The organism is Delftia tsuruhatensis NBRC 16741 (genome assembly GCF_001571325.1).
GTDB lineage: Bacteria > Pseudomonadota > Gammaproteobacteria > Burkholderiales > Burkholderiaceae_C > Comamonas > Comamonas tsuruhatensis.
The window spans coordinates 53,932-97,086 of the sequence record NZ_BCTO01000044.1; the positions used below are offsets into that span (position 1 = coordinate 53,932).

Annotated in this window: 42 protein-coding genes (1 of these 42 only partly in view); 25 read left to right on the top strand and 17 right to left on the bottom strand. The window is 67.8% G+C overall.

Going from position 1 to position 43,155, the window contains the following annotated elements:
* The 4 genes from DTS01S_RS20950 to gatC form a co-directional block, all read right to left on the bottom strand.
* Positions 1-929 carry the 5' portion of a serine hydrolase domain-containing protein gene (locus tag DTS01S_RS20950; RefSeq protein ID WP_061288670.1) on the bottom strand. It extends 295 nt beyond the left edge of the window, so only the first 929 of its 1,224 coding nucleotides appear in the window; the start codon lies at positions 927-929; the stop codon falls past the left edge of the window.
* A 148-nt stretch (positions 930-1,077) separates the two neighbouring features.
* Complete coding sequence (gene gatB / locus DTS01S_RS20955) at positions 1,078-2,523, bottom strand: Asp-tRNA(Asn)/Glu-tRNA(Gln) amidotransferase subunit GatB (protein WP_016453590.1); 1,446 nt, start codon at positions 2,521-2,523, stop codon at positions 1,078-1,080.
* 6 nt (positions 2,524-2,529) lie between these two features.
* Entirely contained in the window at positions 2,530-4,026 is a 1,497-nt protein-coding gene (gene gatA / locus DTS01S_RS20960; protein WP_016448551.1) for an Asp-tRNA(Asn)/Glu-tRNA(Gln) amidotransferase subunit GatA, read from the bottom strand.
* Between the two features lie 66 nt (positions 4,027-4,092).
* Complete coding sequence (gene gatC / locus DTS01S_RS20965) at positions 4,093-4,392, bottom strand: Asp-tRNA(Asn)/Glu-tRNA(Gln) amidotransferase subunit GatC (protein WP_016448550.1); 300 nt, start codon at positions 4,390-4,392, stop codon at positions 4,093-4,095.
* Between the two features lie 212 nt (positions 4,393-4,604).
* On the opposite strand from gatC, the gene DTS01S_RS20970 reads away from it, so the two are divergent.
* From DTS01S_RS20970 to mrdA, 4 genes are all read left to right on the top strand, one after another.
* Complete coding sequence (locus DTS01S_RS20970) at positions 4,605-5,648, top strand: rod shape-determining protein (protein ID WP_012202293.1); 1,044 nt, start codon at positions 4,605-4,607, stop codon at positions 5,646-5,648.
* A gap of 183 nt (positions 5,649-5,831) precedes the next feature.
* A complete protein-coding gene (gene mreC, locus DTS01S_RS20975; protein WP_061288672.1) occupies positions 5,832-6,905 on the top strand; it encodes a rod shape-determining protein MreC in 1,074 nt (357 codons plus the stop codon).
* Complete coding sequence (gene mreD, locus DTS01S_RS20980; protein ID WP_016448548.1) at positions 6,902-7,420, top strand: rod shape-determining protein MreD; 519 nt, start codon at positions 6,902-6,904, stop codon at positions 7,418-7,420. The genes mreC and mreD overlap by 4 nt, the downstream gene beginning before the upstream one ends.
* 13 nt (positions 7,421-7,433) lie before the next feature.
* Positions 7,434-9,479 (top strand): penicillin-binding protein 2, encoded by a 2,046-nt coding sequence (mrdA, locus tag DTS01S_RS20985; protein WP_017404915.1) that lies wholly within the window; start codon positions 7,434-7,436, stop codon positions 9,477-9,479.
* A gap of 68 nt (positions 9,480-9,547) precedes the next feature.
* On the opposite strand, the gene DTS01S_RS20990 is transcribed toward mrdA, so the two are convergent.
* The 5 genes from DTS01S_RS20990 to DTS01S_RS21010 form a co-directional block, all read right to left on the bottom strand.
* A complete protein-coding gene (locus DTS01S_RS20990; RefSeq protein ID WP_016448544.1) occupies positions 9,548-10,306 on the bottom strand; it encodes an amino acid ABC transporter ATP-binding protein in 759 nt (252 codons plus the stop codon).
* Positions 10,303-11,085 carry an amino acid ABC transporter permease gene (locus DTS01S_RS20995; protein ID WP_016448543.1) on the bottom strand — a complete coding sequence of 261 codons (783 nt, stop codon included), beginning with the start codon at positions 11,083-11,085 and terminating at the stop codon, positions 10,303-10,305. Before DTS01S_RS20995 ends, DTS01S_RS20990 begins: the two co-directional genes overlap by 4 nt.
* Before the next feature lie 65 nt (positions 11,086-11,150).
* On the bottom strand, positions 11,151-11,921 hold the full coding sequence (locus DTS01S_RS21000) for an ABC transporter substrate-binding protein (protein ID WP_017404916.1): 771 nt from the start codon (positions 11,919-11,921) through the stop codon (positions 11,151-11,153).
* A gap of 254 nt (positions 11,922-12,175) precedes the next feature.
* Positions 12,176-12,934, bottom strand: coding sequence for a sulfite exporter TauE/SafE family protein (locus DTS01S_RS21005; protein ID WP_017404917.1), 759 nt, complete (start codon positions 12,932-12,934; stop codon positions 12,176-12,178).
* Positions 12,935-13,231: 297 nt separating this feature from the next.
* Positions 13,232-14,260: a zinc-dependent alcohol dehydrogenase family protein gene (locus DTS01S_RS21010; protein ID WP_026062251.1), complete on the bottom strand. Its 1,029-nt coding sequence runs from the start codon at positions 14,258-14,260 to the stop codon at positions 13,232-13,234.
* A gap of 99 nt (positions 14,261-14,359) precedes the next feature.
* On the opposite strand from DTS01S_RS21010, the gene DTS01S_RS21015 reads away from it, so the two are divergent.
* On the top strand, positions 14,360-15,283 hold the full coding sequence (locus DTS01S_RS21015) for a LysR family transcriptional regulator (RefSeq protein ID WP_061288673.1): 924 nt from the start codon (positions 14,360-14,362) through the stop codon (positions 15,281-15,283).
* On the opposite strand, the gene DTS01S_RS21020 is transcribed toward DTS01S_RS21015, so the two are convergent.
* Complete coding sequence (locus tag DTS01S_RS21020; protein ID WP_017404919.1) at positions 15,280-17,007, bottom strand: GMC family oxidoreductase; 1,728 nt, start codon at positions 17,005-17,007, stop codon at positions 15,280-15,282. The two genes, DTS01S_RS21015 and DTS01S_RS21020, sit on opposite strands and share 4 nt — an antisense overlap.
* Positions 17,008-17,333: 326 nt before the next feature.
* On the opposite strand from DTS01S_RS21020, the gene DTS01S_RS21025 reads away from it, so the two are divergent.
* The 7 genes from DTS01S_RS21025 to DTS01S_RS21055 all read left to right on the top strand — a co-directional run bounded on the left by DTS01S_RS21025 (position 17,334) and on the right by DTS01S_RS21055 (position 23,331).
* Positions 17,334-18,464: an MlaE family ABC transporter permease gene (locus DTS01S_RS21025; RefSeq protein ID WP_016448537.1), complete on the top strand. Its 1,131-nt coding sequence runs from the start codon at positions 17,334-17,336 to the stop codon at positions 18,462-18,464.
* Positions 18,464-19,267: an ABC transporter ATP-binding protein gene (locus DTS01S_RS21030; protein ID WP_016448536.1), complete on the top strand. Its 804-nt coding sequence runs from the start codon at positions 18,464-18,466 to the stop codon at positions 19,265-19,267. The genes DTS01S_RS21025 and DTS01S_RS21030 overlap by 1 nt, the downstream gene beginning before the upstream one ends.
* A 198-nt stretch (positions 19,268-19,465) precedes the next feature.
* Positions 19,466-20,428, top strand: coding sequence for an MlaD family protein (locus DTS01S_RS21035; protein WP_016448535.1), 963 nt, complete (start codon positions 19,466-19,468; stop codon positions 20,426-20,428).
* 13 nt (positions 20,429-20,441) lie between these two features.
* Positions 20,442-21,110, top strand: a complete 669-nt coding sequence (locus DTS01S_RS21040) for an ABC-type transport auxiliary lipoprotein family protein (RefSeq protein ID WP_061288675.1) — start codon at positions 20,442-20,444, stop codon at positions 21,108-21,110.
* A gap of 523 nt (positions 21,111-21,633) precedes the next feature.
* Complete coding sequence (locus tag DTS01S_RS21045) at positions 21,634-21,852, top strand: CsbD family protein (protein ID WP_012202308.1); 219 nt, start codon at positions 21,634-21,636, stop codon at positions 21,850-21,852.
* Between the two features lie 144 nt (positions 21,853-21,996).
* Positions 21,997-22,584, top strand: a complete 588-nt coding sequence (locus tag DTS01S_RS21050) for a hypothetical protein (protein ID WP_016448533.1) — start codon at positions 21,997-21,999, stop codon at positions 22,582-22,584.
* Positions 22,585-22,830: 246 nt separating this feature from the next.
* Positions 22,831-23,331, top strand: coding sequence for a hemerythrin domain-containing protein (locus DTS01S_RS21055; RefSeq protein WP_061288677.1), 501 nt, complete (start codon positions 22,831-22,833; stop codon positions 23,329-23,331).
* Between the two features lie 33 nt (positions 23,332-23,364).
* On the opposite strand, the gene DTS01S_RS21060 is transcribed toward DTS01S_RS21055, so the two are convergent.
* Together DTS01S_RS21060 and DTS01S_RS21065 are read right to left on the bottom strand one after the other, a co-directional pair.
* Positions 23,365-24,012, bottom strand: a complete 648-nt coding sequence (locus DTS01S_RS21060; RefSeq protein ID WP_016448531.1) for a MarC family protein — start codon at positions 24,010-24,012, stop codon at positions 23,365-23,367.
* Positions 24,013-24,025: 13 nt separating this feature from the next.
* The gene (locus DTS01S_RS21065) at positions 24,026-24,778 is read right to left on the bottom strand and encodes an SDR family oxidoreductase (protein ID WP_017405497.1); all 753 of its coding nucleotides are present in this window, start codon (positions 24,776-24,778) and stop codon (positions 24,026-24,028) included.
* Between the two features lie 118 nt (positions 24,779-24,896).
* On the opposite strand from DTS01S_RS21065, the gene DTS01S_RS21070 reads away from it, so the two are divergent.
* The 3 genes from DTS01S_RS21070 (at position 24,897) to DTS01S_RS21080 (ending at position 26,367) form a co-directional block, all read left to right on the top strand.
* A complete protein-coding gene (locus tag DTS01S_RS21070) occupies positions 24,897-25,589 on the top strand; it encodes a dienelactone hydrolase family protein (protein ID WP_026062411.1) in 693 nt (230 codons plus the stop codon).
* Positions 25,590-25,711: 122 nt separating this feature from the next.
* Positions 25,712-26,002, top strand: a complete 291-nt coding sequence (locus DTS01S_RS21075; RefSeq protein WP_013800234.1) for a nucleotidyltransferase family protein — start codon at positions 25,712-25,714, stop codon at positions 26,000-26,002.
* Positions 25,999-26,367, top strand: coding sequence for a HepT-like ribonuclease domain-containing protein (locus DTS01S_RS21080; RefSeq protein ID WP_013800235.1), 369 nt, complete (start codon positions 25,999-26,001; stop codon positions 26,365-26,367). Before DTS01S_RS21075 ends, DTS01S_RS21080 begins: the two co-directional genes overlap by 4 nt.
* A gap of 33 nt (positions 26,368-26,400) precedes the next feature.
* Here DTS01S_RS21080 and DTS01S_RS21085 read toward each other — a convergent pair whose 3' ends face one another.
* The 3 genes from DTS01S_RS21085 to DTS01S_RS21095 all read right to left on the bottom strand — a co-directional run bounded on the left by DTS01S_RS21085 (position 26,401) and on the right by DTS01S_RS21095 (position 30,279).
* Complete coding sequence (locus DTS01S_RS21085; RefSeq protein WP_017405501.1) at positions 26,401-26,718, bottom strand: hypothetical protein; 318 nt, start codon at positions 26,716-26,718, stop codon at positions 26,401-26,403.
* A gap of 298 nt (positions 26,719-27,016) precedes the next feature.
* Complete coding sequence (locus tag DTS01S_RS21090) at positions 27,017-27,661, bottom strand: molybdopterin-dependent oxidoreductase (protein ID WP_061288679.1); 645 nt, start codon at positions 27,659-27,661, stop codon at positions 27,017-27,019.
* Positions 27,658-30,279, bottom strand: coding sequence for an Ig-like domain-containing protein (locus tag DTS01S_RS21095; RefSeq protein WP_061288681.1), 2,622 nt, complete (start codon positions 30,277-30,279; stop codon positions 27,658-27,660). The genes DTS01S_RS21090 and DTS01S_RS21095 overlap by 4 nt, the downstream gene beginning before the upstream one ends.
* 218 nt (positions 30,280-30,497) lie before the next feature.
* Here DTS01S_RS21095 and DTS01S_RS21100 point away from each other — a divergent pair, with 218 nt between their 5' ends.
* Positions 30,498-31,235 carry a response regulator gene (locus DTS01S_RS21100; RefSeq protein WP_016453575.1) on the top strand — a complete coding sequence of 246 codons (738 nt, stop codon included), beginning with the start codon at positions 30,498-30,500 and terminating at the stop codon, positions 31,233-31,235.
* A gap of 19 nt (positions 31,236-31,254) precedes the next feature.
* Positions 31,255-33,213 carry a sensor histidine kinase gene (locus tag DTS01S_RS21105; RefSeq protein WP_061288683.1) on the top strand — a complete coding sequence of 653 codons (1,959 nt, stop codon included), beginning with the start codon at positions 31,255-31,257 and terminating at the stop codon, positions 33,211-33,213.
* Here DTS01S_RS21105 and DTS01S_RS21110 read toward each other — a convergent pair.
* On the bottom strand, positions 33,210-34,427 hold the full coding sequence (locus tag DTS01S_RS21110; protein ID WP_061288686.1) for a magnesium transporter CorA family protein: 1,218 nt from the start codon (positions 34,425-34,427) through the stop codon (positions 33,210-33,212). The genes DTS01S_RS21105 and DTS01S_RS21110 overlap by 4 nt on opposite strands.
* 4 nt (positions 34,428-34,431) lie before the next feature.
* Positions 34,432-35,439: a porphobilinogen synthase gene (gene hemB / locus DTS01S_RS21115; protein WP_017405507.1), complete on the bottom strand. Its 1,008-nt coding sequence runs from the start codon at positions 35,437-35,439 to the stop codon at positions 34,432-34,434.
* 123 nt (positions 35,440-35,562) lie between these two features.
* Between hemB and DTS01S_RS21120 the strand changes: the two genes are divergently transcribed.
* The 8 genes from DTS01S_RS21120 (at position 35,563) to fusA (ending at position 42,969) form a co-directional block, all read left to right on the top strand.
* The gene (locus tag DTS01S_RS21120) at positions 35,563-35,991 is read left to right on the top strand and encodes a CopD family protein (protein ID WP_016453572.1); all 429 of its coding nucleotides are present in this window, start codon (positions 35,563-35,565) and stop codon (positions 35,989-35,991) included.
* 31 nt (positions 35,992-36,022) lie between these two features.
* Positions 36,023-37,177 carry a VanZ family protein gene (locus DTS01S_RS21125; protein ID WP_016448520.1) on the top strand — a complete coding sequence of 385 codons (1,155 nt, stop codon included), beginning with the start codon at positions 36,023-36,025 and terminating at the stop codon, positions 37,175-37,177.
* A 10-nt stretch (positions 37,178-37,187) separates the two neighbouring features.
* Positions 37,188-37,562, top strand: a complete 375-nt coding sequence (locus DTS01S_RS21130; protein ID WP_016448519.1) for a (2Fe-2S) ferredoxin domain-containing protein — start codon at positions 37,188-37,190, stop codon at positions 37,560-37,562.
* A gap of 80 nt (positions 37,563-37,642) precedes the next feature.
* Positions 37,643-38,278: an alpha/beta hydrolase gene (locus DTS01S_RS21135; protein WP_017405508.1), complete on the top strand. Its 636-nt coding sequence runs from the start codon at positions 37,643-37,645 to the stop codon at positions 38,276-38,278.
* 91 nt (positions 38,279-38,369) lie between these two features.
* Entirely contained in the window at positions 38,370-39,539 is a 1,170-nt protein-coding gene (locus DTS01S_RS21140) for a D-alanyl-D-alanine carboxypeptidase family protein (RefSeq protein ID WP_016453570.1), read from the top strand.
* A 157-nt stretch (positions 39,540-39,696) separates the two neighbouring features.
* Positions 39,697-40,074, top strand: a complete 378-nt coding sequence (rpsL, locus tag DTS01S_RS21145) for a 30S ribosomal protein S12 (protein WP_003059441.1) — start codon at positions 39,697-39,699, stop codon at positions 40,072-40,074.
* 160 nt (positions 40,075-40,234) lie between these two features.
* Entirely contained in the window at positions 40,235-40,708 is a 474-nt protein-coding gene (gene rpsG / locus DTS01S_RS21150; RefSeq protein WP_016448516.1) for a 30S ribosomal protein S7, read from the top strand.
* 152 nt (positions 40,709-40,860) lie between these two features.
* Entirely contained in the window at positions 40,861-42,969 is a 2,109-nt protein-coding gene (gene fusA, locus DTS01S_RS21155; RefSeq protein WP_016448515.1) for an elongation factor G, read from the top strand.
* Positions 42,970-43,155: the final 186 nt, after the last annotated feature.

Here is a 43,155-nt window from a genome sequence, read left to right on the forward strand (position 1 = left end):
TTGGAGGTCATCAGCTCCACGGTCTTGCGCGAGACCAGGCGTACACCGTCCAGCGTGCCGCCGTTGCGCCAGAACAGGCACAGCCGCGCGTAGTCGGCCATGGTCGAGACCATGCCACCGCCGCCCGACTCGAACATCATGGCGCGCGTGACCGGGGGGATGGGCGGCATCTGTTTCTGCGGCCCTTCGGGCTGGGGCCGCGCGGCGCGTGCGATCTCGCTGTCGGGCGCATGAAAGCCCGTGTCGGCCATGCCCAGCGGCCCGGTGATGTGCTCGCGCACGAAGGCGGCCAGCGTCTGGCCGCTGACCAACTCGACCACGCGGCCCAGCACATCGGTGGACATGCCGTATTCCCAGGTCTCGCCGGGCTGGGCCACCAGCGGCAGCTGCGCGAGCCTGGTGATGAACTGCGCATTGGTGAACTTGCCGCTGAACAGGCCCGCATCCAGGTACATCTTCTTGACGGGGTGCTCGGTGCCTGCAAATCCGTAGGGAATGCCGGAGGTGTGGCGCAGCAGGTCCTGCAGCGTGATGGGCCGCGCCAGCGGCGCGCGCTCCAGGCCCACGCGCAGCGCGGCCAGCTCAGGCAGGTACTGCTCCACGGGCTCGATGATGGACAGCCGCCCCTGCTCGGCCAGCATCATGATGGCCAGCGAGGTGATGGGCTTGCTCATGGAGGCGATGCGGAAGATGGCATCGGGCCGCATGGCCGTGCCGGCCTCGGGGTCCAGCAGGCCGAAGCTCTCCAGGTAGGCGAGCTTGCCGCGCCGCGCCACCAGGGCCACGGCGCCCGGGATCTCGCCGGTGTCCACGCCGCGCTGCAGCCGGGCCGACAGGCGTGCCAGGCGCGCGCCGCCCAGGCCCACGGCTTCAGGGGAGTCGGCCCAGGGCAGGCCGGGGATGTGCAGGCGGTCGGTGCTGGCGGTCATGCTGTCTCCTCAGGTGCGATGGCAGGGATTCTGGAGACATGCGGGCGCAGGCGCTGTTCGGTGCGGGACAGCCGGCGCGGAGCGTGCACACGAAAAAAAGCCCGCCACGGTGGGCGGGCCTGGTGGGCCGGGTGGACCGGGCGTGTGGTCAGGCCAGCTTGGCCTTGAGCAGCTCGTTGACCTGCGCCGGGTTGGCCTTGCCCTTGGAAGCCTTCATGACCTGGCCGACCAGGGCGTTGAAGGCCTTGTCCTTGCCTGCGCGGTACTGCTCCACGTTGGCCGGATTGGCGGCGATCACCTCGTCGATGATCTTCTCCAGCGCGCCCGTGTCGTTCATCTGCTTGAGGCCCTTGGCCTCGATGATGGCGTCGACATCGCTGCCTTCACCGCTCCACAGCGCCTCGAACACCTGCTTGGCAGCGTTGTTGGAGATGGTGCCGTCGCCGATGCGCTGGATCAGCGCGGCCAGCTGGGCGCTGGAGACCTTGGCGGCCTCCATGCCGATTTCCTCGGTGTTCAGGCGGCGCGAGATCTCGCCCATGATCCAGTTGCTGGCCAGCTTGGGCGCATTGCAGGCCCGGGCCGTGTCCTCGAAGTAGGCGGCCATGGCCTGGCTTTGCGTCAGCGTGGTGGCGTCGTACTCGGGCAGGCCGTATTGCTCGACAAAGCGCGCGGCCATGGCGCGCGGCAGCTCGGGCATGTCGGCCCTGACCTGTTCCACCCACTCGGGCGCGACCACCAGCGGCGGCAGGTCGGGGTCGGGGAAGTAGCGGTAGTCGGCCGCGTCTTCCTTGGTGCGCATGGAGCGCGTCTCGCCCGTGTCGGGGTCGAACAGCACGGTGGCCTGCTGGATGCGGCGGCCGTCCTCGATTTCCTCGATCTGCCAGCGGATCTCGTAGTCGATGGCCAGCTGCATGTTCTTGAAGCTGTTGAGGTTCTTGATCTCGCGGCGCGTGCCCAGCGGCTGGCCGGGCTTGCGCACGGAGACGTTGGCGTCGCAGCGAAAGCTCCCTTCCTGCATGTTGCCGTCGCAGATGCCGATCCAGGTGACGATCTGGTGCAGCGTCTTGGCGTAGGCCACGGCTTCTTCCGTGCTGCGGATGTCGGGCTCGGTCACGATCTCCAGCAGCGGCGTGCCGGCGCGGTTCAGATCGATGCCCGACTGGCCGATGAAGTCCTCGTGCAGCGACTTGCCGGCATCTTCCTCCAGGTGGGCGCGCACCAGGCGGATGGTCTTCTTCTCGTCGCCGAGGAAGAAGGACACCTCGCCGCCCTGGACCACGGGAATCTCGAACTGCGAGATCTGGTAGCCCTTGGGCAGGTCGGGATAGAAGTAGTTCTTGCGCGCGAAGATGCTGCGCGGCGCAATGTGCGAGCCCAGCGCCAGGCCGAGGCGGATGGCGCACTCGACGGCCTTTTTGTTCATCACCGGCAGCGTGCCGGGCAGCGCCATGTCCACGGCGCAGGCCTGGGTGTTGGGCTCGGCGCCGAAGGCGGTGCTGGCGCGGCTGAAGATCTTGGACTGGGTGGCCAGCTGGGCGTGGGTCTCGAAGCCGATGACGACTTCATAGCCCTGGATGAGTTTCGCGGTCATGGGGTCTCAGATGCCCTTCGGAGCTTGAAGGTGGAAATCGGTGGCCTGCTGGAAGCGGTGGGCGGCGTTGAGCAACTGGCCTTCCTTGAAGTAGTTGCCGATCAGCTGCAGGCCCACGGGCATGCCGGCCTCGCCAAAGCCTGCGGGCACGCTCATGCCGGGCAGGCCGGCCAGCGATGCGGGCAGCGTGAAGATATCGGCCAGGTAGTTGGCCAGCGGGTCGCTCTTTCCGCCCAGCTGCCAGGCCACGGTGGGCGCGGCGGGGCCGGCGATCACGTCGCACTGCTGGAAGGCGGCCTGGAAGTCGTCGGCGATCATGCGGCGGATCTTCTGCGCCTGCAGGTAGTAGGCGTCGTAGTAGCCCTCGGACAGCACGTAGGCGCCGATCATGATGCGGCGCTTGACCTCGTCGCCGAAGCCTTCGGCGCGGGTCTTCTTGTACATGTCCACCAGGTCCGTGTAGTCCTTGGCGCGGTGGCCGAACTTCACGCCGTCGAAGCGCGAGAGGTTGGACGATGCCTCGGCCGGGGCCAGGATGTAGTACACGGGAATCGACAGCTCGGTGCGCGGCAGCGAGATCGGCACCAGGCGGGCGCCCAGCTTCTCGTATTCCTTGAGCGCGCCATCCACGGCGGCGCGCACGTCGGCCGACAGGCCTTCGCCGAAGAACTCGGCGGGGATGCCGATGCGCAGGCCTTCGATGCCGTCGTTCAGGCGGGCCGTGAAGTCCTCGGCGGGCACGTCCAGGCTGGTGGAGTCGCGGTCCAGGTCGGGGCCGCACATCTCGGACAGCAGCAGGGCGCAGTCCTCGGCGCTCTTGCCCATGGGGCCGGCCTGGTCCAGGCTGGACGCGAAGGCGATCATGCCGTAGCGGCTGGCGCGGCCATAGGTGGGCTTGATGCCCGTGATGCCGCAAAACGATGCGGGCTGGCGGATGGAGCCGCCCGTGTCGGTGCCGGTGACGGCGGGCGCCAGGCCGGCGGCCACGGCCACGGCCGAGCCGCCCGAGGAGCCGCCGGGCACGCGGTCCAGGTTCCAGGGATTGCGCACGGGCGCGGGTGCGTCGAAGCCCACGGGCGCGACGGCCGAGTTCTCGTTGGCCGAGCCCATGGCGAATTCATCGCAGTTGAGCTTGCCCAGCGTCACGGCGCCGGCCTCGGCCAGGCGGGTGACCACGGTGGCGTCGAAGGGCGAGCGGTAGCCGGCCAGCATCTTGCTGGAGGCCGTGGTCGGGAAGTCGCGCGTGACGAAGATGTCCTTGTGCGCAATGGGCACGCCAGCCAGGCGACCGCCCTTGCCTTGGGCAATCAGGGCGTCGGCAGCGCGGGCCTGGGCCAGGGTGGCCTCTTCGTCGATGCTGACGAAGGCGCCCAGGTTCTGGTGCGCCTGGGCGCGGGCCAGGAAATGCTGGGCGGCTTCGACGGCGCCGAGCTTGCGCTCGCGCAGCAGGGCCGACAGGGCCGACACGCCGAGCGTGTGCAGATCAGTGGTTTGCTGGGTCATGTATGGGATGCGGAAAACGGGGACGGATGCCAGGGGACAGGAAGCAGGGCGAGCGACGCCCGGCGCTCACTCGATCACCTTGGGGACCAGGAACAGGCCGCGCTCGACGGCCGGGGCGCTGCGCTGATTGGCGTCGCGCTGGTCGGGCTCGCTGGCAATGTCCTCGCGCAGGCGCAGGGCAATGTCCTGGATGGCGGCGACCGGATGTGACAGCGGGCTGACGCCCGAAGTATCCACAGCCTGCATCTTCTCCACGATGCCGAAAAAATCATTGAGCTGGCCTAGCATGCGCTCACTCTCTGCGGAAGAGAGCTCGAGCCGTGCGAGGTTCGCGATGCGTGCGATGTCTTGTGCGTTCAGTGCCATAGGAATTTTGAAGGGGGCAACGGGATGTAAACCCGCATTTCAAGCCCCGGCAGTACAAGTTATTCACAGGGGATACGGTATTATCTCGGCTTTGCCGCAAGACCCTCTCCGAGCTGGTCATTGTGCGAAAAGCCAACCCCATCCAGACTCCCTAACTTTCATCCCGGCGATGGCAGGCCGACGAGCATGCCGTGCCTGAGAGGACTCTCGTAATGTTCGGAGCTTTCCGTCGGTATTTCTCCACCGACCTTGCCATTGATCTTGGCACAGCCAACACCCTGATTTTCGCCCGCGACAAGGGCATTGTTCTGGACGAACCCTCCGTTGTCGCCATCCGCCACGAAGGCGGCCCGCATGGCAAGAAGGTGATCCAGGCGGTGGGCCGTGAAGCCAAGGCCATGCTGGGCAAGGTGCCCGGCAACATCGAGGCCATCCGCCCGATGAAGGATGGCGTGATTGCCGACTTCGTCATCACCGAGCAGATGATCAAGCAGTTCATCAAGATGGTGCATCCGCGCTCGGTGCTCACGCCCAGCCCGCGCATCATCATCTGCGTGCCCTGCGGCTCCACCCAGGTCGAGCGCCGCGCCATCAAGGACGCGGCCGAGGCGGCAGGCGCCACCTCCGTCTACCTGATCGAGGAACCCATGGCCGCCGGCATCGGTGCCGGCCTGCCGGTGTCCGAGGCCTCGGGCTCCATGGTGGTGGACATCGGTGGCGGTACCACCGAAGTCGGCGTGATCTCGCTGGGCGGCATGGTCTACAAGGGCTCCGTGCGCGTGGGCGGCGACAAGTTCGACGAAGCCATCATCAGCTACATCCGCCGCAACTACGGCATGCTGATCGGCGAGCCCACGGCCGAATCCATCAAGAAGAACATCGGCTCGGCCTTCCCCGGCTCCGAAGTCAAGGAGATGGAAGTCAAGGGCCGCAACCTCTCCGAAGGCGTGCCGCGCAGCTTCACCATCTCGTCCAACGAGGTGCTCGAAGCCCTGACCGACCCGCTCAACCAGATCGTCAGCGCCGTCAAGAACGCGCTGGAGCAGACCCCGCCCGAGCTGGGCGCCGACATTGCCGAGCGCGGCATGATGCTGACCGGCGGCGGCGCGCTGCTGCGCGACCTGGACCGCCTGCTGGCCGAAGAGACGGGCCTGCCCGTGCTCGTGGCCGAGGAGCCGCTGACCTGTGTGGTGCGCGGCTGCGGCATGGCGCTGGAGACCATGGACCGCCAGGGCAGCATCTTCACCAGCGACTGACGCGGCGCAGGCCGGGGCCCGTTGTCGCGGGCCCGGGCGGCAGCCGACCGACTGCAACGTTTTTCTTCTCCCTTCCGTGGTGACCTGCATGCTTGCCCTGCCTTCCTTCGCACCGGGCCCGGCCCGTGCTTTCCAGGCCGCAGCAAGTGCGGCAGGGCAGGCCCTGCCGCGCGGGAGGGGCGCATGAATCCCAACACCCTGGACCACTCGGCGCCCTCGCTGTTCAAGCGGCGGCCCTCGCGCGTCTCCCAACTGGCCATCTACAGCGCATTGGCGCTGTTTCTGATGGTGGCCGACGCGCGTTTCAGGATCACCGACCCCGTGCGCGTGGCCGTGTCCACCGTGCTGTACCCCGTGCAGTGGGTGATGCTCAAGCCGGTGGAGGCCGTGCACGACGCCAGCCGCTACCTGGGCTCGCTGGACGAGGCCCAGGCCCGGGAGCAGGGCGCGCGCAAGGAACTTGTGGCCATGGCCCAGCGTGCCTCGCTGGCCGACGAACTGATCCAGGAAAACGACCATCTGCGCGAGCTGCTGCAGCTGCGCGACCGCCTGACCACGCCCGGCACGGCGGCCGAAGTGGTCTACGACAGCCCCGACCTCTATACCCGCCGTGTGGTCATCGACCGAGGCCAGGTGGACGGCATCGCCCAGGGCTCGCCCGTGCTCGATGAAAAGGGCGTGGTCGGCCAGGTCACGCGCGTGTATCCGCTGCGTTCCGAGGTCACCCTGCTCATCGACCGCGACCAGGCCATTCCCGTCTTCAACCCGCGCACCGGTGCACGCAGCGTGGCCTATGGCGACCCGTCGCCGCTGCGCACCGGCGGCATCGAGCTGCGCTTCATGCCCAGCAATGCCGATGTGCAGGAAGGCGACCTGCTGACCACCAGCGGCGTCGACGGCCTGTACCCGCCGGGCCTGCCCGTGGCCAAGGTGGTCTCGGTGGAGCGCCGCGCGGACTCGGCCTTCTCCCGCATCTACTGCGAACCCGTGGGCCGCGTGCAGGGCGTGCGCCACGTGGTGGTGCTCAAGCCGCTGGACCGCGCCACGCATCCCGAGGCGGAAGGCGCTGCCGAACCCCTGCGCGCCGGCAAGGGCAAGGAAAAAGACAAGGGCAAGGAAAAAGACAAGCCCAAGGATGGCAAGGGCAAGGAAGCTGCCAAGGACGGTGGCAAGGCCGGCAAGACAGATGCGCCGGCCACGCCTGCAGCACCCGCTGCTCCCGCCGCACCCGCCTCCGCCAGGAAGGAGCCCGCATGATCATGCCGCGCGGCCAGCAGCTGCTGCTGCCGGTCAACCCCCTGTTCATCGTCGTCAGCCTGCTGGCGGCGCTGGCACTCAACATGCTGCCGCTGGGCCGCCAGGCCTGGCAACCCGACCTGCTCATGGTGCTGCTGGCCTTCTGGGCATTGAACCAGCCCCAGCGCGTGGGCATGGGCGTGGCCTTCCTGCTGGGCCTGTGCATGGACGTGGACCGCTCCTCCCTGCTGGGCCAGCATGCGCTGGCCTATGCGCTGCTGGTGTTCGCGGCCGGCGCCATGGGCCGGCGCCTGTCGTGGTTCTCCACGCCCGTGCAGGCGCTGCACCTGCTGCCGCTGTTTGCCGTGGTGCACGGCCTGCAGGTGCTGCTGCGCATGGTGGCCGGTGGCATCATGCCCGGCCCGCTGGTGGTCGTCGCGCCTTTGATCGAGGCCTTGCTGTGGCCCCTGGTCAGCGGCCTGCTGCTGGCGCCTCAGCGCCGCCCGCCGGACAGTGACGAGAACCGTCCCCTGTGAGGCTTGACGCGTGATGGAAATCCGCAATACAGAAGCCGAGCTGCAGCGATTCAGGCTGCGCGCATGGGTGATGAGCGTGGTGGTGCTGCTGGCCTTCGGGCTGGTGGTGGCGCGCTTGCTGGTGCTGCAGGTGCAGCGCCATGAGGAGCTGTCCGAGCGCGCCGAAAGCAACCGCACGGCCGTGGTGCCCATCGTGCCCAACCGGGGCCAGATCCTGGACCGCAACGGCGTGGTGCTGGCCACCAACTACTCGGCCTACACGCTGGAGATCATGCCCTCGCGCGCGGGCAACCTTGAAGAGACCATCGACAGCCTGGCCGAGATCGTCGAGATCACGCCGCGCGACCGGCGCAAGTTCAAGCGCCTGGTGGACGACTCCCGCAGCTTCGACTCCCTGCCCATCCGCACGCGCCTGACCGATGACGAGGTCGCGCGCTTTGCCGCGCAGCGCTACCGCTTCCCGGGCGTGGACATCAAGGCGCGGCTGTTCCGCACCTATCCCATGCAGGACACGGCCAGCCATGTCATCGGCTACATAGGCCGCATCAACCAGCGCGAGAAAGAGGCGCTGGAAGACTCCGACGACGCCGCCAACTACCGTGGCACCGACGTCATCGGCAAGCTGGGCGTGGAGCAGAGCTACGAAACCGACCTCCACGGCCAGACCGGCTGGGAGGAAATGGAAACCTCGGCCGGCGGACATGCCGTGCGCAAGCTCGGCAGCCGCCCCGCCACGCCCGGCGACAGCCTGGTGCTGTCGCTGGACATCAAGCTGCAGCGCATGGTGGAGGAGCTGTACGGCGACCGCCGCGGCGCCCTGGTGGCCATCGATCCGCGCAGCGGCGAAGTGCTGGCCATGGTCAGCCGTCCCACCTTCGACCTGAACCTCTTCGTCGATGGCATCGACCAGGAGAGCTGGACCACGCTCAACGAATCCATCAACCGCCCGCTGCTCAACCGCGCGCTGCGGGGCACCTATCCGCCGGGCTCCACCTACAAGCCCTTCATGGCGATTGCCGCGCTGGAGTCGGGCAAGCGCCGCCCGGACACCACCATCATGGACAACGGCAGCTGGACCTTCGGCGGCCACACCTTTCGCTCGGGTCACCCCAACGGGCCGACCAACCTGCGCCGCTCCATCATCAAGTCGTCCAACGTGTACTACTACATGCTGGCCAACGACATGGGCGTGGACATGATCCACGACTACATGAAGCCGCTGGGCTTCGGCCAGCTCACCGGCATCGATGTGCGCGGCGAGGCGCGCGGCGTGCTGCCCAGCACCGAGTGGAAGCGCAACACCTACAAGCGGCCCGAGCAGAAGAAGTGGTACGCGGGCGAGACCATCTCGCTGGGCATCGGCCAGGGCTACAACAACTTCACCATCCTGCAGCTGGCCAATGCCATGTCCACGCTGGCGGCCAAGGGCGTCAAGCACCGCCCCCACCTGGCCGTGGGCCGTGTCGATGCCGTCACGCAGCAGTTCTCGGCCATCAACAAGGACCCTGGCACCAGCATGGGCTACAAGCCCGAGAACGTGGAGGCCGTGCGCGCCGCCGTGGCCGCCGTGACGGTGGAGGGCACCTCGCGCGGCATCTTCGGCAACGCGCCCTACACATCCACCGGCAAGACCGGCACGGCCCAGGCCGTGGGCGTGCGCCAGAACGAGAAGTACAACGCGGCACGCCTGTCCGAGTTCCAGCGCGACCACTCGCTGTACATCGCCTACGCGCCGGCCGACAACCCCACCATTGCCGTCGCTGCCATCGTGGAGAACGCCGGCTTCGGTGCCGCTGCCGCCGCACCGCTGGCGCGCCGCGTGTTCGACTACTGGCTGCTGGGCCGCTACCCCAGCCTGGAAGACATGGCCGCCATGCGCAAGGGCCAGGCCGGCGTGCCCATAGGCACCCCGCGCCGCGTCTCCGAAATCACGCTGGATGCGGAAACCGTGAACCTGCCCGGCCTGCCGCGCTACGAGCCGCCCGAGGCATCGGCGCCTGTGGCATCCAACCGCGCTGCCGCGCTGCCGCCGCCGTCTGCTGGCGAGCTGGAGGATTGAGAAAGCAAAAAAGCCGGCATTGCCGGCTCTTTGCTTTCTTGAGCAGCCTGTGTGCGCAGGCCCGGGCCTCAATGCCCCATGCGCCCGATGAACGCCGCGATCCGCTCGCTGGCCGGGTTGCCGAAGAATTCGGCCGGTGGCGCCTCGTGGGCGATGCAGCCCTGGTCGAAGAACATCACGCGGTCGGCGACCTCGCGGGCGAAGCCCATTTCGTGGGTGACCACGATCATGGTCATGCCGCCGCGTGCCAGCTCGCGCATCACGTCCAGCACCTCCTGCACCATCTCCGGGTCCAGCGCGCTGGTGGGCTCGTCGAACAGCATCACCTGCGGCTCCATGGCCAGGGCGCGGGCAATGGCCACGCGCTGCTGCTGGCCGCCCGACAGCTGCCACGGGTACTTGTGGGCGTGGGCCTGCATGCCCACGCGCTCCAGCAGGGCCATGGCCTTGGCATTGGCCTGGGCGCGCGGCGTTTTGTGGATGCGGCGCGGCGCCAGGGTCACGTTGTCCAGCACCGTCATGTGGCCGAACAGGTTGAACTGCTGGAACACCATGCCCACTTCGCAGCGCTGCTTTTGCAGCGTGGCTTCGTTGTCGGTGACTTCGACGCCGTCGATGGTGATGCGCCCGCCATCATGCGGCTCCAGCCGGTTGATGGCGCGCAGCAGCGTGGACTTGCCCGAGCCCGAGGCGCCGATGATCACCGTCACCTCGCCCGTGCAGAACTGCGTGGAAACGCCCTTGAGCACCTGGTGGCTTCCAAAGGACTTGGTGACCTTGTCGGCCACGATGTAGGGCATGCCCCGTGCCAGCTTGTCGGCGCTCATTTGTGGCGGCCCTCCACGTCGAAGCGGTACTCCACGGCAGCCGTGACCTGGGTCACCAGCGTGGTCAGCACCAGGTAGGTCACGCCCACGGTGACCAGGGTCTCCACGGGCTGGAAGGTGGCCGACTGGATGCGGTTGCCCACATTGGTCAGCTCCACCACGCCGATGGCGTACGCCAGCGACGAATCCTTGAGCAGGGCCACGAAGTTGCTCACCAGCGGCGGCAGCGAGATCTTGAAGGCCTGCGGGAACACCACGTCCATGAAGACGCGGCTGCGCGGCAGGCCCAGCGCGCGTGCGGCCTCGGCCTGGCCGCGCGGCACGGCCTGCAGGCCGGCACGCACGGCTTCGGCGTTGTAGGCGCCCACGTTCAGCGCCAGCGCAATGCAGGCGGCGGCGAAGTCGGGCAGGTTCAGGCCCGGGATCAGCACCGGCAGCGCGAAGTAGATGAACAGGATCTGCACCAGCAGCGGCGTGCCACGGATCGCCCAGACGTAAAAGCCTGCAGCCCAGCGCAGGGCGGCCGTGCGTGAGGTGCGCGCCAGCGCGGCGGCGATGCCCAGCACCAGGCCGGCGGCGCCGCTGGCCAGCGTCAGGTACAGCGTGGTGCGCGCGCCATCGGCGAAGGTGTCGGCATTGGAGCCTATGGGCTCGGGCAGCAGGGACAGCAACTGCCCCAGCAGCGAAACCACGAGCACCATCAGCAGCAGTGCCGTGACCAGGGTGGCGTTGCTGCGCTGCGAGCGGCTCCAGTGGGCGGGCCAGAGGACGGTAAGCATAGGTGGGCTAGAAACAAAAAGGCGCCCTGCAAGTGGGCGCCGGTCGGGCAGATCTGCCCGGGGCCTCAGTCAGGGCAGCGGATGTCTTCGTGGAAATATTTCTGCGACAGCTTGGCGTAGCTGCCGTCGGCCAGGGCGTCCTTGAAGGCCTTGTTCCAGGCGTCGGCCAGCGACTTGTTGTCCTTGGCCACGGCGGCGGCGATGCGCTCGACCAGCAGCATCTCGCCCTGCTTGAGCTGGGCATTGGGGTTCTTCTGCTGCAGTTCCTTGGCAATGAAGCGCTCGGTCACCCAGGCGTCCACCCGCTTGGACAGCAGCGCATTGCGCGCGGCCTCGTTCGTGGGGAAGTTGACCAGGCGCTTGATGCCGGTCACGTTCTTCTCCATGTACTGCAGATAGGTGGAGCCGGTCTGCACCGACACCGTCTTGCCCGCCAGGTCCTTGGCCGAACGGATGGCCGGGTCCAGCGACATCACGATGCCGCCCGAGCAGTAGTGGGGCTGGGTGAAAGTCACGGCCTTCTCGCGCTCGGGCGTGATGCCGTGCGAGGAAATCACCAAATCCCAGCGGTCCTGCTGCAGGCCGGTCAGCAGGGCGTCGAAGCTGATGGTCTTCCACTCGTACTTCACGCCCATCTTGCCGGCCAGCATCTGTGCCAGCTCGACCTCGAACCCGGTCAGCTGCTTGCCCTCGAAATGGGCAAAGGGCGCGTAATAGCCTTCGGTGGCCAGGCGCAACGTGCCTTCCTTCTGGATGGCGTCGAAGGGGCGGGCCTGAACGCCTGCGGCGGTCCACAGGGCCAGCGCGGCGGCGGCGATGACGGTAATGCGTTTCATGGAAGCTCCAGGAGGGCTGTCGCTCAGGACCTGACCCCGGCGCCGCAAGGGGGGGAAAGCGCCAACGCACGGATCGGTGCATGGCCATGGACGGCGGGGCCGATTGCGTGGCTGCGCGGCGGGTCGGGTGCAGCCGCTGGCAGGGGTGCGACATGCACCTGCCGCCGCAGCTCAAGGCGAAAAGTCGGCAATTATAGAAGGTTGCCGTCGCCGATGCCGATGGCAGGTGTTGCGGATGCCGCTGGCCTGCGTGCTCAGGCGATGAAGGCGTCGTAGCCGGTCTTGAGGATCAGCAGGCTCACCACGCCGATGAAGATGCCCCGCACGAAGCCCGTTCCGTGGCGCAGGGCCATGTGCGTGCCCAGCATGGCGCCCAGCACGTTGGCCACCGCCATGGGGACGGCCAGGTGCCACCAGATATGGCCCTTGAGCGTGAACAGCGCCAGCGCCGCCAGGTTGGTGGCCATGTTCAGCAGCTTGGCCGAGGCCGAGGCGTTCAGGAAGTCATAGCCCATCAGCCGCACGAACAGGAACACGAAGAAGCTGCCCGTGCCGGGGCCGAAGAACCCGTCGTAGAAGCCGATGGCCAGGCCGATGGCGCAGGCGATCAGCGTCTCGGCGCGGCCCGAATAGCGCGGCGTGTGGTTGCGGCCCATGTCCTTGCGCACCAGCGTATAGACCAGCACGCCCAGCAGCACCAGCGGCAGCAACTGGCGCAGGAAGTCGGGGGAGATCTGCGTGACGGCCCAGGCCCCCGCAAAGGAGCCCGCCATGCCCACGCAGGCGGCCGGCATCATCGCGCGCCAGGGCAATTGCACCTTGCGGCCGTACTGCCAGGTGGACATGGCCGTGCCCCAGACGGAGGCGCTCTTGTTGGTGCCCAGCAGGGTGGCCGGTGGTGCGGTGGGGAAGGTGGCGAACAGCGCGGGCAGCAGGATGAGGCCTCCGCCGCCCACGATGGCGTCCACGAAGCCGGCCAGCATCGAGGCCAGCGAGACGATGATCCATTCCATAGGGCGGCGATTGTCGCACCGCCACGGTGCCGCATCAGGCTGGCCGCAGGCATAAAAAAAGCGCCGGACTTGCCGGCGCTCTGGGAAATGCATCTTGGGATGCTATTTATGAATGTTGATCTGGTTGTGTACGAGTTGTCTCCTCGGCCCCTCTTGTGCAGCACTGTGGTACCGCGAGAGTGGATGGACTTTAATGGCCGCACCTGGGTGGTGCATCGGGGATTTCCCGCAGTTGCCGCGAAAGTGCAGGATTGCACCAGCAAGGGGCTGGGACGATGATTGCCGGTTGCCGGACGTTCAGCGCATGCGCAGCACCAGCTTGCCGAAAGCACCCCGCTCCAGATGCTCCAGGGCTGCCGGCAGATCGGCCAGCGCGTATTCGCTGTCGATCACAGGTTGCAGCTTCAGCCAGTCCACGGCACGCACCAGATCCTGCAGCGCACGCCGGTGTGCCACGCCGATGCCCTGAACGGTGGCGCGTCCCAGCAGCAGCGGATAGACCGAGCCGCGCAGCTCGTCGCCCTGCAGATTGCCGATCACCGACACGCGGCCTCCCTGTGCCAGGGCCGATAGTGAGCGGCCGAAGTTATCCCCCCCGGCCAGTTCCAGCACATGGTCGGCGCCGCGTCCTCCCGTGAGGGCGCGCACCTCGGCGGCCCAGTCCGGCGTGCGGTGGCGGTGGATGCCGTGGTCTGCACCCAGCTGTGCAGCCCGCGCCAGCTTGTCGTCGCTGCCCGAAACCACCACCACGCGCGCACCCTGGGCATGGGCGATCTGCATGGCGAACAGCGCCACGCCGCCCGTGCCCATGATGACCACGGTGTCCCCGGGCCGCGTGGGCGCGGACTCGGCCAGCGCGAACCAGGCGGTTGCGCCCGCGCACGTCAGGGTGCTGGCCTGCGCAAAGTCCAGCTGACGGGGCGCGGCGACCAGGTTGTCTTCGCCCAGCACCACGTATTCCGACAGCATGCCCGGCCCGGGCGAGCCCAGCGGCAGGCTGGTGCGCGGCTGCACGCCGTCCTGCCAGCCGCAGAAGAAGGTGCTGATCACGGCGTCGCCAACCGCGAACTCCGCGACGCCCGGGCCGATGGCGACCACCTCGCCAGCCATGTCCGAGCCGGGCACCAGGGGCAGGGCCGGCCCCATGCCCATGCCGTCGCGCAGGATCAGCAGATCGCGGTAGTTCAGCGATGCCGCATGCACGCGCACCAGTACCTGGCCCTGCCCGGGCTCGGGAATGGGGACTTGCACCAGCTGCAGGTTTTCATGGCCCAGGGCGGGCAGTTGCCATTGCTGCATGAATGGGGAAGACGCAGGCGCGGTCATGGAAGGCGGTCCTTTCGAGGCAGATATCAAACAGGACTTCAGTCTATTGATTCCTCCATAATTGCATTGATTCAATTGAGGCTATGGTTTGTAGAATTTATGGAACCAATTGCAAATGACAGGCTGGCAGGCGTCAGCGCTTTCGTCGCCTCGGCCGAGGCCGGCAGCTTCGCCCAGGCGGCCGAGCGCCTGGGCCTTACGCGCTCGGCTGTTGGCAAGGCCGTGGCGCGGCTGGAAGAGCGCCTGGGCGCGCGGCTGTTCGTGCGCACCACGCGCAGCCTGGGGCTGACCGAGGACGGTCAGATGTTCTACGAGCGCTGCGCGCAGGCGCTGGAGGACCTGGATGCCGCCCGGCACATGCTGGAAGCCGGGCGGCGGGAAGTGGTGGGCCGGCTGCGCATCAGCGCACCCGTGGTCTTCGGCCGCCACCACGTGGCTCCCTTGCTGCTGGAGCTGGCGCAGCTGCATCCGCGCCTGCGCATCGAGGCCAGCTTCACCGACCGCCAGCTGGACTTCGCCGATGACGGCATCGACCTGGCCATACGCAGCGGGGAACTGTCTGACAGCGACTGGCTGGTTGCGCGGCGCCTTGGCATGCAAACCATGGTGCTGTGCGCATCACCCGCCTATCTGCAGGCCCATGGCGCGCCGCGCAGCGTGGCCGACCTGGCCGGGCATCGCTGTATTGCCTATATGCGCAGCGGCCGCGCCGCCCCCTGGGGGCTGGCCGGTGAGGATGGATCGCTGGCCGCGCCCGTGCTGGAGCCGGCGCTGGGCTTTGACGACATAGAAACCATCGCCACGGCCACGCTGCAGGGCGCGGGCCTGGCCCACATGCCGCTGTGGCGGGTGCGCAGCGCGCTAGACAGCGGGGCGCTGGTGCGCCTGCTGCCCGACGTGCCGGCCGCGCGCATTCCCCTGCATGTGCTGTGGCCGCGCACGCGCTTTCTGCCCTACCGGCTGCGCGTGACCATCGATGCGCTGCTGGCGGCGATTCCGCCGCTGCTGCAGGAGCCGTCCTAGGCGGCCAGCGCAACGGCCGGTTCCGTGCTCTGCCGTGCCGGCTCCTGGCCCCGGCCCTGCCTGTCCGCAAGAATCCAGCCGGCGGCCTTCTCCGCCATCATCAGCGTCGGGCTGTTGGTGTTGCCGCTGGTGATGCGCGGCATGGCGCCTGCATCGATCACGCGCAGGCCCTGTACGCCGCGCACGCGCAGGCGGCTGTCGAGCACGGCCATGGGGTCGTCGGCGCGGCCCATCTTCGTGGTTCCCACGGGGTGGAAGATGGTGGTGGCAATGTCGCCGGCCAGGCGGGCCAGGTCCTCGTCGCTCTGGTATTGCACGCCGGGCTTCCATTCCTCGGGGGCAAAGCGCGCCAGCGCGCTCTGGCTGACGATGCGCCGCGTCACGCGCAGGCTGTCGGCGGCCACCTGCCGGTCCTCGGGCGTGGACAGGTAGTGCGGCGCAATGGCAGGCGCCTGGCGGAAGTCCCCGCTGCGGATGCGTACCGTGCCCCGGCTGGTAGGGTTGAGGTTGCAGACGCTGGCCGTGAAGGCCGGAAAACCGTGCAGCGGCTCGCCGAAGGCGTCCAGCGACAGCGGCTGCACGTGGTACTGGATATTGGGGTGCGCCTGCTGGGGGCTGCTGCGCGTGAAGGCGCCCAGCTGCGAGGGCGCCATGCTCATGGGGCCGCTGCGGCGCAGCAGGTACTCCAGGCCGATGCCGGCCTTGCCCCACAGCGAATTGGCCATGGTGTTGAGCGTGCGCGCCCCCTTGATCTTGTAGACCGAGCGGATCTGCAGATGGTCCTGCAGGTTCTCGCCCACGCCGGGCAGGTCGTGGCGCACGGCGATGCCGTGGCCTTGCAGCAGCGCCCCCGGGCCTATGCCCGACAGCTGCAGGATCTGCGGGGAGTTCACGGCGCCCGCGCACAGCAGGACCTCCTGGCTGGCCTGCACATCGACCATTTCCGAGCCGGTCCAGACCTGTGCGCCGCTGCAGCGCAGGCCGCCGGCGGGCAGCGGCTCGAACAGCAGCCGGCTGACCTGGGCATGGGTCCACAGCTCGAAGTTGGGGCGGCCATAGCAGGTGGGCCGCAGGAAGGCCTTGGCGGTGTTCCAGCGCAGGCCGCCCTTTTGGTTGACCTCGAAGTAGCCCACCCCCTCGTTGCTGCCGCCGTTGAAGTCCTCGGTGGCCGGAATGCCGGCCTGCTGGGCGGCTTCGGCAAAGGCATCCAGGATGTCCCAGCGCAGGCGCTGCCGCTCCACGCGCCATTCGCCGCTGCCGCCTGTGCCCGTGCCGCCGTGCAGGGCGCGAAAGCGCGCATCGGCGTTGCCCCCGGCGTCCAGCCGCCAATGGCTTTCATGCTGGCGAAAGGCCGGCAGCACCTGGTCCCAGCGCCAGGCGTCGTCGCCGGTCAGCTCGGCCCAGCCGTCGTAGTCGCGGGCCTGGCCGCGCATGTAGATCATGCCGTTGATGCTGGAGCAGCCGCCCAGCGTCTTGCCGCGCGGATAGCGCAGGCTGCGGCCGTTGAGCCCTTCGTCGGGTTCGGTCTGGTACAGCCAGTCGGTGCGCGGATTGCCGATGCAGTACAGGTAGCCCACGGGGATGTGGATCCAGTGGTAGTCGTCCTTGGCGCCCGCCTCGATCAGCAGCACGCGGCTGCGGCCGTCGCGCGAGAGCCTGTTGGCCAGGAGGGCGCCTGCCGTGCCGGCGCCGATGACGATGTAGTCGAAGGTGGTATTGCTCATGGAGATGGGCGGGCGTCCGCTGCGGGCCGGAACGTCCTTGGGAGCCGGGGTTGGTGCTTCGGCCCATTGTGCGGACGGCATGCGCACTGTCGAGAGGGAAAGCGCGCTGGACTCCTTTTTTCGCAGCAGCGCATGCAGCAGCGATGGCCGTCCCGCTGGTTTTTTGATAAAAATTGCACGCGTAGGGCAAAGCCGTCGCGCACACGGCGTTGCGGGGCAATCTGCGGGCCGCGCCGCTCGGTTATCCTGCGGTCTTGGCGGGCGTGCCACCGTGCCTGCCCGCGCGCCTCGGCCCCGCCTTCGCAACCCCCAAGGACTTCCCGCACTTGTCTGCCCTCAACAATCCCCCCCAATGCAGCCTGCGCCGTGACAACGACGGCCAATGGGCGTTGCTGACCGGCTCCTGGGGCGCGGCCGAGCTGGGCCGGCGGGCGCAATGGCGCAGGCTGCGTGCACAGCTGGCCGACGCCAAGGGCGATGACCTGGGCTGGAACCTGCAAGGGCTGGACTGGCTGGACCACGTGGGCGCGCAACTGCTGTGGAACCACTGGGGCCGTCGCCTGCCCGCGCGCCTGGCGGCCAGCGACGCGCAGCGCGCCATGCTCGACCGCGTGGCCCGTTTTTCCAAGGAGCCTGCACCGCCGGCCCCGCGCCTGAGCCTGCTGGAGCACATCGACAGCCTGGGCTGCCTGGTCATCAACGCCTGTGGCCATTTCGCACAGCTGACGCGGCTCATCGGCCAGTTGCTGATCGACCTGGTGCGCTTTGCGCGTGCCCCGCACCGGGGGCCCTGGCGCGACATTTCCGGCCACCTCTACTCCATGGGCGCCACGGCCCTGCCCATCACGGCCCTGGTGGGCTTTCTGATCGGCGTGGTGCTGGCCTACCTGATGGCGCTGCAGCTGCGCCAGTTCGGGGCGGAATCCTTCATCGTCAACATCCTGGGCATCTCGCTGATCCGCGAGCTGGGCCCGCTGCTGGCAGCCATCTTGGTGGCGGGCCGCACGGGCTCGGCCATCACCGCCCAGATCGGCGTGATGCGCGTCACCGAAGAGCTGGACGCCATGCAGGTCATGGGCATACCGCACGGCTTTCGCCTGGTGCTGCCGCGTGCGCTGGCGCTGGCCATTGCCATGCCCCTGGTCTCGCTGTGGACCACGCTGGCTGCGCTGGCCGGCGGCATGCTGGCAGCCGACCTGACCATGGGCGTCACGGGCGCCTACTTTGCCGAGGCGCTGCCTGCCGCCGTGAAGATCGGCAACCTCTGGATCGCCATGGGCAAGTCCGTGGTCTTCGGCGCCCTCATCGCCTTGATCGGCTGCCACTGGGGCCTGCGCGTGGAGCCCAATACGCAGAGCCTGGGCAAGGGCACGACGGCCTCGGTGGTGTCGGCCATCACCATGGTCATCGTGGTGGATGCGATCTTCGCAATCCTTTTCAAAGATGTCGGAATCTGATGGCCATGGACACCGAAACCTCCTCCACGCCCGCAGCCGACGAGCCCATCGTGCGCATCGCCGGGCTGTGGAGCGTGTTCGGCGAAGGCGAGAACGCCTTTGCCGTGCACCAGGATCTGGACCTGGATGTGCAGCGCGGCGAGATGCTGTCCATCGTCGGCGGCTCGGGCACGGGCAAGACCGTGCTGCTGCGCCAGATGCTGGGGCTGCTGGAGCCCACCAAGGGCCGCGTCGAAGTGCTGGGCCGCCCGGCCAGCGAAATGGGCCGCGAGGGCGCTGCCAGCCGCGTGGGCATGCTGTTCCAGCACGGGGCGCTGTACTCGGCCTTCAGCGTGCTGGACAACGTTGCCTTCGCGCTGCGCGAGCAGGGCACGCTGCCCGACGAACTGGTGCGCGACGCGGCCCTGGTCAAGCTGCAGATGGTGGGCCTCAAGCCCGAGCATGCCTCGCGCATGCCGGCCGATCTCTCGGGCGGCATGATCAAGCGCGTGGCGCTGGCGCGGGCGCTGATCATGGACCCGCCCCTGCTGCTGCTCGACGAGCCCACGGCCGGCCTGGACCCCACCAGCTCCGACGAATTCTGCGAACTGCTGCGCGAGCTGCGTGCCGAGCTGGGCCTGACCGTCATCATGGTCACGCACGACCTGGACACGCTGTTCGCACTGTCCTCGCGCGTGGCCGTGCTGGCCGAGAAGAAGGTGCTGGTCAGCGGCCCGCCGCGCGAGGTGGCCGAGTTCAAGCATCCGTTCATCGAGCATTTCTTCCAGGGCGAGCGCGGCAGGCGCGCGATGAGCACGGTATGAGAAGCCCCCCTGAGTCGCTTCGCGCCTTCCCCCCTCTCGCTTTGCGGGGGGGGACGACACCCTCGCGGCGGGGCGGCCCTTGCCCGGTGTCCCTCGCCTTGGGGTGCGCCGGTTTTGAAGGCCGCGCTCTGAGTGCTGGCCCTGGGGGCTGTGGCCCCATGCCTTGTTTTGCTGGGCTCAACGTTATGGACCATTGATATGGAAAACAAATCACATGCCATGGCGGCCGGCATTTTCGTGCTGGTCGTGGCGGCCCTGCTGGCGGGGCTGGCGATCTGGCTGACGCGGGATACGCGGCAGTACAACGAGTACGAGCTGTCCACCAAGGATGGCATCAGCGGCCTGCAGGCCCAGGCGGCCGTGCGCTACAAGGGCGTGGCGGTGGGCAAGGTCACGCGGATCGGATTCGATCCGCAGACCAATGGCAATGTGCTGATCCGCATCGCCATCGGGGTGAACACGCCCATCACGCCCACCACGTTCGCCGTGCTGGGCTACCAGGGCGTCACGGGCCTGGCCCATGTGCAGCTCGATGATGCGGACCAGCCGCAGCCCCAGCTGCCGCCCGGCCCCAGCGGCCTGCCGCGCCTGCCGCTGCGCTCGTCGCCGCTGAGCATGCTGGCCGACCAGGGGCAGGTGCTGCTGGAGCGCGCCGATGAAATCTCGCGCCGCCTCAGCGACATGCTGGACACCGACAACCAAAAGCGCGTGAGCCAGGCGCTGGAGAACATTGCTGCCGCTGCCGCAGGCGTGCAGCAGCTCACGCAGAACCTGGACCGCACGCTGTCCACCCAGGTGCCGCAGCTCGCCGCCGACGCCCACAACACCCTGCAGTCGCTGGAGAAGGCCAGCAACGGAGCCGCCGCCGTGGCGTCCGAGCTGCAGCAGACCGTGCGCCGCGTGAACGCGCAGGACGGGCCGCTGGAGCAGATCGCCCAGAGCACGCGCGCACTGACCCGCATGGCCGATTCGCTGGGCCGCAGCACGGTGCCGCACGCCAACCGAGCGGCCGATGATGTCTCGCGCGCCGCGCGCCAGATGGGCACGGCGGCCAGCCGCTTCAGCGACAACCCGCAGGCCGTGATCTACGGGCCGGGCCAGGCCCGTCCGGGGCCGGGCGAGCCCGGCTTCGTCGCCCCGTCTGCAGCCACCCAGCCCTGACCGAGGAACCCGCATGTCCCCATCTCGCAAGACCGCCGTGGCCAGCGCTGGACTGGCCGCCGCCCTGATCCTGCTGGCCGGCTGCTCGGCCCTGCCGCAGCCCCCCGCCCAGCCCGCGCGCTATGACTTCGGCCTGGCGCCGCTGTCCACGCCCGCGCAGTCCGCCACATCCGCCGCCCCGCAGGCACGCACGCCGCTGGCGCTGGCCGATGTGGAGGCCCCCGCCCTGTCCGACGGCAGCACGGCCATGTTCTACCGCCTGGCCTATGCCAACGGCCAGGAACTGCGCCCCTACCAGCTGGCGCGCTGGAGCCAGCCTCCTGCACTGCTGCTGCAGCAGCGCCTGCGCAGCCAACTGGGCCTGCAGCGCCCCGTGCTGGCCAGCAGCGAAAGCGTGGCCCAACCGCGCCTGCAAGGCGCCGTGCCCACGCTGCTGCGCGTGGACATCGAAGAGTTCAGCCAGGTCTTTGACGCGCCCGGCTCCAGTGCCGGCGTGGTGCGCCTGCGCGCCACCCTGGTCGAGCAAAGCGGTGCCGTGGACCGCCTGCTGGGTCAGAAGCTGTTCGAGGTGCGCAGCCCTGCCGCCTCCGGCGATGCCGCAGGCGGCGCGAAGGCGCTGGCGACGGCGGCCGATGCCGCCATTGCGCAGATCGATGCGTGGCTGGGGCAGCAGGGGCACTGAGCTGCTGCTGGATTTCCAGCCCATCCATTCTCTTGAGAACGGCTGGTGGGTGCATTGCATCCGCTGGCCGTTTTTTGTTTTCGGCAACTGGCTCTGCACGCAAGTGGACTTTTTCTGCCCCTGCCGGATGGTTGCTTTTCGAGGCCGGGTCTCGGCCCGGCAGCCGACTGCCCTTTTCTTGATTCGCCAAGAAAGGTCAGATCACGAAGCAAGCCTGTCCTTCGGCAGGCTTGCAACCCCGCAACCGCCACGGCGCAGGCGCGGACATACGGGGAAAAGGCCGGGTACTCAGGGCAGGGGCGGGCCGCGCCTGACCCAGCGCTTCCCGCGCGTCCGTCAGGGGCTGTAGTCCCGATCCCACCGTCTCGGCTGCCCCTGGGACGACCGTCAACACTAGGTCCAGACTACGGCGCGCGGCGCGCAGGTTTTTTACAGTGAAACCGTCGCTGATGCAGATCGCGGCTTTGAAAAAACAAGGCCTGATTGCACGGCACGACTTCAACATCACTGAAAGGAACAAGCCATGAATGAAGACCGCATCAAGGGCAACTGGAAGCAATTCACCGGCAAGATCCGTGAGCAATGGGGCAAGCTCACCGATGACGATCTGGACGTGATCGCCGGCAAGCGCGAGCAATTCCTGGGCAAGCTGCAGGAGCGCCAGGGCCTGGCCCGCGACGCTGCCGAAAAGCAGCTGACCGACTGGCAAAAGCGCAACCCCGACTTCCGCTTCGAAGACTGACGAGGGTGGACCCCGCGGGTGGCGGATGCCCTGGCCGGCGCCACCACCCGCTCCCCGACAGCCAGCGTGCCTGAGGGCACGCACCAATGGCCCGCCGCCGCAGGCACCAAGGGCCGGTTCAGTACAAATACAAGGAGTTCCATCATGCAAACACCGCAACGCTTTCGCCACATGCTGTCCGCCGTCGCCCTGGGCCTGATGGCCTCCGGCGCCATGGCCATGACCAATGCCGAGCACACGGCCGCCAAGAACCAGATCGAGGCCGACTACAAGGCTGCCAAGGAACAGTGCAAGCCGCTCAAGGACAACGCCAAGGACGTCTGCGAGAAGCAGGCCAAGGGCCAGGAAAACGTCGCCAAGGCTGAACTGGAATCGCGCCGCAATCCTTCGCCCAAGAACAGCGAAAAGGCACTCAAGGCCAAGGCTGATGCGGACTACGACATCGCCAAGGAAAAGTGCGATGACCTCAAGGGCGACGCCAAGGACGTCTGCGTGAAGGATGCCAAGGCTGCCCATGTGCGTGCCGTCGAAGCCGCCAAGGTGAACAAGGCCCAGGCCGAACCTGCCGCCAACTCTGCCGCCAAGGCCGCCAACGTGGCCGAGACCCGCAAGGACGCTGCCGAGGAAACCCGCGAAGCCGACTACAAGGCCGCCAAGGCCCGTTGCGACACCATGAGCGGTGACGCCAAGGATGCCTGCGTGGCTGATGCCAAGCGTAAATATGGACAGTAAGCTCTCCCTGAGCGGCTGACGCCGCTTCCCCCTCTCTACCCGCTTCGCGGGGGAGGGGGACGACGCCCTCGCCGCGAGGCGGCTCTTGCTTGGCGTCCCTGATGTTGGGGCGCGCCAGTTTTATCCGCCTTGACCAAGCCCCGCTCGCGGGGCTTTGCTGTTTTCGGGTTGGCTGATGTGGGTCAAACGGGTTGGGCGGTGCTGTTCCTAAGCTGCAGTCTTTCATGATGAAGGCAGGAGAAGCATATGGCCGTGCTGGAATGGAGCGGAGCGCTGGCATTGGAATTGCCGGCCATGGACGAGGTGCACCAGGAGTTCGTGCTGCTGCTGGCCGAGGTGGAGGCGGCCGATGATGCGCAGCTGTGCGTGCGCTGGGACGAGCTGATCGCGCATACGCAAGTGCACTTCGACCAGGAAGACCGCTGGATGCAGTCCACGCGGTTCACCAGCACCAACTGCCACAGCCTGCAGCACAAGGTGGTGCTGCAGGTGATGCGCGAGGGGGCGGCCAAGGCGGCAGCGGGGGATCTGGCCGTGATCCGCAGCATGGCGGGCGAGCTGGCGGCCTGGTTCGTGCACCATGCGCAGACCATGGATGCGGCGCTGGCCCTGCATCTGCGCAGCGCGGGCTTCGATCCCGCCACGGGCTCGCTGGCCCACCCCGAGGCCTTGCCCGAGCAGCCCATCACGGGCTGCGGCGGTACCTGCGATGGCAGCGCCGACCGCGCGCGGGCCGTGCCGGCCTGATCCGGCGGGCCTTCAATCGGCCAGCCAGCCCGTTCAGGGCACGATCGCGGGCGAGGCCAGGATGGGGAAGATCTTCACCAGCCCGCCCGCCATCACCTCTACGGCCAGGGCCGCGAGGATCAGGCCCATGAGCCGCGTCATCACGTTGATGCCGGTCTTGCCCAGCACGCGCGCAATCGGGTCGGCCAGCGAAAAGCAGACCATCACCACCAGCGCCACCACCACGCCATAGCCCACCAGCGCCAGGTGCTGCCAGATGGTGCGTGCCTGGTCGGCATAGATCACCACGGTGGACATGGAGGCCGGCCCCGTCAGCAGCGGAATCGTCAGCGGCACCACGGCAATGCTGTTGCCCATGGCGGCCTTTTCCGCGCCTGCCGCCAGCGTGGGCGCGTTGGGCCGTTCCTCGGCCGGGCGGGCGTTGAGCATGTTCATCGCGCTGATCAGCAGCAGCAGGCCGCCGCCCACCTGGAAGCTCTGCAGCGAGATGTTGAAGAAGTCCAGCACCTGCAGCCCGATGATGGCGCAGGCCGCGATCACGCAGAACGAGGCCAGCGCCGCCGTGCGAATGGTCTGCTGGCGCTGCTGGGCGCTGAATCCCTCGGTGTAGTGGATGAAGAAGGGGACGATGGCCAGCGGGTTGATGATGGCCACCAAAGTGATCAGCGGTTTGAGGTCCATGGTTGCCTTGGAGCTAGAGGTTGCCGCCCGAGATATCGACCAGGCTGCCCGTGGTGTAGTGCGAGCCGTCGGACATCAGCCAGAGGATGGCGTCGGCCACCTCCTCGGCCCTGCCGCCGCGCTGCATGGGCACGTTGGGCGCCAGGCGCTCGACGCGGTCGGGCTGTCCGCCGCTGGCGTGGATGTCGGTCTCTATCAAGCCGGGCCGCACGGCGTTCACGCGTATGCCCTGGGCGGCGACTTCCTTGGACAGGCCCAGCGTCATCACGTCCAACGCGCCCTTGGCGGCCGCATAGTCCACGTACTGGCCCGGTGCGCCCAGCCGCGAAGCGATGCTGGAGACGTTCACGATGGCGCCTCCCCTTCCGCCGTGGCGGGTGCTCATGCGCCGCACGGCCTCGCGCGCGCAGATGAAGCTGCCGATGGTATTGACGCGGAACATGCGCTCCAGCCGCTGCACGCTCATCTCGGCCACGGTCTGCGCGCGGTCCACCACACCGGCGTTGTTGACCAGGGCATCCAGCCGGCCGAACTGCGCATCCACCGCACCGAACAGGGCCAGCACCTCGGCTTCGTCGCCCACATCGGCCTGCACGGCCAGCGCGCGGGTGCCGGCCAGTTGCACGTCGGCCACCACGGCCTCGGCCGCATCGCGCTGGTGCTGGTAGCTGATCACCACGTCCCAGCCCCGGTGCGCTGCCATGCGTGCCGTTGCGGCGCCTATGCCGCGGCTGCCGCCGGTGATGAGCACGACTTTTCGTTCCATCGAATGTCTCCTGTGAAAGAATTGCCGCACGGGCCGGCCCGCCGCCATTACAGCATTGCGGGGCGCGTCCGCCCACCGGGAAATCACAACAGGTTCTCAGACAGAAAGGAACGCGGACATGGGCAGTTTTGTGCAGTTGACTTCATTGGATGGCACGTCTTCGCCGGCCTGGGTGGCCCGCCCCGACGTGCCCGCGCGCGGTGCCATCGTCGTGCTGCAGGAGATCTTCGGCGTCAACGCCCATATCCGCGCCGTGACCGACCGGCTTGCGGCGCGGGGCTATGTGGCCGTGGCGCCGTCACTGTTCACGCGTGTGGAGCCGGGTGTGGACCTGGGCTACGGCGACGCCGACCGTGCCAAGGGCATGGCGCTGAAATCCGCCGCCGAGGCGCTGCCCCAGCCCGGCGTGCTGCCCGAGATCGAGGCCGCCATCGCCCATGCCGCCACGCTGGTGCCCGGCGGCAAGGTGGGCATCGTGGGCTTTTGCTGGGGCGGCCTGTGGGCCTGGCGCGCGGCCTGCAACCTGCCCAGCCTGTCGGCTGCGGCCTGCTACTACGGCGGCGGCATGACCACGCCGCTGGAGATGGGCCGCGAGCCGCTGTGCCCCGTCATCGCCCACTTCGGCCGGCGCGATGCGCACATTCCCGTGGACGCCGTGCAGGCCTTCGCCCAGGCGCAAAACCATGTGCAGGTGCACCTGTACGACGCCGACCACGGCTTCAACTGCGACCAGCGCAGCGCCTACGACGAGGCCAGCGCCCTGCAGGCGCGCGACCGCACGCTGGCCTTCTTCGACCAGCACCTGGCTTGATCTGCCGTGCCGGGCGTGGCCCGGCATGGAAAATCCAGGCATCGGGATTTCCGGGAGTGCTGCTTGAAACCCGGTGCCTGATGCAATAGGCTTTCCAGAAGTCTCAACAGGAAAGGATGTCCATGCGACCGTCCGTGGTACTCGACATGAATCGCAGCGCAGTGCGTGAAATGGCCAGCCGTTTCCGCACTGCGAACCCGCGCGTCTTCGGCTCCGTGCTGCATGGCACCGACCGGGACGGCAGCGACCTCGACCTGCTGGTCGATGCATTGCCGGGCGCGACGCTGTTCGACCTGGGCGGCCTGCAGGACGAGCTGGAATCGCTGCTCGGCCTTCGCGTTGATCTGCTGACGCCCGGAGACCTGCCGCTGAAGTTCCGTGCCCAGGTGCTTGCGGAGGCGCAGCCGATATGAACGGGCATCGCCTTCCCGATTACCTCGATCACATACAGCAGGCCGCAACGGATGCCTGTAGCTTCGTGGAGGGCTTGGCCAAGGAGGATTTCCTGGAGGACAAGCGCACCCAGCAGGCCGTCATCATGAGCCTCGTCATCATCGGCGAGGCTGTCACGAAGGTCATGGATGGCTATGCCGAGTTCGCCCAGACACACGGGCAAGTGCCATGGCGCAACATGCGCGGCATGCGCAACCGCATCGCCCATGGCTATTTCGACATCAACCTCGATCTGGTGTGGGACACCGTGCAGACGGCCTTGCCTGAATTGCTCAGGCAATGGCCATCCATTCGCCGGGATGCGGACGGCGCCAGGCCGGGCTGACCGGTGCTGCGCGAGTGTCCGCAACTGGCCTGATCAACCCCCGGGGTCCGGATCACAGGCCGGCCCCGGCGTCGCCTTGCGCGCCTGCACGGTCTGCAGCGTGCCCCGCAGCGCGCGCTGCTGCGCGGTCAGGAAGCTCATCAGCCCGCCCAGGTCGCTCAGTTGTTGGTCTGGGCCGGCCATGCAGCACAGGTCGATCACCAGGCCCATCTGGTGCATGCAGTCCTTGAGGCGATAGACCTCGTATTCGGAAATGGGGTAGTACAGGCTGGTTTCTTGACCGGGCGTGCACACAGGGGCGAAGGGAAAGGCCGGGGTGATTGTTTCGCCGGGGACGGTGGTGTCAGCCATGGCGGCTCCTTTGCGACAGGTGTAGAACCTGCCTCCCCCCCGCCAAGAGGGGTGGCAGGACTGTGCAGGTTGGCGGACCGGGCAAAGGAGCCGGCACCCCCTTGCGGAGGTCCCGCACAGCCCCGCCAAAACGGAACTGTGCCCAGCGCAGCACACTGGGAAGATGGAAAAGCCGCTGTCTCGTTGTAAAGACAAACGGCTGCTGCTCCTTTGCTTTCGGGCCGCCAAGCCCGTATCCCCCGAGGGGATCGCGAAATGGTACTCCAAATGCGCGTCCTGCCGCGCTGTGAAGCCAGGTTCAACCTTGGGGTCGCTGCGCGTGCAGCCCCATGTGGTACAGCCCCCAGGGCGCCTGCGCAAAACGTTCCTTGAGCGGCTTGCCTGCCAGATCGGCAATGCGGTCGGCGTCATACATGGCCCATTGCGGGCCCAGGCCGCCCAGGCCCAGGCGCAGGCCGTCCATGCGCGTGGCCAGCAGCATGCGCCATTGCAGGGCCTGCGCCAGCGGCAGCTGGGCGCGGTAGCCGTCGATGGCCTGCAGGGTGATCCACTGGCCCTTGGCCGCTGCGGCGGCGCTGTCCACGCCGGCCGCCTGCAGCACGGTGGCCAGCAGCGGGCCGCGCAGCCGGTGGGGCTGGCCGTCGTATTCGATATGGGGCGTGATCTCCACCGTGGGCAGGCGCTCCAGCGCACCGGCCCCTGTGGTCCAGGCCGAGTCGAAGGCCAGGCCATGGTTTTTCAGCAGCAGGTCGGCCACCGGGTCCAGCGGCCCCCGGTTGCCGCGCACGCCGGGGCCGCTGATGGTGAGCACGGCGGCTCCGGTGCTTTTTCCGGGGGCGGCGGGGGCGGCCAGGGCGCTTTCGCACAGGGCCAGGCCGGTGGCTGCGCTGGCGGCCAGCAGGCTGCGGCGTGAAAGCGGGCTCCGGCTTGCGGATGCGGTCATGGGGAACTCCTGGGGGTGCGTGGCGATGTGCCAGCGCCGATTTTCCGTGAAGTGCCCATCCTGCGCGACAACGCCGCGCCCGCTGCGGTCAGCAGGCTCAGCAGCGCAATCCCCCCGGCGCCCACCGCTGGAATGGGCGCCGCAGATGGTGCGGGGGCCGCCGTGACGGTCACGGTGTTGCTGTCCGAGCCGGAGGTATTGCCATCACCGGGCACATAGCGCGCCTGCACCGTGGCCGTGCCCGGTGGCAGCCGGGGCACGCTGCAGCTGGCCTGCCCGCCGGTCACCGCAACGCTGGCGCACAGCACCTGCGTTCCGTTCAAGAAATCCACCGTGCCGCTGGCGCCGGCAGGCAGCGTGACCTGGGCGCTGAAAGTCACGCTCTGGCCATGGCCTGGCGCAGCGGGGGAGGCCGACAGGTGGGCGCTGGTGGCTGCCGGGCCGATCACCACGGTCACGGCTGCGGGTTCGGTGGTGGCGCCGTTGGCATCGGTGGCGGTCAGCGTGAAGCTGTAGCTGCCTGCCGCCTGCGTGGCTGGGGCCGAGAGGGTGCCGGCGGCCTGGCTGAAGCCTGCGGGCAAACCGCTCACGCTGTAGCTGAACGGCCCTACGCCGCCGCTGGGCACGGGCGCCAGCGGCTTGCTGTAGGCCGTGCCGTAGGTGCCGGAGGCCAGGCTTGCCGTGACGCTGAAGGCCGTGAAGCTGGCCTGCACGCTCCTGGCTGCATCGATGGTGACGCTGCAGGTGGACATGCTGCCGCTGCAGGTGCCACCCCAGGCGGCAAAGGCGTGGCCAGCGTCGGGCGTGGCGGCCAGGGTCACCAGGGTGGGCGCGCCTTCGAAGTAGCCATAGCCGGCCTGGCACAGGCCGCCGGGGCGGCCGCAGTCCTGTACGGCACCCGTGGCCGCAGGCGGGGAGGGCTGCGCCGATACGCCGCCCGCGCCGCTGGCCAGCACGGTCAATGCCGCCTGGAAGACGTTCGCCTCCACGGCGCCGATGTCGCACCGCGCACCCTGCGGCCGGGCCACGCCGCGCTGGTCCGTGCCGGGTGCGGCAGTGCAGGCCACCCCGTCCAGTGCCGGGCTGCCGGTGGTGTTCAACATGGTCTGGGTGGGGCCGCCGTGGCTGGCCAGGGGGCCGAGCTGCGGGTTGCCCGTGGTGAAGGCCAGGGCGCTGATGTCGGCATTGTTCAGGGCCTGCGCCAGGCCCAGCAGATTGTTGCTGCCGCTGGCATCGCTGGTGCCGCCATTGCGCAGGTCCAGCACCACGTCCCTGCCAGCGGGCTGTTTGGTGGCCGGCTCGAACACGCTGTCCTGGGCAATGCTGGCCTGCATCTGCAGCGAGGCACCGCTGCGGGTGCAGCTGATGTTGCCACCCGCACTGCAGGCCGCCTGGGAATCGCCCAGGCTATAGATGGCGCCGCCTTGCGCGGCCGGGTTGTCGTCGCCATTGGCCTGCACGGTATTGCCGGCCAGGGTGGAGAAACGGATGGTGAGCACGCCGTTGTAGTTGAAAACGGCGCCACCCAGGCCGGCGCCGCCGCCGCTGCTGTTGCCCAGCCCGCCGTGTGCACCGTTGCCAGCCAGGGTGACCTGGTTCAGCGTCAAGGTGCCTGCGTTGTTGAAAATGGCCCCTCCCATGCCGCCTGCGCCACCGCCAGCGTCGAAGGGGCCGCCCCCACCGTTGCCGGCGCCGAAGCCGCCACCGCTGCCACGACGGCCACCACCACCGCCAAAGCCGCCACCGCCGGAGCCGCCGCCGCCACCACCGAAGCCGCCGTTCTTGCCGCTGGCGCTGCCACTGCCACCGCCCAGGCCGCCATCGTCCGGGCCGCCAGCGTTCGGCCCTCCCCCCGGGGACAAAGTCCCATCCTCGCCCACGCCGGCACCTGCAAAGGAGTTCAAGGAAAGCCTGCCTCCTTGCCCCCCTTGTGCGTGATTGCGCGTGAGCGTGCTGCGTTCGATGGTGAGCTGGCCCCGATTGAAGATGGCACCGCCCGCACCCAGCGCGCCGCCGCCAAAGCGGCTGGAGCCGCCTGTGGCCTGCCCCCCGGCCAGGGTCAGGCCGCGCAGGACCAGGCCACCCTGCGCATCGATGTCGAACAGCCGGAAGCCGGGTGCGGTACCGAGGCGCTGCACGCTCACGCTCTGGGGCGTCAGGCCATTGGCGGTGGCATCGATGGTGATGTGCTTGCCGCTGATGAAGAAGGCGCTGGGGCCGAACTGCGAGACGTAGCCGGGCCAGCTGGCCAGCGGCAGGCAGGTGGCGCCGGCGGCCTGCCCGGTGTCCAGGCAGTTGGTAAAGCGGGTCAGCGAGATGGTTTGTCCATCCAGGGCCGCGCCGAAGACGATGGTGTCGCCATCGGCGGCATGGTTGATGGCGTCGCGCAGGGTGTCGCAGTTGCGGTCGCCTGCGGCAGGCGAGCATTGCGCACGAGACAGCGGCTCGGTGTCTGCAATCTCGCCGGCGGTGGTGACGGTGAGTGTGGCGGCCTGGGCCGCGGCGCCGGCAAGGGCCAGTGACAACCCGACCGTCAGGCCCGGCAATGTCCGGACCCAGGGGCTTGGCGTGGGCATGGGTGGTGCGTCGGCTGCAGCAGACGGGTGGATGATGGACATGGCGGACCCCCTCGGTAGGCACAGCATCTCGGTGATGTGCTGAAGAGGGCAAATCTATGGGGTGTCCGGCTTTCTGTATGTCCCCCGTTCGGGCTACATGGCCGATGAGAGGGGCGGGGTCGCCATGCCGCTCATGTCGCCCATGTCGCCTATCCGGGCGACATGACAGCGGTCTTGTTCCATGTGAACATGCGGCCCTCGCCACGCACTCCACCTCCATGGACACGCACACAGACCCTTACTCTGCCGCCGCGACGGGTGGCGCCACACCCATCCGCGTGGCCGTGGTGGAGGACGACGCCGCCTGCCGCCACGCCCTGGTGGGCGTGATCAATGCTGCGAAGGACATGGTCCTGTGCTGGGCGGCAGCCAGCCGCGCGGAGGCCCTGCACCAGCTCGGCCGGGCCGATGGGGCCGGTGCCATGGACGTGATGCTGGTGGACCTGGGCCTGCCCGACGGCAGCGGCCTGGAGGTGATTGCTGCCGTGCGCACCCGCCACCCCGGGGCGGCGGTGATGGTCAGCACCATCTTTGGCGACGAGCAGCATGTGCTGGCCGCCATCGAGGCCGGCGCCATGGGCTATCTGCTCAAGGACCTGGCCGCCGACGCGGTGCTGGAGGAAGTGCGCAGCCTGCACGCGGGCGGCAGCCCCATCAATCCCATGGTGGCGCGCAAGCTGCTGCTGCGCCAGCAGCGGGCCGGGGCGGTGGCAGGGCTGGAACGGCCTGTGGAGCCGCAGGCCGCCGCGCAGGCGCTGTCCACGCGCGAGCTGGAGGTGCTGCGCCTGGTGGCGCGCGGCCATACGCTGGACGAGGTGGCGCGCCAGCTGGGCGTGTCGCGCCATACGGTGCGCACCTTCGTGCGGCGCATCTACGGCAAGCTGCAGGTGTCCAGCCGCACCCAGATGATGCATGTGGCCTTGCAGCGGGGCTGGCTGGCCGAGGGGCGGCAATGAGCGCCGCGAGGGTGGGCAGATGACGCAGCCGCTGCTGCGGGGGAGGGTCTTGCTGGTTTCGGCGGGGCTGGTGGCGCTGGCGATGCTGCTGGCGGGGGCGTTCGGGCTGCGTGGCCCCGCCGCAGGCGAAGCGGTGCAACTGCGCCAGGCGCAGCTGTGGCGGTCGGACAGCCCGCACTGGGCGCCGCCTGCGGCGCTTGCGTCGGCCGACGACGCGGTGCTGGATGCATCGACGCCGTGGAGCGATGTGGACCTGCCCTATGGGGGCGACAGGGCCGTGTCGGGCAGCGGCGACCTGGCAGCGGCGCCGCCCGAGGTGCGCTGGTTCCGCGCCGTGGTGCCGCCCGAGGCGCTGGCGCCCACGCCGCAGGGCGCGCGCCTGTATATCCCGCGCTGGCAGACGGTGGGCACGGTGGCGGTGTATGTGGACGGGAAGCTGGCCTGGCAGACGCGCGGCAGCCGGGTGTGGAACAGTTTCAACCGGCCGGTGTGGCTGGACCTGGGCGGGCTGGCGCAGCCGGGCAGGCCGCTGCAGGTGCATGTGCGCATGGCCAGCCAGCAGGGCGTGGGCGGGGCGCTGTCCAGCCTGTGGGCGGGGCCTGCCGAGTCGCTGCGCCTGTCCTGGCGGCTGCGCAGCCTGCTCCAGGCCGATCTGGTGGTCTATACGGCAGGCTCCTACCTGGTGCTGGGCCTGTTCGCGCTGGCGCTGTGGACGCTGCAGCGGCGGCGAGGGGATGTGGTGTTCCTGCTGTTCTTCCTGATGTCGCTGTGCCAGTTGCTGGGCTCGCTGCAGTTCATGGTGGACGGCGAGGGGCTGGCCCTGTCGGACGGCTGGTTCTCCTGGCTGACGCTGGCCGGCCTCATGGGCGCCACGGTGGCGGCCTTCCATTTCCTGTGCCTGATGCAGCGCAGGCGCCGGCCCTGGCTGGGCCGGGTGCTGCAGGGCTATGTGGGCACGGTGCTGCTGGTGGCGGTGCCGCTGTGGGGGCCGGCGCACGAGACCATCCTGCCGCTGCTGCGGCTGCTGATGGTGCCGCCGGAGATCCTGGTGCTGTGCATGGCCGTGGCGGGCGCCTGGCGCATGCGCGATGGCGGCAGCACCATGCTGGCGGTGTGGATGCTGCTGTCGTTTCCCATCGGCTTCCATGACCTGGCGCTGCAGAGCTACCTGATCAGCATAGAGAGCATCTACCTCACGCCCTATGTGTACCTGGGGCTGTTCACGCTGTTCCTGCTGGTGGCCTACCGGCGCTACAACGGCGCGCTGGCCGTGGCAGAGAACGCCAACCTGCATCTGGCGGAACGGCTCAAGGCCCAGGAGGCGGAGCTGGCCCAGGCCCATGAACGCCTGCTGGCCGTGGAGCGCGAGCAGACGCTGATGCAGGAGCGCCAGCGCCTGATGCGCGAGATGCACGACGGCGTGGGCTCTTCGCTGATGAGCGCGCTGCGCGTGGTGGAGTTCAACCAGGCCGGCACGGTGGACCTGGTGCAGCTGCTGCAGGAGTGCATCGATGACCTGAAGCTGTCCATCGACTCGCTGGAGCCGCTGGACTGCGACCTGCTGGCGCTGCTGGCCGGGCTGCGCTACCGGCTGGGGCCGCGCCTGGAGGGGGCGGGGCTGCGGCTGCACTGGGAGGTGAGCGACCTGCCCGCGCTGCCCTGGCTGGACGCGCAGGCCGCCCTGCATGTGCTGCGCATCCTGCAGGAGGTGCTGACCAACATCATCAAGCACAGCGGCGCGCGCGAGATCACGGTGCGCACGGCCCAGGCCCCGCTGGACGGCCGGGCCGGCGTGCAGGTGCTGGTGGAGGACGACGGCCACCCCTTCGACCGCGCCCAGGCACCCACCGAGGGCCGCAAGGGACTGGCGAACATGCGCACGCGCGCGCTGGCGCTGCAGGCGCGGCTGGACTGGGCGCCGCTGGCCGGCGGCAATCGCTTCACGCTGTGGATGCCGCTGGAGCGGGCGGGGCCCTAGCCCTGCGCCGTGCGCGCCATGTAGCGCTTGCGCCAGAAGAACATGGTCAGGCCCACGGCAATCGCCATCATCGAGCCCATGGCCCACCAGAAGCCGTCCTGCTTGTGCACCAGGGGGATGAACTCGAAGTTCATGCCGAAGATGCCGGCAATCAGGTTCAGCGGCAGGAACACGGCCGTCAGCGCGGTCAGCGTGCGCATGATGTCGTTGGTGCGGTTGCTCTGCACCGAAAAATGCATCTGCACCACGGTCTCGGTGCTTTGCTCCAGCCGCCGCACGTGGTGGACCACGCGCTCTATGTGTTCCAGCACGTCGCGGCTGCGCACCTTGAGCAGGTCCAGCTCGCGCAGCGCCGCCACGCCCTCGGGAGGCGCCCAGGTCTCCAGCGCGTCGATCCAGTCCTGCACGGCGGCGCGCTGGTCTTCGCAGACTTCGTCCAGCTCATGCAGGGCCAGCCGTGCGTCCAGCAGCGCCCCCCAGTTGGCAAAGCGCGTGCGCGGGCGCAGCAGCTCGGTCTGCCAGTGGTCCAGCTGGCGCGACAGTTCGCGGCGCAGGTCCAGGAAGCCGTCCACGATGAGGTTGACCACGCGCAGCATGAGGTCGGCCGGGCTGGCCGGCAGCCGCGTGCCGGATGTGGGGTTCAGCCGTCCCTCGCGCAGATCGCTGGGCATGGCGGCCAGCAGCCGCGCGGCATAGGCGTCGCGCACGGTGCAGTCGTCGGGGTGCACGGACAGCAGCACCTGGTCGAACATGGCAAAGCCCACGGGGCTGGTGTCGATGTTGCGCAGCACGGGCGGGCCTGTGCGGCGCACGGGAGGCGAGGGGGGCGCCGCCTGCGCCGCAGGCGAAGAGGCCGTGCCGGCCTGCGCGGCGGCACGCGCCTGCCCGCTGGCCAGGCGGCGAAAGACCAGCAGGTCGTACTGCGAGGTGTAGTCGTAGCGCGATGGCAGCTGGGCGTTGAGCAGGTCCGAGACATGCAGGTCCACCAGCTGCTGGCCCGACAGCAGCTGCAGCGTGCGCTGCACCTCGGCCAGCCGCTCCTGCAAGGTGGCGCGGGTGCAGGAGATCCACAGGAAGCCCTGCGCGGGCGCCTGCCCGGGCAGGTCGGCCAGTTCGGTGGCGCCGCCCGGCTGCAGGTGGAAGATGCGCATGTTCCTGGCGTTCCCGGCTGGGGGAGCGGCTCCCGTGCCCGTGGGCGGCGTCACCGGCGGCATGCGTTCAGCCGCGCAGCTTGCGCGCGGCGTCGATGGCGAAGTAGGTCAGGATGCCGTCGGCACCCGCGCGCTTGAAGGCCAGCAGCGATTCCATCATCACCTGGTCATGGTCCAGCCAGCCGTTGGCGGCGGCGGCCTTGAGCATGGCGTACTCGCCGCTGACCTGGTAGGCGAAGGTGGGCACGCCGAATTCGTCCTTGACGCGGCGCACCACGTCCAGGTACGGCATGCCGGGCTTGACCATGACCATGTCGGCACCCTCGGCCAGGTCCTGGGCGACTTCGCGCAGGGCCTCGTCGGTGTTGGCGGGGTCCATCTGGTAGACGTTCTTGTCGGCCTTGCCCAGCGCGCCGCGCGTACCCACGGCGTCGCGGAACGGGCCGTAGAAGGCGCTGGCGTACTTGGCGCTGTAGGCCATGATGCGCGTGTGGATGTGGCCGTGGGCCTCCAGCGCCTCGCGGATGGCGCCGATGCGGCCGTCCATCATGTCGCTGGGCGCCACCATGTCCACGCCGGCCTCGGCATGGGTGAGGGCCTGGCCCACCAGGACCTGCACGGTCTCGTCGTTGATGATGTAGCCGGACTCATCCAGGATGCCGTCCTGGCCGTGGCTGGTGTAGGGGTCCAGGGCCACATCGGTCATCACGCCCAGTTGCGGGAACTCCTTCTTGAGCGCCCGCACCACGCGCGGGATCAGGCCGTCGGGGTTGAGCGCCTCCTTGCCGTCGGGCGTCTTCAGCGAGGTTTCGATGGCGGGGAACAGCGCCAGGAACGGGATCTCCAGCTGCACGCATTGCTCGGCCACGGGCAGCAGCAGGTCCAGACTCAGGCGGTCCACGCCGGGCATGGAGGGCACGGCCTCGCGCTGGTTCGTGCCTTCGTGCACGAACACGGGGTAGATGAAGTCATGGGCCGTGAGCACGTTCTCGCGCACCAGATTGCGCGTGAAGGCATCGCGGCGCAGGCGGCGGGGGCGGTTGTGCGGGAAGGGGGTGGGGCTGGACAGATGCATGCCGAAAATTGTGCCCCATTCCCGCCGCAGGCCCCGCAACCCCGGCGACGACGCCGGCACGCGGGACTCGGCTTTTGCGCCTGCGCAGCCTGGCGCACCCCTGTACGCACGTACACTGCCCGCATGCTGTGGGTCAAAGCCTTTCATATCGTTTTCGTGGCAAGCTGGTTCGCGGGCCTGTTCTATCTGCCTCGCATCTTCGTCAACGTGGCCATGGTCACGCCCGGCTCGGTGGCCGAGCGCGAGCGCCTGCTGCTCATGGCACGCAAGCTGCTGCGCTTCACCACGCTGCTGGCCGTGCCCGCATTGGGCCTGGGCCTGTGGCTGTACCTGGGCTACGGCATCGGCAAGGGGCCGGGCAACGGCTGGATGCATGCCAAGCTGGCCGGCGTGCTGCTGGTCATCGGCTACCACCATGCCTGCGGGCGCCTGCTGCGCAAGCTGATCGACAACCGGGACCAGCACAGCCACCGCTGGTTCCGCTTCTTCAACGAGGTGCCGGTGCTGCTGCTGGCGGCCATCGTCATCCTGGTGGTCGTCAAACCTTTCTGAGAAACCGATCCAACGAAGAGGGAGGCAGGGCGTGGTGCAAAGGACTTCGGCCTGGCCGCTGGCACTGGTCTATGCGGTGCTCATCGTTTTCGCCAGCCTGTTTCCCTTCGATGGCTGGCGTGCCCAGGGCATTGATCCGCTGGTCTTCCTGACGGCAAAGATCCCGCCGCCGTACTGGACCTGGTTCGACGTCAATACCAATATCGTCGGCTACGCGCCGCTGGGCTTTTTCCTGGCGCTGGCCCTGGTGCGCAGCGGCAGCCCGCGCGCGGCCGTGCCGCTGGCGGCGCTGGCAGGCACCCTGCTGTCGCTGTCCATGGAGTTCCTGCAGATCTACCTGCCGCGGCGCGTTCCCTCCAACCTGGATCTGGTGCTCAATGCGGGCGGCACCTTGTTGGGCGCGCTGGTGGCGCTGCTGCTGGAGCGCCTGGGCGCGCTGGCGCGCTGGAGCGCCTTTCGCACCCATTGGCTGGGCGAGGACGGCGGCGGCGCCATGGTGCTGCTGGCGCTGTGGCCCTGGGCGCTGCTCTTTCCCGCCGCCGTGCCCTTCGGTTTGGGCCAGGTGCTGGAGCGGCTGGAGCAGGGCCTGCTGGACCTGCTCGAAGGCACGCCCTTTCTCATGTGGCTTCCTCTGCGCGAGTCGGCCCTGACGCCGCTGTCGCCCGTTACCGAGATGCTGTGCGTGATGCTGGGCCTGTGGGTGCCCTGCCTGCTGGCCTATTGCGTGATGCGCCACATGGGCCGGCGCGCCGTGCTGGCGGGCTCGGCCATCGTGATCGGCATCGCGGTCTCGGCGATGTCGGCCGCGCTGAGCTGGGGGCCTGCCCATGCCTGGGAGTGGGTGGACCTGCCGGTGCGCATGGGCGTATGGGGCGGCGTGGGCCTGGCCATGGTGGCCCTGCCGCTGCCGCGCCGCGCCTGTGCAGCCCTGCTGATGCTGGTGCTGGTGCTGCAACTGAGCATCCTGAACCAGGCGCCCACCAGTGCCTATTTCTCCGAGACGCTGCAGGCCTGGGAGCAGGGGCGTTTCATCCGCTTCTACGGGCTGGGGCAGTGGCTGGGCTGGCTGTGGCCCTATGCCACCCTGGTCTACGTGCTGCTCAGGGTGGCGCGCCGCGATGCAGGGCCGCTGCCGCCTGCACCTTCAGCGCCCCCGGCGCCTTCGGGGCAGCAGACGCAGGCCTAGAATCCGCTGCATGAGCGAAAACCCACGTCCCGGGGCCGAAGGCGGCCAGCAAGGCGCAGGCAACTACTATGCGCGCCACATCTTCTTTTGCCTCAACGAGAGGCCTGGCGGCGAGGACTGCTGTGCGCTGCACGGCGCCAAGGCAGGCTTCGACCACTGCAAGAAGCAGGTCAAGCAGCTGGGCCTGGCCGGCAAGGGCCAGGTGCGCGTGAACAAGGCCGGCTGCCTGGACCGCTGCGCGGGCGGGCCCGTGGCCGTGGTCTACCCCGAAGGCACCTGGTACACCTTCGTGGACGAGACCGATATCGACGAGATCGTCGAGTCCCATCTCAAGAACGGCCAGCCCGTGGAGCGCCTGCTGCTGCCGCCCGACGTGGGCCGCTGAGCACCGGCTGGAACTTTGGGCCTTTCCGGGCATCAGTGCTTTGTCAGCTTGGACTGGCTGCTACTACTAGGATAGCGATTGTGAATGCGCAGACCGAACGTTTGACCCTGACCGGCCTTGCCGGGGCCGTGGAGGCCCTGCGCGACGCGCCGGCCGCCGATGCGACTGCGCGCGGCGTGGCCATCATCGCCCACCCCCATCCGCTGTTTGGCGGCACCATGGACAACAAGGTGGTGCAGACCCTGGCGCGGGCCTTCGTGCAGTGCGGCTACACGGCCGTACGCTTCAACTTCCGTGGCGTGGGTGCCAGTGCCGGCGAGCACGACGCAGGCATCGGCGAGGCCGAGGACATGCTGTCCGTGGTCCGCCAGGTCGCTCCCGAAGGGCCGATCGCGCTGGCGGGCTTTTCCTTCGGCGCCTTCGTCACCAGCCATGTGCTGGCGGGCCTGTGGAATGAAGGCCGGGTGGAAAAGGCTGTGCTGGTGGGCACGGCGGCCAGCCGTTTCTCGGTGGCCCCCGTGCCGCCCGAAGCCCATGACCGGACATTGGTGGTGCACGGCGAGGCCGATGACACGGTGCCGCTGTCGGCCGTCATGGACTGGGCGCGCCCGCAGATACTGCCTGTTACCGTCGTGCCCGGGGGCGGTCATTTCTTTCACGGACAATTGCCGCTGCTCAAGAGTCTCGTGGTCCGCCATTTGCGCTCACTTCCCTAGCGGCCCGCGCCGCTGCTCAATAGGCCCGCCCCAGCCGGCGGGCATCTTCCGCCTTTCCTGCTTTACCTGCCCTTTAGCGAGAGTTTTCCTCATGAAGCCCATTTCCTCCACGCTGCGAGTCCTGGCACTGGCAGCGGCCATGGCGCCGGCCCTGGCGCTGGCGCAGATCACCCCGCCCCAGCCGCCCGAGATCGCGGCGCGCAACTATCTGCTGGTCGATGTCACCGCCAACCAGGTGCTGGGTGCCAAGGACATCGATGCGCCCATCGAGCAGGCCTCGCTGACCAAGCTCATGACCGGCTACCTGGTCTTCGACGCGCTGCGTGCGAAGAAGATCACGCTGGAGCAGCGCCTGCCCGTCAGCGAGCGCGCCTGGAAGATGCCGGGCTCGCGCATGTTCATCGACCCCAAGATGCAGGTGCCGGTGGATGACCTGATCAAGGGCATGATCGTGCAGTCCGGCAACGACGCCACCATGGCCCTGGCCGAAGGCGTGGGCGGCTCGGCCGAGAACTTCGTGCGGCTCATGAACGAGCAGGCCAAGGCGCTGGGCATGAAGAACACCAGCTACAAGAACCCCGAAGGCCTGACCGAGCCCGGCCACCTGACCACGGCGCGCGACCTGTCCATCCTCGCGCAGCGCCTGATGCAGGACTTCCCCGAGTACATGCACTACTACTCGACCAAGAAGTACTTCTACCCGGGCACGCCGGCCTCCAACGGCACCAACCGCAACTCGCTGCTGTTCCGCGACCCGACCGTGGACGGCCTCAAGACCGGCCACACCGCTGCGGCCGGCTACTGCCTGGTGGCCACGGCCAAGCGCGATCTGCCCAACGTGGGCAGCCGCCGCCTGATCTCCATCGTGCTGGGCGCCGCCAGCGAGAACGCGCGCGCCAATGAAAGCCAGAAGCTGCTGAACTGGGGCTATGCGGCCTTCGACTCGGTCAAGCTGTTCGATGCCGAGCAGGCCGTGGCCACGCCCGAGGTCTGGAAGGGCAAGGCGGGCACCGTCAAGATCGGCCGCACCACGCCCATCGTGGTCACCGTGCCGGCCGGCAGTGGCGGCAAGCTGAGCACCGAAGTCGTGCGCCAGGACCCGCTGATCGCTCCGTTCACCAAGGGCCAGGCCATGGGCACGCTCAAGGTCAAGCTGGGGGCCGACACCGTGGCAGAAGTGCCGCTGGTGGCGCTGGAAGGCGTGGAGCAGGCTGGCTTCTTCGGCCGTGCCTGGGATGCGATCCGCCTCTGGATCAAGTAAGCCCCGCGCCTGTCGCGCAGGCCATCGCGTACCGGCTTGAAGGGGGTGCAGTTGTGCGATCTCCTGCAAGCTGGTACAGTCGAGGGCTTTTCGGAATTTCCGAAGGGATTCACGTTTTCGCTTTTCGCAAGCAATTCACGTTTAGGGACGTTTATTAATGCCAACCATTAACCAACTCGTGCGTCAGGGCCGCACGGTCGAAGTTGTCAAATCCAAGAGCCCTGCTATGGAAAACTGCCCTCAGCGCCGCGGCGTGTGCACCCGTGTGTACACCACGACGCCCAAGAAGCCTAACTCCGCTCTGCGTAAGGTTGCCAAGGTGCGCCTGACCAACGGCTTCGAGGTCATCTCCTACATCGGTGGTGAAGGCCACAACCTGCAAGAGCACAGCGTTGTGCTGGTGCGCGGCGGCCGTGTGAAGGACTTGCCCGGTGTGCGTTACCACATCGTGCGTGGCTCCCTTGACCTGCAAGGCGTCAAGGACCGCAAGCAAGCCCGTTCCAAGTACGGCGCGAAGAAGCCCAAGGCCAAGTAAGCCCTGCGTTTTTTCGAAGAAGGTGCTGTATCCCGCGTGGCGCGAGATCCAGCGTAGTGACCCCAAACGCAAGTGTTTTGCGCGGGTCGAGTAAGTGGGAGTCCTGTTGGCTCTCGCGGTGTCTGAAAAGACGCCAACTGAAGCAAGATAGAGGTAAAAAATGCCACGTCGTCGCGAAGTCCCCAAACGTGAAATCCTGCCGGATCCCAAGTTCGGCAATGTCGAGCTGTCCAAGTTCATGAACGTGATCATGGAAGGCGGCAAGAAGGCGGTCGCAGAACGCATCATCTACGGTGCCCTGGACCTGATTCAAAAGAAGCACCCTGACAAAGACCCGCTGGAAGCCTTCATCGTTGCCATCAACAACGTGAAGCCCATGGTCGAAGTGAAGTCCCGCCGCGTCGGCGGTGCCAACTACCAGGTGCCCGTCGAAGTGCGTCCCGTGCGTCGCCTGGCCCTGTCCATGCGTTGGCTGAAGGAAGCTGCACGCAAGCGCGGCGAGAAGTCCATGGCCCAGCGCCTGGCCAACGAGCTGCTCGAGGCCACCGAAGGCCGTGGCGGCGCCATGAAGCGCCGTGACGAAGTGCACCGCATGGCCGAAGCCAACAAGGCGTTCAGCCACTTCCGCTTCTAAGAGCGCTTCGCTCCTGATCAGACGGGCCGCATGCATTTTTGCCTGCGGCCTTGTCTCGATTAGGAGCATCCCCAGATAAGACTGCTGTCCGTCTGCACCATGAGGCTGGAACGGGCAGAGACTCCCTCCATACGATCAATCAAGGATCCATCATGGCTCGCAAGACCCCCATCGAGCGCTACCGCAATATCGGTATCTCCGCCCACATCGACGCCGGCAAAACCACCACCACCGAACGTATCCTGTTCTACACCGGTGTGACCCACAAGCTGGGCGAAGTGCACGACGGCGCTGCTACGACCGACTGGATGGAGCAAGAGCAAGAGCGCGGCATCACCATCACTTCCGCTGCAGTGACCTGCTTCTGGAAGGGCATGGACCTGTCCTACCCCGAGCACCGTTTCAACATCATCGACACCCCCGGCCACGTGGACTTCACCATTGAGGTGGAGCGTTCCATGCGCGTGCTGGACGGCGCCTGCATGGTGTACTGCGCCGTGGGCGGCGTGCAGCCCCAGTCGGAAACCGTGTGGCGTCAGGCCAACAAGTACAAGGTGCCTCGTCTGGCCTTCGTGAACAAGATGGACCGTACCGGCGCCAACTTCTTCAAGGTCGTCGAGCAGATGAAGCTGCGCCTGAAGGCCAACCCCGTGCCCGTCGTGATCCCGATCGGTGCCGAAGAAAACTTCAAGGGCGTGGTCGACCTCGTCAAGATGAAGGCCATCATCTGGGACGAAGCCTCGCAAGGCATGAAGTTCGAATACCACGAAATCCCCGCCGAGCTGGTGGAGACCGCCAACAAGTGGCGTGAAAACCTCGTGGAAGCCGCTGCCGAAGCCAGCGAAGACCTGATGAACAAGTACCTGGAAGAAGGTACTCTGTCCGAAGAAGACGTGAAGGCCGGCCTGCGCGCTCGTACGCTGGCTACCGAAATCCAGCCCATGCTGTGCGGTACCGCCTTCAAGAACAAGGGTGTGCAGCGCATGCTGGACGCCGTGATCGACTACCTGCCGGCGCCTGTGGACATCCCTGACGTCACTGGTACCGATCCCGAAAACGAAGAAACCAAGCTCAGCCGCAAGGCAGACGACGGCGAAAAGTTCTCGGCCCTGGCCTTCAAGCTGATGACCGACCCGTTCGTCGGCCAACTGACCTTCGTGCGCGTGTACTCGGGCGTCCTGACCAAGGGCGACACCGTGTTCAACTCGGTCAAGGGCAAGAAGGAGCGTATCGGCCGTATCGTGCAGATGATGGCCAACGAGCGCGTGGAAGTCGAAGAAATCCGCGCCGGCGACATCGCTGCCTGCGTGGGCCTGAAGGATGTGACCACCGGCGAAACGCTGTGCGCCGTCGAAGCTCCCATCGTGCTGGAACGCATGGTCTTCCCCGAGCCCGTGATTGCACAGGCCGTGGAGCCCAAGTCCAAGGCCGACCAGGAAAAGATGGGCATCGCCCTGTCGCGCCTGGCTGCTGAAGATCCGTCCTTCCGCGTGCGCACCGATGAAGAATCGGGCCAGACCATCATCGCCGGCATGGGCGAGCTGCACCTGGAAATCATCGTTGACCGCATGAAGCGCGAATTCAACGTGGAAGCCAACGTGGGCAAGCCCCAGGTGGCCTACCGCGAAACCATTCGCCAGAAGGTTACCGATGTGGACGGCAAGTTCGTTCGCCAGTCCGGCGGCAAAGGCCAGTACGGCCACGTCGTGCTGACCCTGGAACCCCAGGAAGCCGGCAAGGGCTTCGAGTTCGTCGACGAAATCAAGGGCGGTGTGGTTCCTCGCGAATACATCCCTGCGGTCGAGAAGGGCGTGATCGAGGCGCTGACTTCCGGCGTGCTGGCCGGCTACCCCGTGGTGGACGTCAAGGTGCGCCTGACCTTCGGTTCGTACCACGATGTGGACTCGAACGAAATGGCCTTCAAGATGGCGGCCATCTTCGGCTTCAAGGAAGGCGCCAAGAAGGCCAGCCCCGTCATCCTCGAGCCCATGATGGCCGTGGAAGTCGAGACGCCCGAAGACTACGCCGGCACCGTGATGGGCGACCTGTCCTCGCGTCGCGGCATGGTCCAGGGCATGGACGACATGGCCGGCGGTGGCAAGTCCATCAAGGCCGAAGTGCCGCTGTCGGAAATGTTCGGCTACGCCACTTCGCTGCGTTCGCAGACGCAAGGCCGCGCTACGTACACGATGGAGTTCAAGCACTACGCCGAAGCTCCCCGCAACGTGGCCGAAGCCATCGTGGCTGCTCGCGCCAAGTAAGGCTTTTTGTATAATCGAAGGCTTTTGAGTCGCAGCCCCTGAAAAGGGGCTGCGATTTTTGCCGGTCTGCGATCCCATGCCGTCCTGTCACCTGTGCGGGGCGACCAAGCAATGGGATGCAGACCTTAAACATCACACAGGTTTTGCTCTTTCGGAGAAATCATGGCAAAGGAAAAATTCGAGCGG

Coding starts and splice junctions, on each gene's coding strand:
- DTS01S_RS21015 (WP_061288673.1), top strand. CDS start 14,360: ATGGAACCAATTGCAAATGACAGGCTGGCAGGCGTCAGCGCTTTCGTC.
- gatC (WP_016448550.1), bottom strand. CDS start 4,392: ATGGCACTGAACGCACAAGACATCGCACGCATCGCGAACCTCGCACGG.
- hemB (WP_017405507.1), bottom strand. CDS start 35,439: ATGCATCTGTCCAGCCCCACCCCCTTCCCGCACAACCGCCCCCGCCGC.
- DTS01S_RS21050 (WP_016448533.1), top strand. CDS start 21,997: ATGCAAACACCGCAACGCTTTCGCCACATGCTGTCCGCCGTCGCCCTG.
- DTS01S_RS21030 (WP_016448536.1), top strand. CDS start 18,464: ATGGCCATGGACACCGAAACCTCCTCCACGCCCGCAGCCGACGAGCCC.
- rpsG (WP_016448516.1), top strand. CDS start 40,235: ATGCCACGTCGTCGCGAAGTCCCCAAACGTGAAATCCTGCCGGATCCC.
- DTS01S_RS21120 (WP_016453572.1), top strand. CDS start 35,563: ATGCTGTGGGTCAAAGCCTTTCATATCGTTTTCGTGGCAAGCTGGTTC.
- gatA (WP_016448551.1), bottom strand. CDS start 4,026: ATGACCCAGCAAACCACTGATCTGCACACGCTCGGCGTGTCGGCCCTG.
- DTS01S_RS21105 (WP_061288683.1), top strand. CDS start 31,255: ATGACGCAGCCGCTGCTGCGGGGGAGGGTCTTGCTGGTTTCGGCGGGG.
- DTS01S_RS21095 (WP_061288681.1), bottom strand. CDS start 30,279: ATGTCCATCATCCACCCGTCTGCTGCAGCCGACGCACCACCCATGCCC.
- mreD (WP_016448548.1), top strand. CDS start 6,902: ATGATCATGCCGCGCGGCCAGCAGCTGCTGCTGCCGGTCAACCCCCTG.
- fusA (WP_016448515.1), top strand. CDS start 40,861: ATGGCTCGCAAGACCCCCATCGAGCGCTACCGCAATATCGGTATCTCC.
- DTS01S_RS21000 (WP_017404916.1), bottom strand. CDS start 11,921: ATGAAACGCATTACCGTCATCGCCGCCGCCGCGCTGGCCCTGTGGACC.
- DTS01S_RS21055 (WP_061288677.1), top strand. CDS start 22,831: ATGGCCGTGCTGGAATGGAGCGGAGCGCTGGCATTGGAATTGCCGGCC.
- DTS01S_RS21100 (WP_016453575.1), top strand. CDS start 30,498: ATGGACACGCACACAGACCCTTACTCTGCCGCCGCGACGGGTGGCGCC.
- DTS01S_RS21110 (WP_061288686.1), bottom strand. CDS start 34,427: ATGCCGCCGGTGACGCCGCCCACGGGCACGGGAGCCGCTCCCCCAGCC.
- DTS01S_RS20995 (WP_016448543.1), bottom strand. CDS start 11,085: ATGCTTACCGTCCTCTGGCCCGCCCACTGGAGCCGCTCGCAGCGCAGC.
- DTS01S_RS21130 (WP_016448519.1), top strand. CDS start 37,188: ATGAGCGAAAACCCACGTCCCGGGGCCGAAGGCGGCCAGCAAGGCGCA.
- DTS01S_RS21020 (WP_017404919.1), bottom strand. CDS start 17,007: ATGAGCAATACCACCTTCGACTACATCGTCATCGGCGCCGGCACGGCA.
- mreC (WP_061288672.1), top strand. CDS start 5,832: ATGAATCCCAACACCCTGGACCACTCGGCGCCCTCGCTGTTCAAGCGG.
- DTS01S_RS21085 (WP_017405501.1), bottom strand. CDS start 26,718: ATGGCTGACACCACCGTCCCCGGCGAAACAATCACCCCGGCCTTTCCC.
- DTS01S_RS21065 (WP_017405497.1), bottom strand. CDS start 24,778: ATGGAACGAAAAGTCGTGCTCATCACCGGCGGCAGCCGCGGCATAGGC.
- DTS01S_RS20970 (WP_012202293.1), top strand. CDS start 4,605: ATGTTCGGAGCTTTCCGTCGGTATTTCTCCACCGACCTTGCCATTGAT.
- DTS01S_RS21080 (WP_013800235.1), top strand. CDS start 25,999: ATGAACGGGCATCGCCTTCCCGATTACCTCGATCACATACAGCAGGCC.
- DTS01S_RS20990 (WP_016448544.1), bottom strand. CDS start 10,306: ATGAGCGCCGACAAGCTGGCACGGGGCATGCCCTACATCGTGGCCGAC.
- gatB (WP_016453590.1), bottom strand. CDS start 2,523: ATGACCGCGAAACTCATCCAGGGCTATGAAGTCGTCATCGGCTTCGAG.
- DTS01S_RS21045 (WP_012202308.1), top strand. CDS start 21,634: ATGAATGAAGACCGCATCAAGGGCAACTGGAAGCAATTCACCGGCAAG.
- DTS01S_RS21060 (WP_016448531.1), bottom strand. CDS start 24,012: ATGGACCTCAAACCGCTGATCACTTTGGTGGCCATCATCAACCCGCTG.
- DTS01S_RS21075 (WP_013800234.1), top strand. CDS start 25,712: ATGCGACCGTCCGTGGTACTCGACATGAATCGCAGCGCAGTGCGTGAA.
- DTS01S_RS21090 (WP_061288679.1), bottom strand. CDS start 27,661: ATGACCGCATCCGCAAGCCGGAGCCCGCTTTCACGCCGCAGCCTGCTG.
- DTS01S_RS21005 (WP_017404917.1), bottom strand. CDS start 12,934: ATGGAATGGATCATCGTCTCGCTGGCCTCGATGCTGGCCGGCTTCGTG.
- DTS01S_RS21070 (WP_026062411.1), top strand. CDS start 24,897: ATGGGCAGTTTTGTGCAGTTGACTTCATTGGATGGCACGTCTTCGCCG.
- DTS01S_RS21040 (WP_061288675.1), top strand. CDS start 20,442: ATGTCCCCATCTCGCAAGACCGCCGTGGCCAGCGCTGGACTGGCCGCC.
- DTS01S_RS21035 (WP_016448535.1), top strand. CDS start 19,466: ATGGAAAACAAATCACATGCCATGGCGGCCGGCATTTTCGTGCTGGTC.
- DTS01S_RS21010 (WP_026062251.1), bottom strand. CDS start 14,260: ATGACCGCGCCTGCGTCTTCCCCATTCATGCAGCAATGGCAACTGCCC.
- rpsL (WP_003059441.1), top strand. CDS start 39,697: ATGCCAACCATTAACCAACTCGTGCGTCAGGGCCGCACGGTCGAAGTT.
- DTS01S_RS21140 (WP_016453570.1), top strand. CDS start 38,370: ATGAAGCCCATTTCCTCCACGCTGCGAGTCCTGGCACTGGCAGCGGCC.
- mrdA (WP_017404915.1), top strand. CDS start 7,434: ATGGAAATCCGCAATACAGAAGCCGAGCTGCAGCGATTCAGGCTGCGC.